General features: G+C 37.8%; 53 protein-coding genes, 1 tRNA gene and 6 pseudogenes (2 of these 60 running past the window's edge). 41 read left to right on the plus strand and 19 right to left on the minus strand.

What is annotated here, in order from left to right:
- The 4 genes from ACIFUW_RS01150 to ACIFUW_RS01165 form a co-directional block, all read right to left on the minus strand.
- A protein-coding gene (locus ACIFUW_RS01150; RefSeq protein ID WP_002299301.1) for a DUF6020 family protein crosses the window boundary here: on the minus strand, window positions 1-820 show its start. Its footprint begins 968 nt before the window's first position; only the first 820 of its 1,788 coding nucleotides appear in the window; it begins with the start codon at window positions 818-820; the stop codon falls past the left edge of the window.
- Between the two features lie 12 nt (window positions 821-832).
- Window positions 833-1,786, minus strand: coding sequence for a glycosyltransferase family 2 protein (locus ACIFUW_RS01155; protein ID WP_002299300.1), 954 nt, complete (start codon window positions 1,784-1,786; stop codon window positions 833-835).
- A gap of 76 nt (window positions 1,787-1,862) precedes the next feature.
- Window positions 1,863-2,771, minus strand: coding sequence for an IS982-like element ISEfm1 family transposase (locus ACIFUW_RS01160; RefSeq protein WP_002295743.1), 909 nt, complete (start codon window positions 2,769-2,771; stop codon window positions 1,863-1,865).
- A gap of 248 nt (window positions 2,772-3,019) precedes the next feature.
- Window positions 3,020-3,370 (minus strand): PepSY domain-containing protein, encoded by a 351-nt coding sequence (locus ACIFUW_RS01165; protein ID WP_002289862.1) that lies wholly within the window; start codon window positions 3,368-3,370, stop codon window positions 3,020-3,022.
- A 199-nt stretch (window positions 3,371-3,569) separates the two neighbouring features.
- Here ACIFUW_RS01165 and pepA point away from each other — a divergent pair, with 199 nt between their 5' ends.
- From pepA to ytpR, 4 genes are all read left to right on the plus strand, one after another.
- Window positions 3,570-4,649 (plus strand): glutamyl aminopeptidase, encoded by a 1,080-nt coding sequence (gene pepA / locus ACIFUW_RS01170; protein WP_002294156.1) that lies wholly within the window; start codon window positions 3,570-3,572, stop codon window positions 4,647-4,649.
- 142 nt (window positions 4,650-4,791) lie between these two features.
- Window positions 4,792-5,112 (plus strand): thioredoxin family protein, encoded by a 321-nt coding sequence (locus ACIFUW_RS01175; RefSeq protein ID WP_002287837.1) that lies wholly within the window; start codon window positions 4,792-4,794, stop codon window positions 5,110-5,112.
- 21 nt (window positions 5,113-5,133) lie between these two features.
- A complete protein-coding gene (locus ACIFUW_RS01180; protein ID WP_002287838.1) occupies window positions 5,134-5,598 on the plus strand; it encodes a universal stress protein in 465 nt (154 codons plus the stop codon).
- A gap of 204 nt (window positions 5,599-5,802) precedes the next feature.
- Window positions 5,803-6,408 carry a YtpR family tRNA-binding protein gene (gene ytpR / locus ACIFUW_RS01185; RefSeq protein ID WP_002294153.1) on the plus strand — a complete coding sequence of 202 codons (606 nt, stop codon included), beginning with the start codon at window positions 5,803-5,805 and terminating at the stop codon, window positions 6,406-6,408.
- Window positions 6,409-6,582: 174 nt separating this feature from the next.
- On the opposite strand, the gene ACIFUW_RS01190 is transcribed toward ytpR, so the two are convergent.
- Window positions 6,583-7,869 carry a S1C family serine protease gene (locus ACIFUW_RS01190; RefSeq protein ID WP_002299298.1) on the minus strand — a complete coding sequence of 429 codons (1,287 nt, stop codon included), beginning with the start codon at window positions 7,867-7,869 and terminating at the stop codon, window positions 6,583-6,585.
- Window positions 7,870-8,297: 428 nt separating this feature from the next.
- Between ACIFUW_RS01190 and rlmH the strand changes: the two genes are divergently transcribed.
- From rlmH to ACIFUW_RS01230, 8 genes are all read left to right on the plus strand, one after another.
- Entirely contained in the window at window positions 8,298-8,777 is a 480-nt protein-coding gene (rlmH, locus tag ACIFUW_RS01195; RefSeq protein WP_002299297.1) for a 23S rRNA (pseudouridine(1915)-N(3))-methyltransferase RlmH, read from the plus strand.
- A gap of 394 nt (window positions 8,778-9,171) precedes the next feature.
- Window positions 9,172-9,648, plus strand: a complete 477-nt coding sequence (locus tag ACIFUW_RS01200) for a PTS system mannose/fructose/N-acetylgalactosamine-transporter subunit IIB (RefSeq protein ID WP_002301832.1) — start codon at window positions 9,172-9,174, stop codon at window positions 9,646-9,648.
- 14 nt (window positions 9,649-9,662) lie between these two features.
- Window positions 9,663-10,463, plus strand: a complete 801-nt coding sequence (locus ACIFUW_RS01205) for a PTS mannose/fructose/sorbose/N-acetylgalactosamine transporter subunit IIC (protein WP_002301831.1) — start codon at window positions 9,663-9,665, stop codon at window positions 10,461-10,463.
- A complete protein-coding gene (locus ACIFUW_RS01210; protein WP_002301830.1) occupies window positions 10,456-11,265 on the plus strand; it encodes a PTS system mannose/fructose/sorbose family transporter subunit IID in 810 nt (269 codons plus the stop codon). Before ACIFUW_RS01205 ends, ACIFUW_RS01210 begins: the two co-directional genes overlap by 8 nt.
- 12 nt (window positions 11,266-11,277) lie before the next feature.
- Complete coding sequence (locus ACIFUW_RS01215; protein ID WP_085811525.1) at window positions 11,278-11,697, plus strand: PTS sugar transporter subunit IIA; 420 nt, start codon at window positions 11,278-11,280, stop codon at window positions 11,695-11,697.
- Window positions 11,698-11,700: 3 nt separating this feature from the next.
- Window positions 11,701-13,371 carry a glycoside hydrolase family 13 protein gene (locus ACIFUW_RS01220; RefSeq protein ID WP_002333343.1) on the plus strand — a complete coding sequence of 557 codons (1,671 nt, stop codon included), beginning with the start codon at window positions 11,701-11,703 and terminating at the stop codon, window positions 13,369-13,371.
- 106 nt (window positions 13,372-13,477) lie between these two features.
- Window positions 13,478-14,233, plus strand: a complete 756-nt coding sequence (locus tag ACIFUW_RS01225) for a MurR/RpiR family transcriptional regulator (protein WP_002301825.1) — start codon at window positions 13,478-13,480, stop codon at window positions 14,231-14,233.
- A gap of 36 nt (window positions 14,234-14,269) precedes the next feature.
- The gene (locus ACIFUW_RS01230) at window positions 14,270-14,401 is read left to right on the plus strand and encodes a hypothetical protein (RefSeq protein WP_002301824.1); all 132 of its coding nucleotides are present in this window, start codon (window positions 14,270-14,272) and stop codon (window positions 14,399-14,401) included.
- 44 nt (window positions 14,402-14,445) lie between these two features.
- Here the strand turns inward: ACIFUW_RS01230 and ACIFUW_RS01235 are convergent, their stop codons facing one another.
- The 3 genes from ACIFUW_RS01235 to ypfJ form a co-directional block, all read right to left on the minus strand.
- Window positions 14,446-14,949 (minus strand): helix-turn-helix domain-containing protein, encoded by a 504-nt coding sequence (locus ACIFUW_RS01235; RefSeq protein ID WP_002341888.1) that lies wholly within the window; start codon window positions 14,947-14,949, stop codon window positions 14,446-14,448.
- 154 nt (window positions 14,950-15,103) lie between these two features.
- A tRNA-Leu gene (locus ACIFUW_RS01240) sits at window positions 15,104-15,185 on the minus strand.
- 341 nt (window positions 15,186-15,526) lie between these two features.
- Window positions 15,527-16,420 (minus strand): KPN_02809 family neutral zinc metallopeptidase, encoded by an 894-nt coding sequence (ypfJ, locus tag ACIFUW_RS01245; protein WP_169040310.1) that lies wholly within the window; start codon window positions 16,418-16,420, stop codon window positions 15,527-15,529.
- A gap of 213 nt (window positions 16,421-16,633) precedes the next feature.
- On the opposite strand from ypfJ, the gene ACIFUW_RS01250 reads away from it, so the two are divergent.
- Genes ACIFUW_RS01250 through ACIFUW_RS01270 form a run of 5 tightly spaced genes read left to right on the plus strand, consistent with a single transcriptional unit; the run spans window position 16,634 to window position 20,985 of the window.
- Complete coding sequence (locus ACIFUW_RS01250; protein ID WP_002301434.1) at window positions 16,634-18,271, plus strand: BglG family transcription antiterminator; 1,638 nt, start codon at window positions 16,634-16,636, stop codon at window positions 18,269-18,271.
- Entirely contained in the window at window positions 18,268-18,699 is a 432-nt protein-coding gene (locus ACIFUW_RS01255) for a PTS sugar transporter subunit IIA (protein WP_002301435.1), read from the plus strand. The genes ACIFUW_RS01250 and ACIFUW_RS01255 overlap by 4 nt, the downstream gene beginning before the upstream one ends.
- Before the next feature lie 12 nt (window positions 18,700-18,711).
- The gene (locus tag ACIFUW_RS01260) at window positions 18,712-18,993 is read left to right on the plus strand and encodes a PTS sugar transporter subunit IIB (protein ID WP_002301437.1); all 282 of its coding nucleotides are present in this window, start codon (window positions 18,712-18,714) and stop codon (window positions 18,991-18,993) included.
- Between the two features lie 2 nt (window positions 18,994-18,995).
- The gene (locus tag ACIFUW_RS01265; protein WP_002301438.1) at window positions 18,996-20,246 is read left to right on the plus strand and encodes a PTS ascorbate transporter subunit IIC; all 1,251 of its coding nucleotides are present in this window, start codon (window positions 18,996-18,998) and stop codon (window positions 20,244-20,246) included.
- 1 nt (window position 20,247) lies between these two features.
- A complete protein-coding gene (locus ACIFUW_RS01270) occupies window positions 20,248-20,985 on the plus strand; it encodes a sugar isomerase domain-containing protein (RefSeq protein ID WP_002301439.1) in 738 nt (245 codons plus the stop codon).
- A gap of 251 nt (window positions 20,986-21,236) precedes the next feature.
- Here ACIFUW_RS01270 and ACIFUW_RS01275 read toward each other — a convergent pair whose 3' ends face one another.
- Window positions 21,237-22,076 (minus strand): aldo/keto reductase, encoded by an 840-nt coding sequence (locus tag ACIFUW_RS01275; protein ID WP_002301441.1) that lies wholly within the window; start codon window positions 22,074-22,076, stop codon window positions 21,237-21,239.
- A gap of 141 nt (window positions 22,077-22,217) precedes the next feature.
- Window positions 22,218-23,045 (minus strand): manganese catalase family protein, encoded by an 828-nt coding sequence (locus ACIFUW_RS01280; protein WP_002301444.1) that lies wholly within the window; start codon window positions 23,043-23,045, stop codon window positions 22,218-22,220.
- A 191-nt stretch (window positions 23,046-23,236) separates the two neighbouring features.
- Between ACIFUW_RS01280 and ACIFUW_RS01285 the strand changes: the two genes are divergently transcribed.
- The 11 genes and pseudogenes from ACIFUW_RS01285 to ACIFUW_RS01335 all read left to right on the plus strand — a co-directional run bounded on the left by ACIFUW_RS01285 (window position 23,237) and on the right by ACIFUW_RS01335 (window position 32,751).
- Window positions 23,237-24,184, plus strand: coding sequence for a magnesium transporter CorA family protein (locus tag ACIFUW_RS01285; protein ID WP_002301445.1), 948 nt, complete (start codon window positions 23,237-23,239; stop codon window positions 24,182-24,184).
- A 633-nt stretch (window positions 24,185-24,817) separates the two neighbouring features.
- A complete protein-coding gene (locus ACIFUW_RS01290) occupies window positions 24,818-25,066 on the plus strand; it encodes a GlsB/YeaQ/YmgE family stress response membrane protein (protein ID WP_002292290.1) in 249 nt (82 codons plus the stop codon).
- A gap of 199 nt (window positions 25,067-25,265) precedes the next feature.
- The gene (locus ACIFUW_RS01295; RefSeq protein ID WP_002292291.1) at window positions 25,266-25,670 is read left to right on the plus strand and encodes an organic hydroperoxide resistance protein; all 405 of its coding nucleotides are present in this window, start codon (window positions 25,266-25,268) and stop codon (window positions 25,668-25,670) included.
- A gap of 132 nt (window positions 25,671-25,802) precedes the next feature.
- A complete protein-coding gene (locus ACIFUW_RS01300; RefSeq protein WP_002292292.1) occupies window positions 25,803-26,846 on the plus strand; it encodes a hypothetical protein in 1,044 nt (347 codons plus the stop codon).
- 14 nt (window positions 26,847-26,860) lie between these two features.
- Window positions 26,861-27,424, plus strand: coding sequence for a restriction endonuclease subunit S (locus ACIFUW_RS01305; protein WP_002301446.1), 564 nt, complete (start codon window positions 26,861-26,863; stop codon window positions 27,422-27,424).
- Between the two features lie 264 nt (window positions 27,425-27,688).
- Window positions 27,689-28,815 (plus strand): IS3 family transposase gene (locus ACIFUW_RS01310; RefSeq protein WP_098381422.1). Its coding sequence is split into 2 segments (ribosomal slippage): window positions 27,689-27,917 and window positions 27,917-28,815, totalling 1,128 coding nucleotides; the frame shifts between segments, so codons are not numbered across the junction.
- A gap of 38 nt (window positions 28,816-28,853) precedes the next feature.
- A pseudogene (locus ACIFUW_RS01315) lies at window positions 28,854-29,816 on the plus strand (glycoside hydrolase family 1 protein); the annotation flags it as partial.
- A 400-nt stretch (window positions 29,817-30,216) separates the two neighbouring features.
- Window positions 30,217-30,537 carry a PTS sugar transporter subunit IIB gene (locus ACIFUW_RS01320; protein WP_002301150.1) on the plus strand — a complete coding sequence of 107 codons (321 nt, stop codon included), beginning with the start codon at window positions 30,217-30,219 and terminating at the stop codon, window positions 30,535-30,537.
- Window positions 30,538-30,562: 25 nt separating this feature from the next.
- Window positions 30,563-30,880, plus strand: coding sequence for a PTS lactose/cellobiose transporter subunit IIA (locus ACIFUW_RS01325; protein WP_002287579.1), 318 nt, complete (start codon window positions 30,563-30,565; stop codon window positions 30,878-30,880).
- Between the two features lie 28 nt (window positions 30,881-30,908).
- Window positions 30,909-32,158: pseudogene (locus ACIFUW_RS01330) on the plus strand (PTS sugar transporter subunit IIC).
- A gap of 128 nt (window positions 32,159-32,286) precedes the next feature.
- Window positions 32,287-32,751, plus strand: a complete 465-nt coding sequence (locus ACIFUW_RS01335; protein WP_002299899.1) for a GNAT family N-acetyltransferase — start codon at window positions 32,287-32,289, stop codon at window positions 32,749-32,751.
- Between the two features lie 28 nt (window positions 32,752-32,779).
- On the opposite strand, the gene ACIFUW_RS01340 is transcribed toward ACIFUW_RS01335, so the two are convergent.
- Both ACIFUW_RS01340 and ACIFUW_RS01345 read right to left on the minus strand, forming a co-directional pair.
- Window positions 32,780-33,100 (minus strand): YrhK family protein, encoded by a 321-nt coding sequence (locus ACIFUW_RS01340; protein ID WP_002287574.1) that lies wholly within the window; start codon window positions 33,098-33,100, stop codon window positions 32,780-32,782.
- Window positions 33,101-33,130: 30 nt separating this feature from the next.
- Window positions 33,131-33,475 (minus strand): annotated as a pseudogene (locus ACIFUW_RS01345) (glutathione-dependent formaldehyde dehydrogenase); the annotation flags it as partial.
- 95 nt (window positions 33,476-33,570) lie between these two features.
- Between ACIFUW_RS01345 and ACIFUW_RS01350 the strand changes: the two are divergent.
- On the plus strand, window positions 33,571-34,749 hold the full coding sequence (locus ACIFUW_RS01350) for an IS256-like element ISEfm2 family transposase (RefSeq protein ID WP_002287941.1): 1,179 nt from the start codon (window positions 33,571-33,573) through the stop codon (window positions 34,747-34,749).
- 47 nt (window positions 34,750-34,796) lie between these two features.
- On the opposite strand, the pseudogene ACIFUW_RS01355 reads toward ACIFUW_RS01350, so the two are convergent.
- The 4 genes and pseudogenes from ACIFUW_RS01355 to ACIFUW_RS01370 all read right to left on the minus strand — a co-directional run.
- Window positions 34,797-35,597: pseudogene (locus ACIFUW_RS01355) on the minus strand (alcohol dehydrogenase catalytic domain-containing protein); the annotation flags it as partial.
- A 377-nt stretch (window positions 35,598-35,974) separates the two neighbouring features.
- Window positions 35,975-36,181 (minus strand): hypothetical protein, encoded by a 207-nt coding sequence (locus ACIFUW_RS01360; RefSeq protein ID WP_002317512.1) that lies wholly within the window; start codon window positions 36,179-36,181, stop codon window positions 35,975-35,977.
- Window positions 36,182-36,247: 66 nt separating this feature from the next.
- A complete protein-coding gene (locus ACIFUW_RS01365) occupies window positions 36,248-37,942 on the minus strand; it encodes an oleate hydratase (protein ID WP_002299871.1) in 1,695 nt (564 codons plus the stop codon).
- A gap of 56 nt (window positions 37,943-37,998) precedes the next feature.
- Complete coding sequence (locus ACIFUW_RS01370; RefSeq protein ID WP_002287569.1) at window positions 37,999-38,127, minus strand: hypothetical protein; 129 nt, start codon at window positions 38,125-38,127, stop codon at window positions 37,999-38,001.
- Between ACIFUW_RS01370 and ACIFUW_RS01375 the strand changes: the two genes are divergently transcribed.
- The 3 genes from ACIFUW_RS01375 (at window position 38,126) to ACIFUW_RS01385 (ending at window position 39,293) form a co-directional block, all read left to right on the plus strand.
- Complete coding sequence (locus ACIFUW_RS01375; RefSeq protein WP_002321251.1) at window positions 38,126-38,374, plus strand: hypothetical protein; 249 nt, start codon at window positions 38,126-38,128, stop codon at window positions 38,372-38,374. The two genes, ACIFUW_RS01370 and ACIFUW_RS01375, sit on opposite strands and share 2 nt — an antisense overlap.
- Window positions 38,375-38,565: 191 nt before the next feature.
- Window positions 38,566-38,931, plus strand: coding sequence for a DUF1622 domain-containing protein (locus ACIFUW_RS01380; RefSeq protein ID WP_002287567.1), 366 nt, complete (start codon window positions 38,566-38,568; stop codon window positions 38,929-38,931).
- Complete coding sequence (locus ACIFUW_RS01385) at window positions 38,928-39,293, plus strand: DUF1622 domain-containing protein (protein WP_002287564.1); 366 nt, start codon at window positions 38,928-38,930, stop codon at window positions 39,291-39,293. The genes ACIFUW_RS01380 and ACIFUW_RS01385 overlap by 4 nt, the downstream gene beginning before the upstream one ends.
- 91 nt (window positions 39,294-39,384) lie before the next feature.
- On the opposite strand, the gene ACIFUW_RS01390 is transcribed toward ACIFUW_RS01385, so the two are convergent.
- Window positions 39,385-40,572 (minus strand): hypothetical protein, encoded by a 1,188-nt coding sequence (locus ACIFUW_RS01390; protein ID WP_002301550.1) that lies wholly within the window; start codon window positions 40,570-40,572, stop codon window positions 39,385-39,387.
- 249 nt (window positions 40,573-40,821) lie between these two features.
- Between ACIFUW_RS01390 and ACIFUW_RS01395 the strand changes: the two genes are divergently transcribed.
- Window positions 40,822-42,161, plus strand: a protein-coding gene (locus ACIFUW_RS01395) for an IS3-like element ISEnfa3 family transposase (RefSeq protein ID WP_086953915.1) whose coding sequence is annotated in 2 segments (ribosomal slippage) — window positions 40,822-41,263 and window positions 41,263-42,161 — 1,341 coding nt in all. Because the reading frame shifts where the segments join, the coding sequence is not laid out codon by codon here.
- Window positions 42,162-42,458: 297 nt separating this feature from the next.
- Here the strand turns inward: ACIFUW_RS01395 and ACIFUW_RS01400 are convergent.
- Together ACIFUW_RS01400 and ACIFUW_RS01405 are read right to left on the minus strand one after the other, a co-directional pair.
- Complete coding sequence (locus ACIFUW_RS01400) at window positions 42,459-43,631, minus strand: IS256-like element IS256 family transposase (RefSeq protein ID WP_000195429.1); 1,173 nt, start codon at window positions 43,629-43,631, stop codon at window positions 42,459-42,461.
- A gap of 281 nt (window positions 43,632-43,912) precedes the next feature.
- Window positions 43,913-44,872: an IS30-like element IS6770 family transposase gene (locus tag ACIFUW_RS01405; RefSeq protein WP_002293280.1), complete on the minus strand. Its 960-nt coding sequence runs from the start codon at window positions 44,870-44,872 to the stop codon at window positions 43,913-43,915.
- 226 nt (window positions 44,873-45,098) lie between these two features.
- Between ACIFUW_RS01405 and tdc the strand changes: the two genes are divergently transcribed.
- The 8 genes and pseudogenes from tdc to ACIFUW_RS01445 form a co-directional block, all read left to right on the plus strand.
- Window positions 45,099-46,934: a tyrosine decarboxylase gene (tdc, locus tag ACIFUW_RS01410; RefSeq protein WP_002302155.1), complete on the plus strand. Its 1,836-nt coding sequence runs from the start codon at window positions 45,099-45,101 to the stop codon at window positions 46,932-46,934.
- Window positions 46,935-47,238: 304 nt separating this feature from the next.
- Complete coding sequence (locus ACIFUW_RS01415; protein WP_002307870.1) at window positions 47,239-48,717, plus strand: amino acid permease; 1,479 nt, start codon at window positions 47,239-47,241, stop codon at window positions 48,715-48,717.
- Window positions 48,683-50,015, plus strand: a pseudogene (locus ACIFUW_RS01420) (amino acid permease). The gene ACIFUW_RS01415 and the pseudogene ACIFUW_RS01420 overlap by 35 nt, the downstream one beginning before the upstream one ends.
- A 113-nt stretch (window positions 50,016-50,128) precedes the next feature.
- Window positions 50,129-52,750 (plus strand): annotated as a pseudogene (locus ACIFUW_RS01425) (HAD-IC family P-type ATPase).
- Between the two features lie 144 nt (window positions 52,751-52,894).
- Entirely contained in the window at window positions 52,895-53,623 is a 729-nt protein-coding gene (locus tag ACIFUW_RS01430) for a TIM44-like domain-containing protein (protein ID WP_002341874.1), read from the plus strand.
- 488 nt (window positions 53,624-54,111) lie between these two features.
- A complete protein-coding gene (locus ACIFUW_RS01435; protein WP_002300729.1) occupies window positions 54,112-56,205 on the plus strand; it encodes a BglG family transcription antiterminator in 2,094 nt (697 codons plus the stop codon).
- Between the two features lie 24 nt (window positions 56,206-56,229).
- Window positions 56,230-56,532, plus strand: coding sequence for a PTS sugar transporter subunit IIB (locus ACIFUW_RS01440; RefSeq protein ID WP_002287534.1), 303 nt, complete (start codon window positions 56,230-56,232; stop codon window positions 56,530-56,532).
- Between the two features lie 26 nt (window positions 56,533-56,558).
- A protein-coding gene (locus tag ACIFUW_RS01445; protein WP_002300730.1) for a PTS sugar transporter subunit IIC crosses the window boundary here: on the plus strand, window positions 56,559-57,671 show its 5' portion. 177 nt of this gene lie beyond the right edge of the window; only the first 1,113 of its 1,290 coding nucleotides appear in the window; the start codon lies at window positions 56,559-56,561; its stop codon lies off the right edge, out of view.

A 57,671-nucleotide genomic window follows, 5' to 3' on the forward strand; every position in this document is an offset into this window, starting at 1 on the left:
ACAAAGTATCTTTTTGCATGTTCAAGGCGTAGATTGGAAAAACCGGTGCAAATGCAAAATAGCATAAACTAATGAGTACCGGAAAAAAATGGATGTTTCTTTTTAACAGCCAGCAAAGAGAATAACTTATCGCTGAAGCTGTTATCAATGTTTGAAAAATCGAAAATAAAAATACACCGTGATTGATCGTATCAGTTGGTAAATCATGAACAAATAGCTTGACCAGTAAGGTGAATAAGACTGGATGATGATTGCTTATAGGAACATCACCCATAGATTGGGCGACCGAACTTAACGAATCAGGCAAAACCACTCCAGGATACAATGCCAACAGATAAGGAAGCCAACACAGAACTAAAAAGACAGTAAAGAATAAAAAATATTTTCTTGAAGAGAAAGCCTGTGTGTTTTGAGCAGTAAAAAATGTTTCCAGTTTTGGCATTGATAAATAAATCGATTGTAAAAATAAAAAAGAATACACAAAAATGGAGAAATAAACAAGAAAGTAAAAAATACTTCCATCAGCAATCGTTGTCTTTGTATAGTTTGCTGAGACATACTGAAATTGTATCTGTCTGCCAATAGAAAGTGTAAGAGCAAAAGCTGCAGAAAAAAACAATCGGGCAATAGCTGCAACTTTGTTTTTTATTGAAAACAACTCTATTCCATATTGCTTAAAAGCAAGTAGCAAAACCATGGCTAAACCAATGATTACTGTTGGATTCAAAGTTCCTAGACCATAAGAAGTAAAAAAAGCAAAACCTGACGCAAATAAAGTTGCAAAAAAAGTAGGAAATAGATTCTCCTTTTTCTTATGCATAAAAAAGGCCTCCTACTTCATTTCTTTATTTTGATATTCGTGGTAGACATGGTATAAATTCAATTCATATTCTTTCTTGGCATTTGTGACGACCGTATCCAAAATCAACCCTGTTACTAATGAAAGAAGGGCTAAAGTCATCAATCCAGTACTTAAAATCGCAGAAGGGATGCGTGTAATAAAGCTTGTCAGCATATATTCACGAATCACAGGAATCCCCATGACCAATCCAAATAAAAAGAAGAAGATGGTCCAGATCCCAAAGAAAAGCAAAGGTTTATAATCTTTGCACATTTTGATGATCATCATGATCACTTTGAATCCGTCAGAGAATGTATTCAATTTTGATTCGCTACCTTCAGGACGATCGCGATAATCGATTGGAATCTCAACGAACTTGAATTTTTTATCTAAAGCATGAATCGTCAATTCTGTTTCGATTTGAAAACCAGAACTCATAATAGGGAAGCTTTTGACAAAAATTCGATTGAATCCTCGATAGCCGGTCATGACATCGCGAATTTTTGTTTTATATAAGTAAGTAATTGTATTTTTAACCAGATTATTCCCAAAATCATGGAAAGGACGCTTATTTTCATCAAAATAGGTTCCATTTGATAGACGATCGCCAATGACCATATCTGCTTCGCCAGAACGTAATTTCTCAAGCAAACCATGTGCAGCTTCTGCAGGATAAGTATCATCACCATCTACCATCAAATAATAATCGGCATCAATATCAAAAAACATTTGACGGATTACATTTCCTTTTCCTTGACGTGGTTCTTTCTTTACGATTGCCCCACCTTGAACGGCCAATTCGTATGTTCGATCGGTCGAATTATTATCATAGACATAAATATCTGCTTCTGGTAATTCCCTTTTAAAATCTTCAATAACAGTTGAAATTGTCGCCTCTTCGTTATAACAAGGAATGAGCACGGCAATTTTTTCACGTGATTCCATTTGTCACTCTCCTTATATAATAAAACTAATCTTATTTCAAGAATACCATATAATAAACCCGTGGTGCTAGTTAATTTTAATATCCTAAAGAATATCTCAAAGTTCCTTCAAAACGTCGTTGTGCTCGACTTAATAGAACACTGTAAGCCAGTAATATGCTTTCAAATCTACTCTCTAGCCCTTTAACAGAACGTGAGTTGAAATTTTGACAACCTAATTTTTCTAAGGAAGAAAAAACAGTCTCAACTGTTTTTCTTTGTTTTCCAAGTAAGCTGTGGTCTAGTTTTTCTGATTTATCCATGTTTTTACGTGGCGGAACGGATATAGTAATGCCCTTAAGGGCAAGCTTTTCATGGATTTTATGGCTAATATATCCTTTGTCCCCTAGGATATTGGGAAGATTCGCTTCTTCCGATAAAGTCTCTAACACTTTCACGTCATGGACACCTGGATTCGTGATTGAGTAAGTAATCGGAAAGCCAGTCTTAGTAACGATCATATGAATTTTAAGACCATAAAAATAAGATTTTTTTGTTGAGTTATAGCCAACTTTGGCTATTTGATTCAATAGTTTTGCTTGTCTATTTCTAACTGGTTTACATAATGGACTAGGAAAACTATCTATAATTCCGACTAGTTCACCTTTGGTGAGCTTCTTGATGAAAAAGTATCGAATAATCTTGATAGTGTAAGCTAAGTTTGAACTTAAGCGAGTGAATCGACTCCTACTAGGAAAGTCACCATTAGGAAATAAGACGGAACAAACCGCTCTATACGTGGCTCTTTGGCTAGTATAGCCATTAATTATGCCCCATATAACACAAGCAATAATCACTGTATCGCGTTGCTTCAGTTGATCAGTATTTCTTCGGTTTTTAATCTTATCTGGTACACAATTGTGGTATATGTTAGAAACAGTTCTCATAATTTCCTTGAATGTTATAAAAGTATCTGTATAATGTTCAGTATATTTTGATGAACGCATATGTAGTCCTCATTTCTTGGGAGTTTTGAGACTACTATATGCGTTTTTTTGTTGATTTACCAACATGTTTAGACATTTTCCTCTAGGAAAAAATTAACTAGCACCACGGGTCATATAATAACTATAATACTAGCTATTCCAAGAGGAAATAGCCCTATTTTTATAAAAATTACCCACTATAAAAGAAGTATAGGATACCTCTCTTTTGAATAGTGGGTGCGTATTCGTTCTCTCACTTTTTTGACGTATTAATCTGTTGCACCTTTTTTTCTTGAAATTTCTAATACGGTTCCTGTATGAGCATCTGCTAAAAATTCATAATAAACAGTTTCGCCATCTTCTATTCGAGAAAGACCTCCCCGATAAGCACTCGACCGAACGGCGAATTTCCTAATAGGTTCCTTTTCAAAAGAGATCCAAGAACCTTCGATTGCACCTTCTTTTAGAAAAGATGACTTGATATTTTCAAGTACTTGGTCTGCTGACAATACTTTTTTGCGATGATACCAAATCGTTGAAGCTACCCCGCTCAATAATCCTAGACCGATTCCAACTGCTAACCCGCCTTTAAAATAGCTTAGTTCGCTTTCTTCATACATGTGGACATACCTCCTTCTTCTCACTTGTTACTCCTTGTGCTTATTTTACCACACTCTCATATTTTCTTTGAAATAAATAACCGCTACCAGAAAAAATAAGCTATAATAAATACGATCGGTCTGCAGAAAAAATCATATTTTATCCGCAGATCAATATAAGTCTGAGAGGAGTTTAGTCTGAAATTTAGACGAATAGCATATGGAAGAAAAAACATTTCAACGAATCAAAGAGTTAACAGAATTACAAGGAACAAGCGGTTTTGAACAAGATGTTCGCGCTTATATGGAAAGTCATATGGAACCGCTGGTAGATGAGTTACAGTTAGATGGTTTGGGCGGCATTTTTGGTCTGCGCCATCATGAAGAAGCGGATGCACCCCGTGTAATGGTCGCAGCACATATGGATGAAGTCGGATTCATGCTGACACAAATCCAAGAAAACGGGCTTTTTAAAGTCGTACCTCTAGGCGGCTGGAATCCTTACGTTGTTTCTGCACAGCGTTTTACACTTAAAACCTCTACTGGTAAGAATTATCCATGTATTTCTTCTTCCGTTCCCCCGCATTTATTGCGAGGAACAAGCGGACAAAAATCAGTAGAAGTAACCGATATTTTGTTCGATGCTGGGTTTGAATCAAGAGAAGAGGCAATGAGTTACGGTGTCCTTCCAGGAGACACAATCGTTCCTTACGCTGAAACGATCAAAACAGCCAACGGAAAGAATATCATCAGCAAATCATGGGACAACCGCTATGGCTGTACAATGGTATTAGAAGCTTTAGAAGCGTTGCAAAATGAAACATTAGGGCATACATTGATCGCAGGCGCGAATGTCCAGGAAGAAGTAGGCTTGCGTGGTTCTAAAGCTTCTGTCAATAAATTCAAGCCAGATCTGTTCTTTGCAGTAGACTGCTCTGCAGCAGATGATACAGTGACGAAAAATGGCACATTCGGACATTTAGGAGAAGGTACATTGATGCGTATCCAAGATCCAGGTTTGATCATGCTTCCTCGTTTGCGCGAGTACTTGCTGGATATCGCTGAAACAAACAATATCCCTTATCAATACTTTGTTTCAAAAGGCGGTACAGATGCAGGTGCTGCTCATACACAAAACGAAGGAATCCCAAGTACAGTGATTGGCGTAGTGGGACGTTATATCCATACGCATCAAACGATGTTCAGTATTCGCGATTTTGAAGCTGCACGAGAAATGTTGATACAAACACTGAAAGGTTTGGATAAATCAACAGTGAATACGATCGTATACGGAAAATAATGCGATAGTGAAACTATAAAATCTGGCAAAAGATTGCTTTTGCCAGATTTTTTTTATAAAAAGAGGATCAATGTTTGTTAGTTCGAAAGAAAGGTGTATAATTTAATTGAAAAATACATAAACAGAAAGTAGAGGACAAAGAATGATTATCCCAAATAGTTTAGAAGAATTAGCAGGCTACGTAGAAACTGGAAAGAGTGTATTTTTCTTTACTGCCGGCTGGTGCGGAGACTGCCGTTTTATCAAACCGCAAATGCCTGAAATTGAAAATGACTTTTCTGATTGGCAATTTATTGAAGTAGACCGTGACAAGTACATAGATGTAGCCGCTGAATGGAACATTTTTGGTATCCCAAGTTTTGTCGTGATCCAAGACGGAAAAGAATTAGGTCGTCTAGTGAATAAAGATCGTAAAACAAAACAGGAAATCGAATCGTTCCTAGAAAGTGTGACAAAAGGCTGACATCTGTTAGGAGGGGTCAAGATGAATCAAGAATATAAGAACATTTTAGTAGGTATCGACGGTAGTGAACAAGCACTTGCTGCTTTCAAAAAAGCGGTGGAAGTGGCTCGCCGTAATAATGGGAAAGTATATGTAGCAAACGTAATCGATCAGCAATTTTATAACTTTATGGGCTATGCACCTATTGATCAAAATCTAGTCGATCAGCAAACTGAAACAGCCAAGGAAATGATCGAAGAATGTAAAGAATATGGGAAATCTGTTGATTACACAAATATAGAAGGAATTATTGCATATGGTTCTGTTCGTGAATCCATGGCAGTCAAATTGCCAAAAAAATATGAGATCGATCTAATCATGGTTGGGCAGTCAGGTCTAAATGCAGTCGAACGCTTTATGACAGGAAGTGTAGCCAGCTACGTGATACGTCATTCACCTTGTGATGTCTTGATCGTTTCTGACGAAGAAGAACAGCCAAGTAATTAAGCAAGTGGAACTTGTACGACCTTTTTAATCAATTAACTAAAACAGTAAAGGGACTGTGACAAAAGTCTTGTCACAGTCCCTTGTTACGAATAAATGGTGTTCCAGAAGAGGCTTCTTCGGAAATAAAGCATGAAAAAAATCTCATGCAGTGAATGCAATTTTTTGTTAAGATAAATCTCAGCAAAGGATAATGGAGGAAAGAACATGATTTTTGCTTATAACAAAGCACACGTCGGAGACACCTTGATGGTTATTATAGCCGACGATAAAGGAACAGAAAACACTGTTGAACGCAAATGGAATGTTGCTCGGATCAAAGATGAACAAGGTCAAGTTGTTGCTTGGAACTTTTTCCATATCTCCGATCATCTAACAATCGAAGGGAACGGCCAAGTAAGCTTAACAGATGAGGAATTAGCGAAATTGAATCGATTGATCAAAGAAGCAGGATTCGAAGAACAGCTTGAAGCTGATCATGAACCGAAGATCGTTGTCGGGTACGTAAAAACATGCGTCCCACATCCTGATTCTGACCATTTATCGATTACTGAGACAGAAGTAGACAATGGTACAGTATTGCAAATCGTTTGCGGTGCACCCAATATCGAAGCTGGACAAAAAGTTGTCGTTGCAAAACCAGGAGCTATGATGCCAGATGGAATGATGATCTGGCCAGGAACTTTGCGAGGGGTAGATAGCTATGGAATGATCTGTTCCGCTCGTGAATTGCATTTGCCAAATGCTCCAGCAAAAAAAGGAATCTTAGTATTGCCTGAGGATGCCGTAGTCGGAGAAGCATTTCCAAAATAAAGAGGTTGTGAGTCTGCCGTTTCACTCTGAGTCACAAGGAGCAATTTCAAAAAACAGCTTCTCATGTTTGTTGGATCTTGTGACTTGTGACCGAGGAGTTGGCAAGAAAAATATAGTTTATAAAAAAGAGGTTAGGTTGTGACAAGTCTTTGCCACAACCTAACCTCTTTTTTATTAATTTTCACTATTTTGATTTTGTTTTAATGCCGATTGATCGATCGTCAATTCAACAGTAGTTGTTTTTTCTTTCGAGCCTTCATAGTAAGTGATTTTGACAGAATCTCCCACTTTTTTCTTATACAAAGCAGATTGAAGTTCTACACCAGAAGAAACTTCTTTGTCATCGATCTTAGTAATGACGTCGTATTTTTTCAATCCAGCTTTTTCAGCCGGTGTAGCTGTTTGGACATTTGTCACGATGACACCGTTAGTTACAGATGAAGGAATCTTCAAGATTTGTTCTTGTTGCTGAGTAGAAACGGCAGATAAGTCGACCATTGTGATACCTAGAGCTGGACGTGTCACTTTTCCGTCTTTTTCCAGTTGATTGATGATATTCACTACATCGTTACTTGGAATAGCAAATCCCATTCCTTCTACGCTTACATTAGAAGTAGATTCAGAAGTACTTGCGATCTTACTTGAGTTGATACCGATAACTTGTCCTTCGATATTCACTAAAGGACCACCAGAATTTCCAGGGTTGATTGCTGCATCTGTTTGGATCGCATTGATATTGACTGTTTCGTTCGATTCATTTGTACTTGTTACTTGTCGGTTCAAGGAAGAAATGATTCCTGAAGTGACAGAATTCGCATATTCAGATCCTAATGGGGAACCAATCGCAATCGCAGGCTCACCAACCTTCAGAGCACTTGAGTCACCAAAAGAGGCAACTGTTTCGACTTTGTCTGAATTGATCTTCAACACCGCTAAATCTGAATAAGCATCTGTTCCAACTAATTCAGCTTTTACCTTCGTACCGTCTTTCATCAAGACTTCAAGACCTTGCTGGCCATCTACTACGTGGTTGTTTGTGACTACATAAGCAGTATTCCCGTCTTTTTTGTAGATCACGCCGCTTCCTTCACTATAAGCTTCCAAATTACTATCATCTGAGCTGCTACTTTCTTCTTGCTGCCCGAATAGTCCGCCAAAACCGCTTGATTGGTTTTGACTTTGCAAGTTGATAACAGAAACGACAGCGTCTTGAACTTTATCTACTGCTTTGGTGATATCAGAATCTACATTGACTTTGACGTTTTCCACAACTGTTTCACCAGCAGAATTTTGATTGCCACTTGTAGTAGAACTATTGTTGCCAGTGCCCATCGCTGCATAAAAAATACCAGCTGTCAGTAATCCTCCAACGATCCCTCCAACAAGCCCTAGACCTAACTTACGCCAGAGGCTATTATTTTTATTTTTTTTCATCTTTGGTGTCACATTTTTTCTATCCATGTGTTCCTCCTCCAATTACATTCATTTATCTACTGTTAGTATACTCTTATTTGTTGACTTTAGTCTACTTTGAGACTGTGAACTTTTTATGAAAAACTTTAGGAAAAACCATTGTTTTCAGATGAAAATATTTGATTTGCTTTTTTCCACAGAAACTGTGTAAAACTACGCGGATAGGATTGGAAAAATAAGGGATAAAACATATCCACAGCCTGTGTATAAAGTGGATAAATTCTTATAAAACGTATGTTTGCCTAATAAATGTGATGAAATAAGGTAAAATAACACTGTTTTCTGTGGATAAACCTGTGGATGTTGTGCATAACTGTTGGGGAAATCTTTTTAACAAAAATAGCCAAAATAAACATATAGACGAAAAAATTGATTATAATAAACAAAGTGAGCATGAAGACCAAAGGAGAGAAAACATGAATATCAAAATTATCTCAGTAGGAAAATTAAAAGAAAAATACCTGATCCAAGGTATCAATGAGTATGTCAAACGGCTGAATGCCTATGCAAAAATCGAATTGATCGAAGTTCCTGACGAAAAAGCCCCGGAGAATTTAAGCGAAGCGCAAATGAGACAAGTAAAAGAAAAAGAAGGGGAACGGATCTTAGCGAAAATCAAAGAACAAGAATACGTCTATGCCTTAGCAATTGAAGGGAAAAATCCCACAAGCGAATCTTTTGCTAAACAAATCGACCAATTAGGTATCCAAGGAAAAAGCCACCTTGTTTTTGTTATCGGCGGCTCTTTAGGACTCAGCGAAGCCGTCATGAAAAGAAGCAATGCTCACATCTCTTTTGGAAAAATGACGTATCCACATCAATTGATGCGTCTGATCCTTGTCGAGCAAATCTACCGTGCCTTCCGGATCAATGCGGGGGCTCCATATCATAAATAAGGATAGTTGTATCAAAAATATTCTCCACCTCGCACCTTTTTTAGGGATGTCAGCGGGTCAATATACGCGGAGTGGTTGCCAACTTCAGAATATGAGTTGGTTCAAGCATCAGAACTCTCCTTTACTGATTTCTCAAAAGAGTTGACGGATTGTGATGGCGAAATTTGGATTGCGATAAAAAAGAAGTAAATAGTAATAAAAGATAGCGTAAATTTAGGGAGCTCAGTCATCTAATCGATGGTTGGGCTATTTTTTTGTGGGAAATTTCTCTTAATAAAGAAACTATTTCCTAAGATAACGACTGTTTCCCTGATACTTCTAAAACTATTGTTAAAGTAACAAGGCGTAGATATACTTTGGGATGTAAACGATAACAAAAAAGGAGACGATAGATATGGGATTAGTATTAGCAAGAATCGATCAACGATTGATTCACGGTATTGTGGTAACACAGTGGGCAGGTGCGACAAAAGCAAAACGATTGATGGTCGTAGATGATCAAGTCAGTAAGGATGACACACAAAAAGCAGCAATGCGAATGAGTAAGCCAGCTGGAACGGGGATGTCAATTATTGATACAGATACAGCTATTATTAATTTCAAACTTGGCAAGTATGACAGTCATAATGTGCTTATGATCGTAAAAGAACCGAGTACATTAGTAAAACTAGCTGAGAACGGTATCGATATACCAAAAGTGAATATCGGGATCATGTTTGATGGTGAAGGGAAACAAACAGTAAAAAAAATGGTTTCAGTTGATGAACAAGAAATTGCTGATTTAAAAAAATTAGAGGCTATGGGAATACCAGTTACTTTTCATTTTGTTCCTTCAGATCCTGAAGAACCATTAGATGTGAGAATAAAATAAAGGAGATAATTGGAATGGAAATTATCCAAGGAATTTTAATTATTATTTTAGCAGTGTGGGTTGTATTAGATCAACAAGGATTGGTCATTACAACATGGTTTCCCATCATGATTGCTTTGTTTGCAGGGCTGATTATGGGAGATATGACAACCGCAATGGTTATTGGCGGTACGTTTCAATTAATGGCTTTGGGTGTAGCGAATATTGGGGGATCGTCCGTTCCTAACTGGGGTTTAGCTGCTCTTGTAGGTATCTACGTAGCCATCCGTACCACAAATAATATTGAAGAAGCAAAAGCTGTTGCATTAGCAGTAGGTGTTCCTGTTGGGATGCTGGGAATTCAATTAGATGTGTTGGCTAAAATATTGAACACATATGTTACTCATGCGGCACAAAAGGCAGCAAATAAAATGGATTTTAAGAAAATGAATCAGATTTTGTGGTTAGGACCAGTGATTTTCGGATTATCTACAGCCATTCCAACTGCATTGTGTGTTGTTTTTGGTGATAGAATTGTTCGATTGATTTTAGATTTTGTGCCTAAGTGGTTTACAGATGGATTATCGATTGCTGGAAGCATGTTGCCTGTAGTCGGAATAGCATTACTTCTACAAGTTATGCCGGTGAAAAAATATATGACGATGCTCTTGATTGGTTTTGTACTTTCCGCCTATTTAAACATGCCTATTTTGGGAATTTCAATCGTCGGCTTTGCTTTAGCGTATTACTTTTTCACGACAGAAATAAAAAAAGCAGAGACGGCATCACCTGTAGCTGCCAATATAGTCGATGAAGGAGATGATTTTGATGAATAATGAAGGAAATAAATTATCAAAGAAAGATATACGTAGAGCAGCATTTCGCTATATGTTTATGGCATGTAATATCTTCAATTACGAAAATCAACAAGGTCCGGCAGTTGTTTATGGACTTGAAAAAGCACTAAGAAAAATTTATCCAAATGATGAAGACTACAGAGCTTCTCTGAATAACCATTTTAAATATTTCAATACAACGACTTGGATGGCGAATTTATTATTAGGTGCCAGCTTAGCAATGGAAGAAAAAGATGGAGTCAGTTCATTAGATGCAGTTCAAAGTTTTAAGACTGGGATGATGGGTCCTTTAGCTGGTGTGGGAGACACGTTGGTTTGGGTCCTTTATCCAACGATTATGGGCTCGATTGCAGCTTATATGGGTCTAGAAGGAAATCCGACTGGTGCCATTATTTGGTTATGTTTGAATCTATTCTTTTTGTTCTTCCGATTTAAACTTTTTTCGATTGGGTATACTTCAGGGTTAAAGTTGGTGACTGCTTTAGGAAGTAAATTATCGATATTTACAGAATCTGCTTCAATTATGGGTTTGACAGTCGTTGGAGCTTTGATTCCATCTGTTGTAAAAATGAATGTTGCAGTGGTTTTTCAATCTGGAAAAGTAAAATTACCTATTCAAACAGAAATTCTTGATAAAATCATGCCAGCACTCTTACCTGCAGTTTTAACAATTATTGTTTATAAATTGATAGCTTCAAAAAAAATGACGGTCATTCAAATTATTTTTTCAGTGATCATATTCGCATTGATTCTATCATTTTTCGGTATTTTAAAGGTTTAAGGAGAATAAAGAATGAAAAAAATTATTTTTGCTAGTCATCATAATTTAGCTGTAGGATTGAAAGATACTGTCCAATATATTTTACCGAATGTTGGTGAAATAACTGCAATCGCAGGTTATATTGATAACTCACCTATAGAAGAAAAGATTAACGAAGTAATGGTAAGAGACAATGAGGATACTGATATATTGATTTTTACTGATATGCTAGGTGGTTCAGTCAATCAAGCATTTATAAAATATATCAATCAACCTAATGTCTATCTGATTACCGGGATGAATCTACCTGTGGTATTGACAATTTTATTGAATACATTAAACAAAAGATTGACAGACAACCACATCCGTGAGGCAATCCAAGAAGCACAAGACCAATTGGTTTATGTCAATGATTACTTAAAAAATATAGTCGTTGATGAGGAGGATGAGTAACGGATGAATGAATGGTGGAAAAGTAGTGTTGTCTACCAAGTGTATCCTCAAAGTTTCAAGGATTCAAACAATGATGGCATCGGAGATCTTATGGGGATCGTTGAAAAATTACCTTATTTAGCAAAGTTAGGGGTTGATGTTATCTGGCTAACTCCAATTTTTGACTCTCCGCTAATTGATAACGGATATGATATTCGAGACTATGAGAAAATTTCAGAAAATTATGGAACGTTAGAAGATTTTAAGAGATTATTGGAACAGGCGCATCAACTGAATATTCGAGTTATTTTAGACCTTGTCGTCAATCATACAAGTAATCAGCACGCTTGGTTTATAGAATCACAAAAAAATAAAGAAAATCCATATTCTGATTATTATATTTGGAAAGATCCCAAAGAAGATGGGAGTGCACCTACGAATTGGGGATCGACATTTGGCGGGTCGGCTTGGGAGTATGTTGAGAGTAGAAAGCAGTATTACTTACATTGTTTTGCAAAAGAACAACCAGATTTAAACTGGGAGAACCCGAAAGTTCGTCAGTCTATTTATAAAATGATGAAAAAATGGTTTGATCTTGGAATTGATGGATTCCGAATGGATGTTATCAGCTTGATTAGCAAGCATCCTGATTATCCTGATGCTCCAAATAGCATGCCCTATACAAAGTCTTATTATGTCGGAGCATCCAACGGTCCGCGAGTGCATGAATTTTTACAAGAGATGAATCGAGAAGTTTTGAGTAAATATGACAGCTTAACTGTCGGTGAAACACCGAACACAAATAGCAGACAGGCACAGCTTTATACGTTTCCTGAGCGTAAAGAATTAAATATGGTTTTTCATTTTGATCATATGCATCTTGATTATGGAAAGTATGGAAAGTTTTCAGATGTAAGGTTTAAGCTTAGCGATTTAAGAGCTACGTTAAGTGAGTGGCAAGAAGCGCTTTCAGATGGTTGGAATTCTCTTTACTGGAGTAACCATGATCAACCGCGAGCTGTTACTAGATTTGGTGATGAAAACGAATATCGGATAGAGTCTAGTAAGATGTTAGGAACACTACTTCACATGATGAAAGGAACCCCATTTATTTTTCAAGGGGAAGAAATTGGAATGAAAAATGTTCCATTTTCTTCAATTGATGAGTATCAAGACATTGAAACAAACTATTTTTATAAAAAGATGAAAGAAGAAGGCGAGAGTGATGAGTACATCAAACGTGCTATTTATTTGAAATCTCGTGATAACGCACGAACACCAATGCCTTGGGATCATTCAAAAGGGTATGGATTCTCGAACAGTGATCCTTGGATCTCTTTTTCGCCAGATAATCAACAAATCAATGTAGAAGATGCTTTAAAAAATCCAAATTCAGTTTTTTATCATTATCAAAAACTGATTTCACTGCGTAAAAACTATCCAATCATTCAGCATGGTACGTATAAATTGATCAATGAGAATGATTCAGCAGTGTTTGGTTATATACGTGAGTATAAAAATGAACTATTAGTGGTGATCTGTTCTTTTTCAAAAGAGTCTGTTCCCTATGAATTACCTAAATCATTGCAAGGTCGAAAAGGGGTTCTTCTTCTATCAAATTATGAGCAATCACCATCTGAATTGGAAGATAAGTTTATATTACGACCTTACGAAGCACTTGTTTATCATATATAGCAAGCACGTAAAAACTGTGTTAGAATTTGGGCAATAAGAAAGAATTTCGGATAAAACAGCGCAAGTTTTATCCGAAATTCCTTCTGTATATATGAGAGGTGAGAAAATGGATTTTGAACAAAATGTTCGACTAAACTTTGATTTGCTCTCAGATAATGAAAAAGATATGGTTTTTTTTATTCGTACGCATAAAGCTCAAGTAGTTCACATGTCCATTGTAGAATTGGGAGAACAATTATTGTCTTCTAAAAGTTCTGTCTTACGTTTAGCAAAAAAATTGGGATTTCGTGGGTATTCTGAAATGAAATATTCTCTTGAACAGAGCATCGTTCAATCGGTTATTCCACCGACAGATCTTATCGCACTATTGAAAGATGAAATCAACCGAACTTTTCAATTAGCGGACCAAACAAATTTCCAACCGATATTAGAACAGCTAAAAGCGGCAAAAACAGTAGTTGTCTATGCGACAGGCTTTACGCAAAATAACTTTTCAAAAGACTTTGTAAACGATTTGATTTTATCGGGACGACCAGCCATGTTAATTTCAGGTGAAACAAACTTTGAAATGTTAAGCCATACTTTGACAAAAGATGATTTTGTGATCGTTACGTCTCTAAGCGGTGAGACACCAAGCATCAAATCAACAATCAAAAATTTGAATATGAACCGAATTCCACTTTGCGGAGTTACTGAGCTGGGAAAAAATTTCCTCAGCGAGCATTCCGACTTTTTGTTATATTATGAGACAAGAGAGCTTCCAAGCAATTTAATTGAAGGAAGTCGTTCAATGATTGGATTAAATATTTTGCTATCAATACTCTCTAGAAAGTACCGTGAATTTATTCTTTTTGATGAGTAGCCTCCATTTCGAAACAAAGGAGCAAGTGTTGAAAAGTTGTTAGCCAATCGTTTCAAGAGTGAGAACAAGGAAATCTATCGAACATTCATTGATAAAGTGACATTTGATAAGCTGAACAAAGGAAATATTCAACTATATCTGAAATTTGATGAAAAAATCATCAACTAATTGAATGAGCAATGCTAAACAGTCGTATCTGACAAAGATGCGGCTTATTTTTTAGAGCTAAGCCACTTCGATCTATGTTGTAAATTAGCATAGGCTGTTACGCATGCAATAACACCCCCTGGATATTCGTAATATCTAGGGGGAAAGTTATGTAGGTCCGCCACGCCTTTTTGCGTATATCCATAACTCCATTCCCGGAGAATCAGGTCACACACAATCGCCAATGTCCAATTGGCACGGGATTTGAAACCTACTTCCTCCGGAGTGTGGTAGGCGACGATTTGGACCAGTTCCGCTTCCTGTTCATCTGTCAGCCGTGAAGGTCGTCCGCTTTGTTTTTTGGAGACTAAACCTTGGATTCCATTATGGCAGTAGTTTTTCACATAGTGGCTGACAGTATGCTCGTCGCGGCCGATGGTGTGCCCGGCTTCTTTCCGGGTGTGGCCTTCAAGAACCAACTTGACTGCCAGGAAACGCTCGTACAACCGGCGGTTGTCTGTCGTATTCATCGCTTTTTCCAATTCACGGATTTGGCGTTCTGTTTCCATGTTCCCCACTCCTCAAGTGTTTTCTTTAGTATACGCCTATAGGAGGAAAAACGAATACAATTTAACTCAATTTATATAGCTTAAGCTTTTTTCTTTATTTAGACAAAAGAAACACATAAAAAAGAGCAGATCATCCAAGATGATCTGCTCAAAATGCGGAAGATGGGAGTTGAACCCACACGAGATATACTCACACGCGCCTGAAGCGTGCGCGTCTGCCATTCCGCCACTTCCGCGCATAAATAACCTTAGCGCATTTTGAGAATTTTGGCAAGAAAAAAAATAAGTCTGTCAGCGGGGACTGACAGACAAGGAGTAAAAATGAAAAAGTTGGGTTGTTTGTTGGGTTATTTATATAGTAACCGGAAAATATGAAAAAATTGTGATCAACCCTTAGCGTTTTAAAGAAAAAAACAGGCCAAAGGTTAAAAAAAACTAAAATAGCACCATGAAAAAAAAGGGCCTGCCAGCGGGGACTGGCAGGCAAGGAGTAAAATGAAAAAGTTAGGGTTTGTTGGTATGAATAAACTATACCGCCCAAATGTGAAAAAAGAGTGACTAAAAAGGAACGTTTTTGTTATGATCCGTAGACCAAATCAAGGTTTTTTTCATTGAAGGTGTCTCCATGCTCCAAATCACCATATTTGAACCCCCGGTTGAACCATTCAACTCGTTGTTTTGAAGTCCCATGAGTAAAACTATCTGGTACGACATATCCTTGGTATTCCTTTTGTAACGTATCATCACCAATGGCATTAGCAGCTGTGATAGCCTCTTCGATATCACCAGCTTCTAAAATCGGTTGGCCGTTATAAGTTTTTCCTTGTAGATACTTGGCAAATGTACCGGCTAAATAATCCGCTTGTAGTTCCAAACGAACACTATATTGATTGTATTCTTTTTCAGAAACCTGTTGGCGGATCTTATCGAGTTGCTGTGTAATACCAAGTTCGTTTTGTACGTGATGACCAACTTCATGAGCAATGACATAGGCCATGGCAAAATCTCCGCTGGCCCCATACTTTTGAGAAAGTTCTGTTGCAAAGCTGAGATCCAGATAAACATTTTGATCGGCAGGGCAATAAAAGGGACCAACTTGAGAAGTTGCATTCCCACAAGCCGATTGAACACTTCCTGTAAATAAAACCAGTTTAGGATCTTGATACGTAGTCTGTTCTGCTTCAAAAACACCATTCCAATAATCTTCCAAATGGCCGAAGACGACAGCGGAGAATTCTTTTTCCTCTGTATACTCGTCTGAAGCCACATTTTCTGTTTGATAATTAGCGGCTTGTCCGCCTCCTAAAATATCTGTGACGGAGTTTAAATCACCCCCACTGAATAGAAAAAAGAGGACTGCGATAACAATCGTACCGATACCACCGCCGACCATTATTTTTCCTCCTGAACCTGCGGAACGACCAGAGCGGTCTTCCACATTGGAACTTTGTCTACCCCCACGCCATTTCATTTTGTTTCCTCCTCATTTGACTGTTTACATTTATTATAAGAGAAAACGAGGAAGATGAGAAAAGTTTGGCTTGCTTGAAGCGATTTTGCGGAACAAACGACCGATATTGCTATCAAGGGAAAGGGTGTGCACACCTTTTAATCATTTTTTAATCTAACAATTGGTCTTCATATTTGTTAAGGTATCACTAGAATAAAGGTAGAGGGTGAGCAAATGAAAAACAATTATTCTTTGATCGAAGACCGACGCATGCAAATTTTTAAGCGGCTGATCAATGGGGAGCACTTGAGTTACCAGCAACTTTCTGATGAGTATTATGTTTCTAGGAGCAGTATCGCCAAGGATATCGCTTATCTAAAAACACTGTTTGTCAAAGAAAATTTACTGTTGCGTTTTGATAATTCAGGCACTTATTTTCAAGGAAGCGAGTCACAAATCCAACGAATGTTGAAGCGATTCATTCTCCTTACTGTGGAGCATGGGGAGAACCTTTCTGTTCTGACAAATGTGTCATTATTTGAAAAGATAAATGCGGCTTTTCGCCATTCGATCACCGAAAAGCAAATGGAGATCCCAGAAAGCTACATCCAAAGCATCGTTGTTTCGATCTTGCTGATTGTCGAGCGCTCGAATCAGGCAAATCAGCTGGATATAGAAGAGAAGCGCCAATTTGGAAAATTGTTTTTGGAATTTGACAAGTATCCGTTGATTTATGAATTGTTGAAAGAAATTGAAGAACAAGAAATCTACCATTTTTCATCGAAAGAAGTTCAGTACCTAACCTATCTCATTGTAGGTAGTGGCTTACGTTTTTTTATGAAGAACGAATCGATTCCGTTCTCTTTTCGAGGGAAAGTCAGAAATCTGATTCAGAAAGTCAGTGAAGGCATCCAGATCGATTTGACACAGGATAGTCGCTTAGAAGAAGATTTGACGATTCATTTGTACCAGCTGTTTTTACGCATTGAGGCCCAAACTACTGTAGTCAATCCATTGCTAGATGAGATCAAACAGCATTATCCGGCGTTGTATGGGGTCGTTTGGTTCTCTTTGGACGACTTTCTAAAGGCCTACCATATTGGAATATCTGAGGATGAAATCGGGTTTGTTTCGATTCACTTTCAAGCTGCAGTAGAACGGATGCGGCAATTGAATAAAATCGTCTTTGTTTGTCCGAACGGTGTTGGCACCAGTTCATTTATTTCTGCCAAGATTCGTCGAATATTGCCTAATGTCGATAGTATTGAAACCGCTTCTGTCGCTAAGCTCAAAGAGATGGATATTTCTGCCATCGATTTCATTATTTCCACGATCGATTTACCTGATGTTTCCAAACCAGTCGTCCGCATCTCGCCGATGGTGACCAATCGAGACATGAAGCGGATCATGAATCACTATATCGATTTGATTATTGATAATGAACCGATTGCGGATAAGGTGAAAATCCTGCAAGATACACGGATGTTGATTGCACCGAAGATTTATTTTGAACGATTTGAGACCAAAGAACAAGCACTGGATTTTCTGATCAGTCAAAATGACTTTTCGTCGGAAAATCAGCGTACGGACTTTCAGCGTTCCGTCTTAGAACGAGAAGCATTGCAGTCGACCTATTTAGATAACGGTTTTGCCATACCTCATGGCAATCCTGAGTTTGTTTCAAAAACGACCTTTTCTGTATTGATTTTGGATCGTCCTGTTGATTGGGGCAACCAAAAAGTCGATATCATCGTGTTACTAATGATACGAGAAGATGAGGCCCAAGAAGTAGAACCTGTCATGAAGTTGATCATGCAAGGGATCGAAGACAAAGAATGGTTCATTTCAAAAATGTTGGAGGTAAAATCATGATCAATTTAAAAAAATTACTGCCTGAGGATCATATCGAGACCACGAATCAAATCCTCACTTGGCAAGAAGCAGTTCAATTGGCGAGTCAGCCGCTATTAAATGAAAAAGCCATCGATCAACAATATGTCGCTAATATGATCCATAGCGTTGAGGAGAATGGCCCGTATATGGTATTGGCTGATTACTTTGCATTGATGCATGCTCGTCCGGGGGAAGGTGTCTTTCATCAAGGGATGAGTTTGCTAGTGACTAAAAACGAAATCGATTTAGCTGGCAAGTCGGTCCGTATTTTCCTTGTTTTAGCTGCAAAAGACAATCAAAGTCATTTGGAAAGTTTGCAGGAAATCATGGAAGTGTTTATGGATCAGGAAAAGTATCAACTTATTTTGAATGGTGACAAAGAACAGATTTGCCAATTATTCCAATAGGAGGAAAAGAAGATGAAAATTTTAGCTGTGTGTGGATTTGGTGTTGGAAGTTCAATGGTGTTAAAGATGACGATCGATAAGGTGATTAAGGAGCTGGGGCTGAAGGCGACTGCTGAGAATACGGATTTGTCTACTGCAAAAGCAACTCCTGCAGATGTTTATTTTACAAGCCACGAATTATTGAATGATTTGCAAGCTTCCGTCAAAGCACCTGTCTATCCCATCAAAAAATATATGGATGTCGCTGAAGTCAAAATGCAAATGGAAAAGTTTTTAGCTGAAAGAGAGGGATAATCATGAGTTTTGTCACAGATCATATTTTAAAGAATCCGCCAGTATTGCTCGGACTGATTGCAATGATCGGGTTGATCGTGCAACGAAAACCTTTTGCCGAAGTGGTGAAAGGCTCGTTGACAGCAGCCTTTGGGATGGTAGCATTGACCGCAGGGGTCAATATGCTGACGGGAACGATCGCACCAATCAACACAGCGGTTCAGACACAGTTGGGGGTTCAAGTAGCCGATGGTCTTTCTGATGTGACCTTCACAGCAGAATACGGGGGAACTGTTGGGTTAGCTATGTTTTTTGGATTGATCTTGCACTTATTGATTGCTCGTTTTACACCAGTTAAGACGATTTTCTTGACGGGTCATATGTTATGGTGGTTCCCATTTGTGATCGTTGCTGGTGGGGTTGAAGGTGGAATGTCGGGGATTCCATTATTGATTTTAGGAGCTGTTTTATCTGCTTGTTATTGGTCATTTATGCCTTGGATCATGCGGAAATATGTTTGGGATGCCACTGGCGATGATTCGTTCTTGATTGGACATCCTACAGGGATCTTATCGATGGTGTCCGGCTTCGTGGCAAAACGAGTAGGAAACAAAGAAAAATCGACAGAAGATTTAAAAGTGCCAGAAAACCTGTCCTTTTTCCGTGAGATTTCCATTACAGGTGCCTTGGTGATGTTTTTGATGAATATTGTTGTAGGAATTATCGCACCAGTTCTTGTCCCAGAAGGTGGGAATCTGGTCATGTTTGCTGTTCAAGCAGGCTTGAACTTTGGCGCAGGACTCTTGATCATGCTTTATGGGGTCCGCCTATTGATCAACCAAATTATTCCAGCTTTCCAAGGGATTGCTGAAAAAGTCGTCCCTGGAGCCAAACCAGCTTTTGATGTACCGATCCTATTCAATTATCGTCCGAATGCCGTGATTATTGGTTTTATCGTAGCTATGATCACCTCAACGATCCTTGTGATCATTGTCAATACGACGAATGTTTTTGGAATCTTGATCGTACCATTAGTTATCACCAGTTTCTTTGAATGTGGCGGCGCAGCAGTTATTGGAGAAGGACAAGGCGGCTTGCGTGGCGCAGTCATTGGTACCATTGCCGCATCATTTGTGATGGTCTTGTTAGTTGGTGTATCTGCCGTTCTATTCAGCACAACGATTCAAAACTGGATTCTGATCTTTGGTGGCAATGACATATCACTTTGGGGAATCATTGGTCGTGGTCTCGGCAGTCTATTTGGGGGAATTTAATATGTATCAATATGTTGATAAAATTCATGCATTACTAGAAACCGTTGAAAAAAAGGAACAGCATGCAATCGATGAGGCAATTCGTCTCTTGACTACAGCAAATCTAGAAAAGCATTCGATTTATATTTTTGGGGCTAGTCATGCGGGGATCTTGGCAGAAGAAATGTACTATCGCGCGGGAGGGATGATGACGATCAATGCGATCTTTGGACGAGAACTGATGTTGGATCGCAGTCCCATCACTTTTACTAGCAAAATGGAACGACTAGAAGGCTACGGCACCGCATTAGCGGAAATCCAGCCGTTCAAAGAAGGAGACGTGCTGATTTTACACTCAGTTTCAGGTCGTAATCCTGTCATAATCGATTTAGCACTAGCGGCAAAAGAAAAAGGCGTCAAAATTATCGCTTTAACAAACAAAACGTATTCGCAATCAGTCACTAGCCGCCATTCTTCGGGCCTTCGTCTGTTTGAAGTCGCTGATCTTGTAATCGATAATCATGGAGAAATTGGTGATGCAGGTTGTCAGATTAAGGGGATGGATCAAAAAGTGGGGCCTACTTCAACGGTGATTGGCGCTACGATCCTTAATACCATTATCGTCGAAGTTTGCCAACAATTGAAACAAGCAGGAATCGATTATCCGCCCATCTTTTATTCCGCAAATATGGATGGCGGCGATGAATTGAACCAATCATTGTTTGAACAATACAAAGAAGCCATTCATTATCAGTTGTAACGCTGATTGTACAGAAGTTTTAACTCAGAAAAAGAACTGTGAGAAAAGCATAATCCAAATGAAAACTGATCGTGTCAGAAGTTTTTACTTCTCATAAAATAGCAGCAAGACTTCAGTAGAGCCTTGCTGCTAGTAGATCTAAGGAATTCAATTGGGGCAAGTCATCTCGCAGTTCTTTTTTTGTGACCATTCCAATTCCTATAATTGATGTGAGCCTATGAAATCCCTCAGGAGCTTTATGCTGTCTCACTTTACTCAAATTCTTCATATTCATTCGGATCTTGACCTTCAATACGTCCATCTTCTTTGTTCAAGCGATTGATTGCATTGATTTCTTCTTCAGTCAATTCAAAGTCAAAAATAGCTAAGTTTTCTCGCTGATGGCTCAGGTTTCGGGATTTTGGTAGTGGTAGAATCCCGCGATCGACGTGCCAGCGTAAGATGACTTGACCCGCAGATTTTTGATATTTATTTGCTAGATCAGTGATGATGGATTCTTTGAGCGCCGCGCTGCCGCGACCTAATGGACTCCATGCTTCAGTAATGATCCCACGTTTTCTGTTTTCTGCTACCATTTGTTCTTGGACCCAGTAAGGATGGATCTCGATTTGATTGATGGCTGGTGTGACACCAGTTGCCTCAATAATGGCATCTAAATGTTCAGGTTCAAAGTTAGATACACCAATAGAACGAATCAAACCTAATTTTTGCGCAGTCACTAACGCCTGCCACGCTTCAATGTACTTGCCGCGTTTAGGCAGTGGCCAGTGGATCAAAAAGGCGTCAAAGTAATCTAATCCCATGCGCGCCAGCGATTCTTGAATACTGGTCAGTGCATCATCATATCCATGATATTTTCCTGGTAATTTTGAGGTGATATAAAACTCAGAACGAGGGACACCGGATCGGCGAATCGCTTTACCGACGATTCCTTCATTGTCATAGTTCGTTGACGAATCAATCAAACGATAGCCATCTGCAATCGCTGCTTGCAACTGGCTTAAGCCTTCGCCACCGCGAATTTGATAGGTACCGATGCCCACGGCTGGGCGCATATTGCCGTCATTTAGTGTAAGTAAAGGTGCTTTCATATAATGATTCCTCCTTTTTCTTATACATTCTACTCTAACGCTTTTTTAGCTTTAAGGTAACCAACTTGCTCAATAAGACAAGAAAAGAGCAATGATTTCTTGTGAATGGAATCATTGCTCTTTTTATTCGTTTCGATCAATTTATTTTTCAGGTGGCGTGCCATACATTTTTGGTGTGACAGGATCTAGTTTTGGCGCTTTGCCTTCAACTTTAGGTGTAGAAAGCCATTGGTATTCACCTTCACCATCAAGTGCTTTTCCTTTTCCCCAAGAGCCTTCTTTACTTTGATCTCCTTCAGAGAAATTGTAAAAGTCATAGGCGATGTCTAACCGTTCTTCATTACGAGGGAAAGTGCTCGGTACTAAGATTGTACCCTCTTTTTCTTCAAGTTCTTTGACAGCTTGTGCCCAAAGGTTTTGGTGATAGCTGTCCCGAGCTAATAGCACGGATAAGAGGTCTTTAACTCCACGGTCATCAATCATTTCATAGATTCGAGCGACTTGTAATCGTCCTTGTGATTCTGCATTTAAATTGGCACGGAAGTCTGCCAGTAAATTACCGCTGGCAATGATATAAGCGCCACTCCATGGATTACCGACACTGTCAGCTGGACGTGGTCCTAAGCCAGCAACGATCGCATGTTGTGGATTCATTCCAGAGATAATTGCGCCAATTGCTGGGTCTTTTTTCATTGCGGCTTCTTGATCTTCTACCGGTGCACCTTCTAATAAACGAGCAACCATTGTAGCAAGCATTTCAACGTGTCCAATTTCTTCTGTCGCAATGTCCATCAACATATCTTTGTACTTTTCTTCTCCACGGCAGCTCCAACCTTGGAAGAGATACTGCATTGCTACACTCATTTCGCCATACTGGCCACCGATCAATTCTTGAAGATACTTCGCAATTAATGGATTTGGTTTGTCTGGTTTTGCTTCGAACTGTAGTTCTTTCTGATGTAGAAACATAGTTGTCCTCCTCTAAAATGATTTTTATTGGGCCCAAAAATATTCTCTCACGTTTATTTAGAATGGTCTGATCAAACGCTTGCTTTATTTCCGTATTAATAAAAACCGTTGAAATAGCGCTTTTTCTTGACAAAAAGCAGTCGCCATTAGATAGTTGAAGAGAAGTGAAGGAGTTAAAGGAGAGAGGCAAAATGTATTCGTACTATAAAATCGAAAAGAACCAAATCAGAGAATCATCCGAAGAAGACTATAATTGGTTGGTAGTCAAACATGGAAATGAAGAAGAAAAAAAAGAGCTGCTGACACTTTTTGATTTACCGGAAGATATTTTTATTGGCTCCGATGAACCAGAGGAAGTTTCTCGATTAGAACATTTACGAGACACTAAATTAAACAATCCGTTTCTTTATACATTGATCGATCTTTCTTCAAATCATCAAGAACGCATTGAAAAACGCCTTGAACCTGTCACATTTATTCTTTCCAAAGGATTGATGATCACCTATGTCTCTAGAGAATCGAATCTCGTTGAGCGATTGATCGAGAAACATGGAAGTGAGCTTCGACATTTTGAGGATATCATTGCTTTTGCCACATTAATGATCTATACCCACTATATCAATGGGTTGAAAGAGATTAAAAAGCAAATCGACCAATTGGATGCGGCTGCCCGTAAAACAACCGAAAATAATGAACTATTTAATCTGGCAGACACAGAACGAGATATGGTTTATTTGGATCACACGTTGAAAGATCAGAATCTTACAGTGAATCACTTGATGGAACGAAAAGAGTTTTTAGACAAATTAGATAATGAATCGTTAGTTTACGACATTAAACTGCGACAGAAATTTGCCAACAAGCTTGTCACGATCTATCGCGATTTATTGGAAACCATCGGTGGTCTATTCTCGGATATGATGGACAATAATTTGAACCATTTGATGAAATATTTAGATTCAGCAGCATTAGTGGTTGCAGTGCCATCATTGATTGCTGGACTTTGGAGGATCAACACTGGCGGACTGCCTGGGAAGGATAACACGATAGGAACGATTCTAGTTTTTGGGTTAGCTGTCTTAGTAGGCATCCTTACTGCTGTCTATCTTTCAAAGAAAGACTTTTCAAAAACAAAATAAAAAAGCAACTTTGTCTAGCATTGAACGCTGGGCAAAGTTGCTTTTTTTCGTGACTTCACAATCGCGAAGACTGTCCAATAAGCAGAGGGGAGAAGCGAGAAATGAAAAATATTAAGAAGAAAGGCCGGGGTACAATCCGAACAATTTATATTTTACTTTACTCGCTATTGCATACGCTCACTTCTATCGTTGCTTTTTCTCATAATCCTTTTACATAGTGAGGGGAAGCAGGTTTCAAATACAAAAGGCAGAATCAAAGGAATGCCAATTGTTTTGATGTTTCATCAGAAGGATGTAGTGAATGAGGTGTGTACGACAATCAGGTTTCTTTGATTGCTTTTATTCATAGGGAAGATGACGGTTGAAAGCAGACAATGAAAGAAAATCGTACATAGTCTAGGTACCCTTTATCAGAAAATAACTTTTTGCTGATCGAAACGCTTTCAAAGAGCTGCGGCAGTTTTTTTGACCTCTTGCAGTGAGTGTTAACGATTCCAAAAAAGTTGACTTATCCTTAATATAACAACGTTTTAAATTTTTTTGTTTTTTTAAGAGCAAAATTTTTGTGTATTTTTAAGAAGAAGCGTAACATAATATGTGTAATAAATATTTCACAGAAAGAAAGAGAAAATTATGCATTGGTTATGGGTATTAATCGTAGGAGCTATTATCGGTTTGATTGCCGGAGCAATTACAAATAAAGGTGGATCAATGGGATGGATCGCTAACATCGTTGCAGGTTTAGTTGGTTCAGCAATTGGACAAGCATTGTTAGGTAGCTGGGGTCCTCAATTAGCAGGAATGGCTTTGATTCCTTCTATCATTGGTGCGATCATCGTTGTTGCTGTAGTATCATTTTTCTTGGGACGTTCAAGAGGTTAATCGTCAAATATATCAGCAATTTTACCTATTATCTTAAGGAGCAGCTTTTCGCTGCTTCTTTTTTTGTATAGATAAACTGCTTCTATCACTGATCATCGATGTTGTCTAACTGATGTCGCCGAATGCAAGCATTACCTTTGTCAGATTAAAAAATACTCGTTACACTTAATATAGAACGACGAAAGAAAGGATGATCTCAATGAAAAAAATGTACGAAACAGCAATGATCAATCGTGGAGGCCGTGATGGCGAGGTTGAGGCACCAAACGGAAGTATGCACATGAAGATCGACCGCCCAGGAATCCATAGTGAAGGGACAAATCCGGAACAACTTTTTGCGGCTGGATACGCATCTTGCTTCAACGGCGCGGTTCAACACATGCTGGAAGAAAATAATCTTGAGTCTGATTCTGAAGTCAAAGCACGGGTATCTTTATTTCAATTAGAAGATGGGGGCTACCAAATCGGGGTTGTTTTAGAAGTTTCTTTGCCAGGACTTGAGAAGGACCAAGCAGAGAAAATCGCAGAAGAAGCCCACGCATTTTGCCCATACTCTAAAGCAACAAGAGGCAATATTGATGTGGAAGTGACTATAGTAGAATAAGGGATTCTTAATGTTACTATAAATGAGATTATGAAAGATCCTATAAAGAAACGCTAGTAAAAGAAACATGTAGTTACGGTAATTAATAGCGGTATATGTACGATTGATCGAATAGAACAAGGAGGCAAAAAAATGACACAGCGGGTAGCAATAATGATTTTAGTGTTGCTGGTCATTGGCCTCCTTGTTTACTATGTCCTAAAGTTTAAGCATTGGAAGCAGCAACGGATACATCAGGATATTGAAAAAAAGTTAAAACGGTATCCTATTGTTCAAGCAGCTTGGGAAAAGGCTGAAGCAAAACAATATAACATTCCTGGATTAACAGAAACAAGAATGGTGGTGCCGGAAACCGGCGAAAATGAGGTTTGTCAATGGATGACGCCGCAAGGGTTGGCTTTTTCTCAAGATTTTGTGTTTATTTCTGCCTACTGCTATGACCATCAGCATCATTCTATTATTCATGTACTGGATAGAGAAACAGGACAGCCGATCAAACTGCTGATTTTACCTAAACGGCCACATGTAGGGGGCTTAGTATATGATACAAAACGGGAACTTTTATGGTTGACAATCACAGGATCTGCTACTGGACGAGTAGCCGCTTTACGTTTGATCGATATCTTAGCAGATACATCTGAAGAGACGGGACAGCCAATCGCTTATTGGCTGACAACTGATCTCTCAGAGATTCCACAAGCATCGTATTTGACTCAAAACAATGATCAACTGGTATCTGGCAACTTCACACTAAAAGGTGAAGGACAGTTGACTTTCTATCTATTGCCGACGATAGCTGAAATGAAAACAGCAATTCGCCGCAAAGACAAAATCCAACCAACCGTGACAATGAGCAGAAAAACATCTGATAAGATTCAAGGTGTGGCTTTTTATGGCCATTATCTCTTAGCCAGTCGTTCTTATGGTCCTTATACCTCGGAACTCTTAGTGTCCGAGCGGGACTCTCCTAGCCGGATCCTAAAACGAATCAAATTTCCACCGTATTTGGAACAAATCGTTGTTGTAGAAGATCGTCTAGCAGTATTGTTTGAAAGTGGCGCCGCAGCGTATCGCGAGAAAGCCAATCCTGTGTTAGCCAATGTTTTATTACTAGACTTAGCAACGTTGCTTCATGCAAATAAGCGTCCCAAAAAGATTGCTGCAACTAAAAAATAGTCGGACAACTCAAGATGATCACTGTTGTTCATAAAGAACGACAAGAAAAATCATCTAGCGATGTTCGACTATGGGTTTATTTAGGAAGTATTTCTACTAAGATTCAATATGGCTATACAGATTCGGCGAAAAAACAAGGCAATGTTAAGTTTTTGAGAATCACAGATATACAAGAGGGACGTGTAAATTGGTCCAGTGTGCCTTACTGTGATATTAGTAATTCTAAACTAATTGATTTAAGATTAGAAGAAAATGACATTTTGATAGCAAGGACAGGAGGAACTATGGGAAAAAGTTTCTTGGTTAAGGAAATAAGTGAGGAATCTGTTTTTGCTTCTTACTTGATTCGAATTAGGTTAGTTGAGAAATTATTATCAGAATATGTAGACTGCTTCTTAGACTCGCCATTATATTGGAAGTTATTAGAAAAAATTTCTTACGGAACTGGGCAACCAAATGTAAATGGTACAAATTTATCTAAACTACTTATACCATTACCACCTTTAGAAGAACAACAACGCATGACTACTAAAATAGAAATGATAAGAAGATCTATTCGTAGAATCAATTTTGAGTAAATATAACGGACCTAGCATCCATTTTATACCAGATGATGCTAGGTCTATTATTTATATTTTATGGAATTTAATTGATTTGTTCTAGTGTTTTAATATTATTACGACAGTAAAAAAATAGTTTGATTCTTCTAACATGAATGACCATCTAGAAGTGGAAATGTATAAAAGATTTACTTTATGAAGTTTGGTGTTAGTATCAAATCTTAGACAGCTTTTCGTAGAGACAAGAATAAATTAAACTTATCTACGAGAGGATGAATTTTTATGACCCGATATGAAGAAAATTTTAAACAAATGATTATTGAACTGAATCAAACTGGACGTTCTGTTCGAGGGTTAGCGAAAGAATATGGCTTATCTGAAGCAACGATTTACAAATGGAAGAATTTATATTTACCTGATCAGTCCACAGGACTGACTGGAAAAGAAGTAGCTGAACTGAGAAAAGAAAATGCTCGTTTAAATGAGGAACTTGAAATCTTAAAAAAAGCCGCAGCCATATTCTCTCGGAAAACCTAAATTCGCTTGTTCAATTTATTGAAAAATGGTGTAAGGATTACACTGTTTCTTTGTTGTGTCGGTTATTAGAAATCCCTAGAAGTGTCTATTATTTTTATAAGAATAAACCGTTGACAGCTACAGAAATCAGAAATAATAAGTTGAAAAAGAAGATTTCAACAATTTTTTTTACGAATAAACAACGCTATGGTGCCACAAAGATCCATCAAGTTTTATTAAAAGAAGGGATTTCAGTATCTCTTAAACATGTCCAAAAGCTAATGAAACAATTAAATTTAAGGTCGATTGTAGTTAAAAAATATAGACCTCAAAGGTCTAATAAACCGATCATTTTAAAAGAGAATCTCTTAAATCAGGACTTTTCTACTGAAACGATCTGTGAGAAATGGGCAGCTGACATTACGTACATTCCTACTAAGAAAAATGGTTGGTGTTACTTATCTTCAATCATGGATTTACACACGAAAAAAATTATTAGTTATACATTTTCAAAACGAATGACTGTGGATTGTGTCATTCAAACATTGAATAAAGCAAAAATACATTATCACATTCCAGAAGGAATGATTCTACACACTGACTTGGGCAGCCAATACACAGCAAGAGAAGTGGAACAATGGCTTAAAACCAACAAAATAAGGCATTCTTATAGTAGAAAAGGAACACCTTATGATAATGCTGGAATCGAATCTTTCCATGCCTCATTGAAAAAAGAAGAAGTCTACACGACTAGCTACTCAGATTTTGAAGAAGCAAATCGAGCGCTATTTAGCTACATTGAAGGATTTTATAACCGAAATCGAATCCATAGCTCGATTCACTATCTAACCCCACAGGAATTTGAAGAATTAGCAAAAGAAAAAATGGCTTAACCGTCTCTACTAAAATGTGTCCAAGATATTGACTCAAATCCATTGATCGTTACGGTGATAGGGTAAAAAACTGGTTTACATTCAACGAACCAATCGTTCCCCAAACGCGTTGCTATTTGGATGCTGTTCGCTGGCCGCATGAACAAAACACAAAAAAGTGGATGATGTGGAATTATCATAAAGTTTTAGCAACGGCTAAAGCAGTAGAGATTTACCGCAGCGGAAATTATGGTGGAAGGATTGGCTGTATTTTAAATCCTGAAATGGTCTATGCTCGATCTAATTCTCCAGAAGACCAAAAAGCTGCTTATATGTATGATTTGTTTTATAATCGAGTATTTTTTGATCCGATGGTAAAAGGGTACTACACAGAAGAGTTCCTGGAGTTGTGTCAAAAACAATCGATTTATTTCGATCCTGCAACAGAGGATTTAGAAACGATTCAGCATCATACAGTAGATTTCCTTGGAATCAATCAATATTATCCTAAACGCGTTCGCGCTCCTCGTTATCAATGGAATGAAGAGACACCTTTCCATCCAGAACGATATTATGAAGTCTTTGATTTACCTGGGAAGAAAATGAATAATTCCAGGGGATGGGAAATCTATCCGAAAATCATGTATGATATAGCCATGTATCTAAAAGAAAATTATCATAATATCCCTTGGCTGATAACAGAAAACGGTATGGGAAGAGAACATGAAGAACGGTATATGGATGAGAAAGGAATCGTGCAAGATGATTACCGTATCGAATTTATCGGACAGCATTTGCGTTATTTGATCAAAGCAACAGAAGAAGGCGCAAATTGCGAAGGCTATATGTTATGGGCATTCACTGACTGTGTGTCACCAATGAATGCATTTAAGAATCGATATGGATTAGTTCGAATCGAATTGAACGATGAACGAAGCAGAACATTGAAAAAATCTGCTTCGTGGTATCAGACTTTGATTGATAAGAGAGAATTGGATTTGCCTGACGAAATCTATAAATAAATAGAAGTTTTTTGTAGATGTTCATTGTATTTACTGGTTATTTGAAATAAAAGAGGTTGTGAAAAAGCTGTCCTGCATCAAGTAATAAGAATAGCAAAGTAAAAACAACATCTTATGTTTTTAACTTGGTTGGACTTATTACCGCAGATGCAAGCTTTTGAATACCGTTTATTCGAAAAAAAGTTGTGACAAGTTTTGTGTCACAACTTTTTTTGTGCACGTTAAAAGAAAAAAGGTAATAAAAATTAATTTGTGTGTTTAGTGTGCACTTTCTTTTTTAGTGTGTATGCAACTTGGTATAGACCTTAAATGTGATGATATCAACTTTTTAAAGCGCTTTCAAAGTTGGCACGCTACTTGCTTATATACAAGTGTAAGTATAGAAAGGAACGTGTTTAAAATGGAAAAGAAAACAATCATGCTTGTATGTTCAGCTGGAATGAGTACAAGTCTCCTAGTCACAAAAATGCAAAAGGCAGCAGAAGCAAAAGGAATGGAAGCAGACATCTTTGCTGTATCTGCTTCAGATGCGGATAATCAACTAGAATCTAAAAATGTAGACGTTTTACTTTTAGGACCGCAAGTACGCTTTATGCAAAATCAATTTGCTGAAAAGCTAGCACCTAAAGGCATTCCTTTAGATATAATCAATATGGCTGACTATGGCATGATGAATGGTGAAAAAGTACTCGACCAAGCAGAAAAACTAATAAACAAATAATAAAAATTATCGGAGGATACAATAAATGGAAGATCAAAAAAATCTAGAAGCCATCATGGGTCTGATCATGTTTGGCGGAAATGCAAAAAGCGATGCAATGGAAGCGATTGCTGCTGCGAAAAAAGGTGATTTCACTTTAGCAGATGAAAAAATCAAAGATGCAGAGGAATCTTTAGTCCAAGCACATCACTCTCAAACAGAGATGCTGACACAAGAAGCACAAGGAAATCACGTTGAAGTCACGCTTTTGACAGTCCACAGTCAAGATCATCTGATGACATCCATAGCTTTTACAGATTTAGCAAAAGAGATCATTGATCTGTATCGTCGATTGAACGCGTAATCTACAGTAAAGAAAAGAGGGAAGATTTATGGATAAATTTGTTGCATTTATGGAGAAACATTTTATACCTGTAGCATCAAAAATTGGTGCACAACGGCATTTAGTTGCGATTCGGGACTCATTTATGGTGAGTATGCCGTTAATGATCTTAGGAGCATTAGCAGTAATGATCAATAACTTACCGATTCCCGGGTTCCAAGAATTGATGAACTCAATTTTTGGTGGTGAATCATGGAAAGGATTCGGGGCTGCTGCTTGGAACGGTACATTTGCCATTCTTTCTGTCTTGATTGCTTTCTTGCTTATCATTTAGCTAACGGCTACCGAAAAGACGGTGTTTCCGCAGGTGTGATTTCTTTAGGCTCTTTCTTCGCTTTAGGCGGAGCATTAGGTATGAGCTCAAACGGTTTATTTATTGCTATTATTGTTGGGATTATTTCAACAGAAATCTTTGTACGTTTAAGCGGAAATGAAAAATTGATCATCAAAATGCCTGATGGTGTGCCACCGGCAGTTGCAAAAGCATTTGCTTCATTACTACCAGCAATGATCACTATCTCTGCGTTTGCTTTAGTTGCTGCAATTTTTGCTGCATTCGGTGTTGATGATATCGTAGGTTCTTTCTATACAGTGGTCCAAGAACCATTTATGGGACTTGCAAACTCTTATCCATCTGCCTTACTGCTTGCATTTATCACACCATTCTTATGGTTCTTTGGTTTACACGGAGCGAATATGGTCGATCCTTTGATGCAAACAATCAATGCGCCAGCCATTGAAGCAAACGTTAATGCAATCGCAGCTGGACATAGCGCACCGTTTATCGTGAACAAACCTTTCTTTGACAGCTTTGTCAACTTAGGAGGAACAGGTGCAACTTTAGGTTTACTGTTAGCTATTTATTTAGTAGGACGTAAAAACAAACCATATATGGTTGTAACAAACTTGTCGATTGCGCCAGGTGTCTTCAATATTAATGAACCAACGATGTTTGGGTTACCTATCGTGTTGAACCCGATCATGTTCATTCCATTTATTTTGACACCAATGGTCTTAGTTAGTGTTGCTTACTTTGCGACTTCTACAGGTTTAGTGCCAGCAGCTACCGTTATGCCTCCATGGGTAACTCCACCAATTATTGGCGGTGTATTGGCAACAAAAAGTATTGCAGGTGGTGTACTAGCCGCTGTCAATTTGGTTCTTTCTATTTTGATCTATCTACCGTTCGTCAAGGTAGCTACGATCCAAGAAAGAAGAAAAGAAGCTTTAGATGCTTGATTAATCAAAAAACGGAGAACAAGTGATTGTTTTCCGTTTTTTTTACATCACTATTGTTGTCATTGCTAATTTTCATAAAGACTTGTATAATTTTTGTAAACGTTTTATTTTAGTCGGAGGTTTAAACATTGGTTACATATAACTGGATCAAATTAAGAGAACACCCAGAATTAGTAAAACAAAGTGCGAAGTGGTTTTCATCAAAATGGGGAGTTCCTGCTGTTGTGTATGAGGAAAGTATTCGTACTGGAATCGCTAATAAGGAAAGTATTCCTCAATGGTATGTGGTCTTAGATGAAAAAGAAACCATCGTCGGAGGAGCGGGCGTTATTGAAAACGACTTCCATAACCGCCCTGATTTGACACCAAATCTTTGTGCCCTGTTTGTTGAACCGGAAAAGCGTAAGCAGGGGATAGCCAAGCGGATATTAGCGGAAATCAGAAAAGAAATGCATCAACTTGGGTACGAAAAACTTTACTTAATTACAGATCATACCACGTTTTATGAACGATACGAGTGGACATTTTTGACAATGGTCAAGGAAGAAAGTGGGACGACCGCTCGTCTGTATCAAAGTGATACGATAGGGTGAAAAAAGAGGCATGAGATTTTTTCAAATCTCATGCCTCTTTTTTTTTGCTTGTTCTCTTCATTGCTTTTTTTTCGTCGTAAATAAAAATGTTCCTTACGATTCTGAGAATAGGACGAATCGTCAAGAAAATAGCACCAGCCAAATAAAAATAGGTGCCATATCGATCGGGGATTTTAGTTAAGGAAGCAAGGCTTCCAAAAATATAGAAAATCCCGGTTAATAAATCGACAGCCAGTGAGATCAATGTGTAACGATTTTGGAAATAGAAGCGGAAGCGACGTCCTCGTATTTCGATATCTTCTTCTTTTCCTATTTCGATCTCATGGGTATTTCGTTTGATTTTGGGCATAAAGAAAATCACCTGTATTTTTTACTGAATTCAAGGTTTCAAAACAACTTTTATATTTTTATCTTCTTTTTTGTCAAAGATCTCATATGCTTGTGCTGCTTCTGATAGTGGCAGCGAATGAGTAATGATTTGTGTAGGATCGAATAGTCCTTCTGCAATCATTTCGTAAATTTTTGGCATTAGATGGATAATTGGTGCCTGTCCATGCTTGACAGCGATATCCCGCATAAAAAATTCTTGCAGCGGGTAAGAAGAAGCTGGAGTCATATAAACACCAGTTACTTGGACTGTTCCAAATTTTTTGACAGCTTGCGATGCCATCTGTAATGGAGAGATTGTGCCGTTTTGTAAGCTTACTAAATTTTTCGCTTTTTCTGAGAGTGTAAAATATTTTGTGTAAATAGAAAAAAGGAAGTCCCTTCTGTAGAATAGAGTTACCACAACACATTCACAGAAAAGAGGACTTCCATATGAACGATTTTACTACAGAAATTCTAAAGACTCTAGCGAACAAAGGCGATTTGAATGAATTATTCCGTGTCCATTTGGAAAAAGCTGTCAATACGCTTCTCAAAACGGAGTTAACGGCTTTCCTCGATTACGAAAAGTACGATCGCATTGGTTTTAACACGGGTAATTCTCGTAACGGCTCCTATGACCGTACGGTCAAGACCGAGTACGGGGAACTTCATCTCCAGATTCCGCGCGACCGCAACGGCGAGTTCAAGCAACAGACTGTTCCTGCTTATAGACGGACGAATGATACCTTAGAGGAGACCGTCATTCACCTCTTCCGAAAAGGTATTACCATGTCGGAAATCGCAGACTTGATTGAGGAAATGTATGGGTATCACTACACGCCCCAAACCATGTCCAAAATGACTAAAGTGCTGACTGAAGAAGTAAATGCATTTAAAGTTAGAACTCTAAATGATAAGTATGTCGCTATTTTCATGGATGCTACTTATATTCCTTTAAAACGGCAAACCGTCTCCAAAGAAGCAATCTATATTGCCATTGGTATACGAGAAGACGGCACTAAAGAAGTACTAAGTTATGCGATTGCTCCGACTGAATCGACCTACGTTTGGAATGAGTTGTTACAGGACATTTACTCCAGAGGGGTTCATGATGTCTTACTGTTTATCACCGATGGCTTAAAAGGCATGAAAGATACGATTCACCAGATTTATCCTAAAGCTAAATACCAACATTGCTGTGTTCACGTTTCCCGTAATATTGCTCATAAAGTACGTGTCAAAGATCGAAAAGAAATCTGTGATGATTTTAAGGCTGTTTATCAAGCTAGCTCAAAGGAAGAGGCAAATACCTTTTTAGGGAGTATGATTGAGAAGTGGCAGAAAACTTATCCTAAAGTGACGCAGTCACTGATAAAAAATCAAGATTTATTGACTTTTTATGAGTTTCCGCCTGGTATCCGCCGAAGCATTTACTCAACTAATTTAATCGAATCTTTCAATAAACAAATCAAGAAATACAGCCGCAGAAAAGAGCAGTTTCAAAATGAAGAATCACTAGAGCGTTTCCTAGTATCCATCTTTGATACATACAATCAAAAATTCTTAAATAGAAGCCATAAAGGCTTCCAACAAGTGACGGATACATTAGCTTCAATGTTTACTGAGTAACCCATTATTTTGCAGAAGGACGAGTTATTTACACAAAATTATTGACGCTCCCCTTTTTCTTTGACAGGCTCTAATCCGTCCATTCCTACACAATCGATAATGACATCTGCGCCACCTTTAGCCAGTTCATACAATTCTGTTCCAGCTTGTGCCGTGTCTTCTAAGAAATAAGTTTCAACCCCATTGTAATTAGCCGCTTTATCTAGACGGTGCTGTACTGGATCTACTGCGATTACGCGCTCTGCTCCAGCCATAACAGCGAATTTTTGAGCGAATAGACCGACTGGACCAGAACCTAGAATCACAACTGTATCGCCTTTTTTTACTCCTGCGTTTTCAACGCTCCAATAAGCTGTGGGCAAAATATCTGATAGAAATAAAACTTTTTCATCAGGAAGATCATTATCTGGTACAACAAATGAAGTAGAGTCTGCATAAGGAACTCTTAGATATTCCGCTTGACCACCCCAATGATTACCGTTCAACTTGCCAAATCCGAAAAGCCCGCCATATAACTGATCTGGATTTGATTCATCACATTGGCTTTCCATGTGATTCAGGCAGAAATGACAATGACCACAACTAATATTAAAAGGGATAACCACACGTTGCCCTTTTTTCAATGTTTGAACTTGAGATCCCACTTCTTCAACGATTCCCATTGGTTCGTGTCCTACAACATACCCTTTTTCCAAAACTGCTTCACCATGATGGTAAAGATGCAGATCGGAGCCGCAAATGGCTGTTGCTGTGATACGGATGATTGCATCTGTTGGTTCTAATATTTTTGGATCATCTACGTTTCTGATTTCCATTTTCTGTTTTCCTTGCCAAGTGACTGCTTTCATTGGAGATGCTCCTTTCAGATTCATAAAATTGTCTGCATTATTAGTACTACAGATAATTTCATTTTAAAGGAGATCTTACCTTTTTGATAATGAAACGCTTTTTTTCTTAAATGAAACATTCTATAGTCTTATGTATTTGTGTTCGGAGAGGTGAGTTTCCGATTTTTTAGTGTAATGGTAATCATTGAAATAGTTGTATCTGTTAGATGATGTTGGATTGGCAAGAGAGTAAACGTTGAAAAAATGGTTGTTTTCAAAAAGAAACAGACATAAATAAAAAGAGGTTATGACAGAAGGGATCAGTTTCTCGGTATTAAGTCAAATTTATGCAAAAACGTGAGGAACCATTTTCACAAAATTTTTCTTCATACTCGAAACTAAACGACTTTTTCATAACCTCTTGGTAAACGGTGTTCAAAAGCTTGCATCTGCGGTAATAAGTCCAACCAAGTCAAAAACATAAGAAGCTGTTTTAGCTTGGCTGCTCTTATTACTTGATGCAGGGCAGCTTTTTCACAACCTCTTGGTAAACGGTGTTCAAAAGCTTGCATCTGCGGTAATAAGTCCAACCAAATCAAAAACATAAGAAGCTGTTTTAGCCTGGTTGTTCTTATTACTTGATGCAGGGCAGCTTTTTCACAACCTCTTGATTATTCAAACATTTTTTTTGCGGCACGAGCTAGAGTAGGAATATCTTTGTCGTAACGCGGTGTTTTGACAAGACGTGACATAGGGATACCCGCAAAATGGAAAGCAGCGATTTCTCCAGAACGTACAGCACTTTGTTCAGTAAAGATCATCTGATAAGGCTGCTCGACAAATTCTCCTGTAAAGGCCAGATTGGTCGAATGTTTAGGAATGACTTTTGGTCGATCGCTTTTGGCACGATTATTGAACAACGCGGAAGCATAAGGCATATAGACAGGGATATTATTTATTACGCTGTCGAAAATTTCTGTTTCTTTTTCACGAATATTCACTGGTCCAGGATCTACTTTTGAAAGTTGTCCAATCAGTTCTTCTAGCATTTCTTTTCCATTCATTTTAATATACTGTTTATCCACAAATTCGCCACGTCGTCTTGGATAAAGGAAATAACCCCAAATAACTGTTTCATTTGGTTTCTGAGACGTAAAATGCGGTTGATGATGCACGACGATAGACATATTGACATCTTTTTGGCCTAACGGCGTGATCGGTGTGGTTGAAATAAATGAATTCAAGGCATTTCCTGGTTCTTGAGTCGTGATACGGGTGATTTCATTCAACAACAAATGGTTTTTCGTCGTCAGGGTAAAGCTGACCCATTCGCTTGCATCTCGATCAGCAAAGAATTTGTCAGGATTTCCCAAGTTGTAGAAACGTTCACTGGCTTTTTTCCAGAGACTAGAAGCTGCACCATAATCCATATTTTCTACAGCTGGTGTTTCGTAATCTCCTAAAGTAGCTGAATCTGTAATGGACCCATTAGTGAAAATAACTGCTGTATCTTCATCGACCACAACGTGTTCTTCTTCTTGAGTCAGTGTATTGGTCATTTTCAAACCAGTCACAGTGATTTCATCTTGCATCGGTGTTTCTTTGAATTCCCAGTCAGTGACACGGCGGTTCAAAATGATTTTGCATCCTTGTTCTTTCAAGTACTCGATCAAAGGAAGCATAATACTTTCGTATTGATTGTAACGTGTTCGATTGACGCCCACTAGATGTTCGATTTGAGTGAATTCATAAATCATTTGATGCATATAGCGACGCAATTCTTGAGCAGAACTACGTGTTCTGAAAGCAAATGTTGTTTCCCACATAAACCAGAAGTTTGTTTCAAAAAAGTGTGGATCATCTTTGAAATATTCTTCGATAGTGATATTGTCTAGTTTTTCTTCTTCTGAATCAGGCATAGCAATCAGTTTAGTCAGAAGAATACGGTCTTTATTATTGAATCCCAGTTTTCCGCCATCAATGATTCCTTTGCCACCTTCCATCAAACGTGCTTTGTCAAAGGTTCGGTGTTTTGCATCAAAATCTCTCGTATCTTCTTCAGCAGTCATCCCTGGCTCAGTAACAGAAGGTATTCGACTTAACAGATCCATCAAATCTACATAGGTACGGTAATTAAGCATGCGACCGCCTCGAGCAATATAGCCTTTTTGGTTTTCTAATGGATGGTTTTTATTCCAATATTCATCCACTACAGTGTCGGTCGGTGCACCATCATTTGAACCGTGATCATCCAATGAATAAAAGGTGATCTGATCCCCTTTCCATTTGCCTTCTTGAATCAAATAAACAGCCGCTGCCATATTGGCAATACCGGCACCAATCATTATTGCTTTACTTTTTCTCATTGTGATTCCTCCAATGTCTTCCAAGTATGTCCGTAGTGATTCAACTAAATAGGATGCTAGATTGATTCGAATTCATCATATAAATGACTGTCATCTTCGAATAGTCCTGTCTTTTTTCCTAGATATGCAGCGCCAAGGGCAAGCAAACCTAAACCGATGCCGACTTTGATTAATTTTTTACTCATGAAAAACGCCTCCTTGTTTTCTCTTTCTATATCCAAGGATAGTTCGTTTTTATTAGAATGCCAAATGATAGGACGAGAAGAAAAAGGAAATTTTGACAAAAAAGAAGAAGTGTCTGATTTTCCTGTAAATAAAAATAGGGTAGGTAAGAAGAAAAGATTTGAGGAGGTGTATGGTTCTATTTTTAGAAATTTGGGTACAAAAAAAGCACCGAGACAGTGCTTCTTTGAAAAGCTGATGACGGACTAAGCCTTATTTTAACTTGCTACGTTGTTTTGGATACTTCCACGATTTATGGATGGAGGGAGAAAAAGGGGAGAGTGAAAAAGAAAAATTTAAGCGAACCGTTATCATTAGAACAACTTTTAAATAGACGAACAAGGTAACTTTCTTTTACAATAAAAGAATAGGAACAAATTAAAAGAAAGTAGGTAGCGTATATGTTTCGCTCAAATTTAATTGAATTTCTAGAATGGATCATTGCTATTTTAAATATTTGTTCTATCGGTATCTTAATTGTCGGGATCGTTCTTGTTCTATTCAAACTTTTTGATTGGTCTCATGTCAAGAAAAACTATGCAGAACGTAATACTCGTAATGCAGATACAAGAAAACTGCTAGCAAGTTATATTTTGTTAAGCTTGGAAGTACTAGTCGTTGCTGATATCATCGAGTCAGTTATCAAGCCGACTTGGACAGATATTTTGAAGCTTGCACTTATTATTATCATTCGAACAGTCATTTCTTATTTCTTGAATCAGGAAATAGAAGACAAAGAAAAACAAAGAAGAGGAGAGGTAGGATGACGACAGAGTTGATGCAGTTTCTTCTTCCATATTTTGAAAAACTTGTACTGGGACTTGATATCTTTGCTATCTGTTTATTGGTTTGGGGTGTTTGTCTATCAATCAAGGATTTTTTGAAATATTTATTTGTCCATACAAAAGTGCAAAGCGACCGAGTCAGCGAGAACAATGCTATTAAAAAGATGTTGGGAGGCTATATACTTCTAAGTTTGGAAATTCTTGTTTCAGCTGGGATCATCGAATCGATTATCAAACCTACCTTGCAGGATATTTTCCAACTAGCGGCGTTGGTAGTTATCCGAACCATCATTTCTTATTTTTTAAATAAAGAGATCGGACCCGTAGATGTCCAAAATAAGTGAGGTTGTGAGCCTGATGTGTATCAAGAGATTGTTACAGAAATGGGCATCTTCAACAAATAAGAGGCTGTGACATGATTTTTGTCACAGTCCCTTATTTGTTTTGCACAGCTGAAATGATAGCTCGATCGATCGTATTGATCGAAATAGGAATAATATTTTCATATTGGACCGCATCTGGTGTATATAATGTACGTTCACATAATACCCGGTTTGAGGACTGCTGCGCATACTTCTTTATATCAGATATACTTGAATAAATTGTTGGTGCAACTTGAAAATCGAAAGTAGTTACAGCTTCCAAGGCTTCCCGATAAATCAGATAATGAACATCCGAATTTGTGACGATATAGATAGTCAGATGTTCTTTTGTCAGACGGAGAATTCCGCTCAATTCGATCACAAAAGCCCGCATGCAATTAGGATTCAACCGTAGATCATAAGGTAACTGGCTGGACCAGCTGGAAAAAATTGTCTGGACTTCTTTATATAAATTTGTCTGTTCCTCATTTAGAAGATAAAATTTTTCTGGCATGAATAATTGATAGTTATCCCAAGCCGAACGCATCAGATGAATCAGCGCACGTTCGAATGGTTGGTTTCCGAATAATTCTTGATTGAAGTGAGATTCAAAGGTAGCAACTAGTTCTTTTATTTCGGGAGTATTGTCAATAAACACTTGGTGTAGCTGTTGAAAGTCTTCCGCAATCAACTGATAAGAATGGAAACCATAATTACAAAGATTGAATAGTGTCAAAATAAAGGCGAATTCTTCTTTTTTATAATAGGTTTGGAAATCAGTGTTTTCCCATGCTGATTCGACATAATTGTAAATAGGACGTTTTTTGATTTCTTCGATAAATTTTGAATCTATTGTCACAGCACACACTTGCTGGCGTAGGAAACTGATAGCAAAACCAATCAATAAGATTTCTTTATTTTCTTTATCATAAAATCTGCCACTATTTTCCGTTACGGATTCAATGAAACGATCGGCACGTTCAAAAAACGATTCAGGTAGCTCCCAAGAATTAAAACCGCCTAAACGATACGACACATTAAGAAGCAGCAGACGTCTTTCCATTTCAGTGAATCGAGGGGAGTAGCGGTCGATTTCGATCCCGCAGTCATTAAAATAAGCTAATACTTGTTTTTTTAATGAATAAGCTTTGCTGACAGAGATGAATTCACATTCAGTTAATTGAAGATAATCAGGTTCATCTTCTTCCAAATAAAGCAGACAAGTTTTTAAAAACAACGAATTTTGAGACAATTGCTGCATGATCTTGCATCGAGGTATATGTTCTGAAAAATATAAAGTGTAACGGTCCTTTTCCCGATGTGTATAAGCGATCTGTTCTTCAAATTCTTTTTTTATGTTATTGATATCATTGAGCAAAGTGGTTTTGCAAACATGCAGGAGATTGGAGAGCTTTTCTAGATTGACTTCTTTATTTACATAGAATTGCCCACATAAATGATGTGCACCCCAAAAGTTAGACTAGAAATCTAATTAAAAGGGGTGCTTTTTTTGCGGAAATATACATTTGTTTTTAAGAAAAAAGTAGTTTCAGACTATTTAAATAACGAAGGCGGCTACAAATATCTTGCACATAAATATCAAATAAATCGTACACTGGTTAGACATTGGGTAAGGATTTATAACTATCATGGTTGGGAAGGCTTGGTTGGAGGTGGCAAAAGCTACACTACAAAATTTAAACTTGATGTTATAGAATATATGGAAACAAATGGTCTTTCTATCCAAGAAACTGCTAAAAAATTTAATATCGGTTCAAATAGAACTCTAAGTAAATGGATAGAGCAATATGAAGAAGGCGGTGCTTCTTCACTTGAGAGCCAAAAAAGGGGCAGAAAAATTAGTATGAATTCCAAGCTAAACATTCCTAAAAAACTTAAAGATGAGTCTCTTGAAGAAGAAGTTATTCGTTTAAGAGCAGAGAACGCATATTTAAAAAAGTTAGAAACCTTGATTCAAGAACAAGATTTGAGCAAGAAGAAATCAAGGTTAAAACAATCCTTCAGCTCAAAAAAGAATTTAAATTGAATCTATTACTTTCAATTGCACAATTAGCGAAGTCAACTTATTATTACTGGGTAAAAAAATTAGATAAGCCAGATAAATATAGCAAGATAAAGCAAGAAATTACAGCGATTGTAAAAGAATCAAGAAACTCTTATGGTTATCGTAGAGTCACTTTAGCGTTAAAGATGAAAGGATATACAATCAATCATAAAACAGTTAGAAAATTAATGTCCCAAATGGGACTTACCTGTCAAATCCGAATAAAGCGATATAAATCTTATAAAGGAACAGTAGGAAAAATTGCCAAGAATGTGTTAAAACGAAATTTTTCAGTAGATACACCCAATAAAAAATGGGTGACAGACGTCACTGAATTCAAGATAAAAGGAAGAAAAATCTATCTATCTCCTATACTTGATTTATTTAACGGAGAAATAATTAGTTATAGTATATCAACTAGTCCAACATATAAACTGATTGAAGAAATGCTTCAACAAGCAATTAAAAAAAAGGGAACTGAGGGTTCACTGATTCTACATTCAGATCAAGGATGGCAGTATCAGATGCCACAATATCAAAAAAAATTAAAAGAGAATAACATTATTCAAAGCATGTCTAGAAAAGGAAATTGCTTAGATAATTCTGTAATAGAAAATTTTTTTGGTGTGCTTAAATCAGAGTTTTTTTATCGAGAAAAATTCCGATCAATTGAGATATTTCAAAGTAAATTAAATGAGTATATTAGGTGGTATAATAACAAAAGGATAAAACTAAAGTTAAATGGACTATCTCCAGTAGAATATCGGAAACAGTCCATTAAATAGTTCAACTTTTGGGGTTCAGTTCAAAAAACAGCTGTCTTAAAATATTTTTCTCAATATATTCTTCAATCATAGTAGAGCCTCCACCTTGTATTTTTTTGCACAATATGGGAAATATTATGACATGTTTTCTTTTTGAAATCATCAGTTAATTTCTGAAAAAGCATATAAATGCCGTTAAAAAAGGTTTTTTATGTTATAAAATTTGGAAAACAGATAATTCTATTAAAAAATAATTGTGAATTTTTAAAGTCAAGTCCAGACTCCTGTGTAAAATGCTATACAATGTTTTTACCATTTCTACTTATCAAAATTGATGTATTTTCTTGAAGAATAAATCCATTCATCATGTAGGTCCATAAGAACGGCTCCAATTAAGCGATTGGCTGATGTTTGATTGGGGAAGATGCGAATAATCTTTTCTCTTCTGCGTACTTCTTGATTCAGTCGTTCAATTAGATTGGTACTCTTTAGTCGATTGTGGGAATTTCCTTGTACGGTATATTGAAAGGCGTCTTCGAATCCATCATCCAATGATGCGCAAGCTTTTGAATATTTTGGTTGATCGATATAATCATGAATCAATCGATTTTTAGCCTCACGCGCTAAGTTAATATCTGTGAACTTAAAAATTCCTTTAACAGCTTCTCTGAAAGATTTTGAATTTTTTTTAGGAATGGTGGTAAAGATATTTCTTAGGAAGTGAACTTGGCATCTTTGCCAACTTACGTTGGTGAAGGATTTTCTAATGGCAGAGACTAATCCTTTGTGCGCATCAGAAATAACGAGTTCCGTACCTTGTAAACCGCGTTCTTTTAGGTATTCAAAAAATGTTGTCCAGGTCTCTTCGCTTTCGCCACTTTGAATCATGAAGCCGATAATTTCACGGTCGCCATCTTTGGTTATTCCAATCGCTATATGACAGCTTTTTGAGAGTACTCGATTTTCTTCTCGTACTTTTATATAGAGTACATCGGTCATTAAGTAAGGATAATTTTTTTCTGATAATAAACGATTCTGCCACTCGTTAACCATAGGTTCTAGCTGTTCTGTTAAGCTAGAAACGAAGGACTTAGAGACGGATTTACCACAAAGTTCTTCCACAATTTTTGATACTTTACGAGTTGAAACGCCTGATACATACATTTCCAACATTGAAGCCATGAGGGCTTTTTCGTTTCGTTGATAACGTTCAAACACTGTGGGTGAAAAATGGCCATCACGTGTTCTGGGTACTTTTAATTCTAGCGTGCCTACACGTGTCGTAAAGCTGCGCTCATAATAGCCATTTCGTTGACTTTGTCGGTTTTCTGTTCGTTCATATTCTTTTGCTTGAATATATTCTGTTCGTTGATTTTCCATTAGTTGATTAAATACCGTTGTTAAAATATTTTTAGAAACGTCATCCTTTACAGAATATTCAATAATGCTTTGAATCTCTTCGCTTTTCAGTGTAAAATGTACTTGGGTCATGTAAAAGTCCTCCTGGGTATGTTTTTGTCGTTAAAAACATTGTACCGTAAAAGGACTGTTATATGGCCTTTTTACTTTTACACAATTATACGGACTTTATCATTTTTAACAATATAAAAAATAAAAATATGTTTAGTGAATGAAGGACAGTCATTTTATTTGTTTGTTCGTTTTTTTTAGGTTATCTATTTTAGAAGACTGATTTATTGAAAAATTGTTCGTTTTTTTGCGTTGAATTATCAGAAAAATCCGACTTTATTTATTTTTGTTTGTATGATTTGTCAAATTAAGCTAGAATAAAATGCTTCTTGTACATAGCTCAAAAATATTTCGATTGGTGTTCTGTAATTCAATGATTTTCTTGGAATATGATTACGTTGATTGCTGACACTGGAAATAAATGTCTGATTCACTTCTCTAAAATCCATTGATTTCGGCAGTCCATTACGACGCAGAATCCCGTTAGAATTCTCGTTTAATGGGCGTTGAGAAGGTGTTCCAGGGTCCGCAAAATATATATCAATATCATGTTGGTTACTAATGGCTTTCCAGTTAGAAAATTCTTTTCCACAGTCAAACGTAATAGATTTAAAGAAGTTTTTAGGGAAGCGAGAAAACCATTGATTAAGGGCAGTTTCAATATCTAATGCCTTACGGCCGTTGGGTTTAATCGTGATAATGACTTTAGATAATCTTTCAACTAAAGTAATGACGGCACTTTTATGATGAATGCCAACGATCGTATCACCTTCAAGGTGACCAAACTCAGAATTGAAATCAGGATAATTATCAGGTCGATCATGGATTGAGCGCTGATACTGTTGTTTTCCCCGTTTTTCCTGATGGCCATTGGGTTTTCTTTTACCTTTCATCGGTAGTGTGTCAATATCAAATATTCCTTTAGAAAATAAACGATAAAGTGTTCTCATACCGCATGAAACAGGCCTTTCTTTTCGCCCGATAATGACGTCAGGCGTCCAACCAAGAGTGACTTTCTCTTTAATGTAATCTACTTCATGAGCAGGTAATTGAATGACTTTTCTACCACATTTTTTCTTATTTTCTTTATACTGGTGCCAATAATCAAGAGCAGTCTTGCCTTGCTTGAACTTATTGACTACATTATAAATAGTTTGTATAGCACGTCCCATTCGGTTAGCGATTTCAACCGGCTTATTATGTTGAAGATAATATGATTCTATCATTGTCAGTTCGTCTATGGTAAGATGTTTGTAGGTCATTTATGGTTACACTCCTTTGTTTTCTTTCGTCGGAAATACAATTTGAGTGTACCATAAATGCCTTTTTATTTTTCTAACTTAATTTTACAATTCGCGTTGTAAAAATCTACGTGGATTTGATGTTATAAAAAAAAATTTCTCATTTTTGGCGCTATAGTGAAGAGGTGTTACAGATAAACACATGTATCTGCGAGACATTGACCAACAAAATATGGAGGGAAGAAAAATGAAAGATATGGATATCAAGGCCGTCTTTATAGGCGACAAAGCTGAAAATGGACCAGTTTATAAAATGTTGTTGAACAAGATGGTAGATGAACATCTTGGATGGAGAGAAAATTATATTCCTTCAGATATGCCTGCAATTAGCGAAGGAGATAAGCTCACTCCAGATTATCTAGCCACCCGCGACCATATGATAGAGGTCTTGGATGAAGTCAGTCAGCGATTACGCGCAGGATCGATCCCATGGCATTCAGCAGGCCGTTACTGGGGACAAATGAATGCTGAAACATTGATGCCTGCTTTATTAGCTTACAACTATGCGATGCTGTGGAACCCAAATAATGTTGCATTGGAATCTTCTATGGCAACTTCGCAAATGGAAGCAGAAGTAGGACAGGATTTTGCTTCATTATTCAATATGACAGACGGATGGGGACACATTGCAGCAGATGGTTCTATTGCTAATCTTGAAGGATTATGGTACGCCCGCTGCATCAAATCGATTCCTTTAGCTGTCAAGGAAGTGCTGCCTGAACAAGTGAAAAAAATGTCTGAGTGGGAACTTTTGAATTTATCTGTTGAAGAAATTTTGGAAATGACCGAAAGCTTTACGGACGAAGAAATGGATGAGGTCAAAGCAGCTTCTTCCCGTAGCGGAAAAAATATCCAAAGATTAGGGAAATGGCTGGTGCCTCAAACAAAACACTATTCTTGGATGAAGGCGTTAGATATTTGCGGAGTAGGCTTAGATCAGATGGTTGCTATCCCAGTTCAAGAGGATTATCGAATGGATATTAATGCTTTGGAAAAAACAATTCGTGAATTAGCTGAACAAAAAATCCCAATTCTAGGTGTGGTTGCTGTCGTAGGAACGACAGAAGAAGGTCAAGTAGACAGTGTAGATAAAATCGTCCAATTAAGAGAAAGGTTAAAAGATGAAGGGATCTATTTCTATTTACATGTTGATGCCGCATATGGCGGCTATGCGCGTTCACTGTTTCTAAACGAAGCAGGAGAATTTGTGCCGTATGCTTCCTTAGCTGAATTCTTTGAAGAACATCATGTTTTCCACCACTGCGTAACGATTGACAAAGAGGTATATGAAGGGTTCAGAGCTATTTCAGAAGCGGATTCTGTCACGATAGATCCTCATAAGATGGGCTATGTCCCTTATGCTGCTGGAGGAATCGTAATCAAACATAAAAATATGAGAAATATCATTTCTTATTTCGCGCCATATGTGTTTGAAAAATCAGTAAAGGCTCCAGATATGTTAGGAGCTTATATTTTGGAAGGATCAAAAGCTGGAGCAACCGCCGCCGCAGTCTGGACAGCACATCGTGTATTGCCATTGAATGTGACCGGATATGGTCAATTGATTGGGGCTTCAATCGAGGCAGCTCAAAGATTCAGAGAATTTCTCGATCATCTGACTTTTACTGTTAAAGGAAAAACAATCGAAGTCTATCCATTGAATCATCCTGATTTTAATATGGTCAATTGGGTATTCAAAGAACAAGGCTGTACAGATTTGAACGCTATCAATGAATTAAATGAAAAAATGTTCGATCGGTCTTCTTATATGGATGGCGATGTTTATGGTGAACGGTTTATTACTTCTCATACTACATTTACACAAGAAGATTACGGTGATTCTCCGATTCGTTTTGTTGAAAGAATGGGTCTAACGAAAGAAGAATGGAAAAAAGAACAGAAAATCACTCTGCTACGTGCGGCTATCATGACTCCTTATTTGAATGATGATCGAATTTTCAATTTTTATACAAAAGAAATCGCCAAAGCAATGGAAAAGAAACTAAACGAAATCATCCAATAGAACTGATTTTTGTGTGAAAGAATAACAAGAGACATATGGAGAACAGACAATTATTTGCTTCATCAAAACAATTGTATTTCCCCCTGTTTTTCATATATTCCTCGCCAAGATATTCTTTTTTATAAAACGTTCTATAAGTTGGATCGTTCGTTTCATGTATCAAACCCAGTTCACTAAGATCGTTCAATGGATGTTTCGGTGATACTGGGTTTTGTACTGAATCGATGAAACCTTGTCATTTCTGTTCTTGAACAAAAATAAAAGAAAACAAAAACATATGTCGCTATTGAAAGAAGGAATAAAGATGAAAGATACTGGTTCATCAAAGCAAATCACGACCATGACCTTTATCGGAATGACCTGCGCCCTTGTAGCAAGTGTACGAAATATTCCAGATGTAGCAGCAACGAGCTGGACGATGATTTTTTACATGCTGGTTGCAGTATTATTGTACGCTTTTCCAATCTCATTGATCTCTGGTGAATTTGCCGGAATGTTTCCCCAAAAAGGTGGTCCAGAACTTTGGGTATCGAATGCTCTAGGAAAAAAATGGGGGTTCGTTGTCTCATGGCTGTTATGGGTCCAAATGTTTCCTGGGATGGTGATGGTCGCTTCAGCACTTGCTCCGTTGTTTGGTAATATTATCGATAATGTGCCGCTTGGTTTGAACAGCAAATTTACATTAGTTGTCATTTTAGTCGTTTATTGGATCATCACTTTTTTGAATTTGAAATTTGATATGGCAAAAATCGGCGGAAAAGTCGGTGTTTGGTTAGGATTGTACGTGCCTTTGACGATGATGCTCTTATTAGGGTTTGCTGCGTGGATCAAAGTTGGGATCGTACCAACCGGAACATTAGGCAGTTTTTCATGGGACAAATTAATACCAGATACTACGACTGCATCCTCATTTGTTTATTTTGCGCCGATCATGTTTATTTTTACTGGTATCGAAATGTCCTCTGTGTATATCACTCGGTTGAAAAATCCAGTTAAAACGTATATTCGCGGAGTATTTGCCGCGTTAATTTTTATATTTTTCGTCAATATTTTGAATGCTTTAGTTGTAGCAAATGTCGTACCAAAAGGACAAATGGAATTGAATAATATCGCGCAATCTATTTCGATTTATTGCCAAATTCTTGGTTTGCCACATCTTATTGTGAATCTGTTTAGTTTACTTGTCTTCATTGGTGTAGCAGTCCAATTATCTGCTTGGGCCTCAGGACCAGCAAAGACAGTGACAGAAAGTGCTAGAAAAGGTGCGTATCCACCAAAATTCAATTTTTGGAAGACGAATCAATTTGACGTATCCAAATCCGTTATTTTGACTCAGTCTGTCATTATCTCAATCTTTGCACTTTTTTATTTGCTGATTCCTGGCGTCAATCAAGCATTTTTGATGCTCGTAAATTCAACTACTGTTATCTACTGTATCGTCTATGTCATCATGGGGATCGCAGTTTTGAGATTGCGTTATACACATGCAAAGTTGAATCGACCATTTAGAATTGGAAAAAAAGAGAAAAAGAGCAATCTTGGAGTTTGGACTGTCGTTATTGTTTTATTTGCGGCAATCGGATTTTCTGTCGGACTGACGATGAAAGCTGGGACATGGATCAATCTAATTGCAGTCACAGCCATCAGTGTCATTTTGTTTGTAGTACCACTCTGTATTGAAAAAATAAAGAAACCTTCTTGGGAACAGGAAGTCGCCATGCTGCTTGAAAAAGAAAAAGGTGAACTTGATGGAAAAACCGGCAATGAAACGGACTCTAACTAATCGAAATATCCAGTTAATCGCATTAGGTGGCGCAATTGGAACAGGATTATTTTTAGGTTCAGCAAAGGCAATTGCATCAGCAGGGCCAGCTGTTATTCTCGTTTATTTGATATGCGGTTTGGCTATTTATGGTTTGATGCGGGTCATGGGTGATTTATTTTTAGCAAATAGTACATTTAACTCTATCAGTGATTTCGTTGACTATTATTTAGGCAAAAAGTGGGCATTTTTTGTCAATTGGACTTATTGGCTTTGCTGGCTTGGAGCTGGACTTGCGGAATTAACAGCAATAGGATTGTATATCCATTTCTGGTTTGTACATGTACCAGCTTTGATAAGCGGAGGTAGCGCACTAATGATCTTAATGGCAGTCAACCTTGTTGCAGTCAAGTGGTTTGGTGAATTGGAATCTTTTTTCTCAATCATCAAGATCTTGGGGATTTTCCTTTTTATCTTATTGGGTATAGGATTGAGTGTCTCAGATTTTCATACCCAGTCTATTGGAATCAAAGCAAATTTTGGACAGCTCAATGAATTAGTCCCGTTTGGCTTTGCTGGAATGATTGCTTCATTTCCTATGGTTTTATTCAGTTTTGCTGGAATTGAAATGATCGGATTAACAGTTGGTGAGACGAGTGACCCACAAAAGAATTTGAAAAATGCAATCAACTGTCTGCCTTGGCGTATCCTCTTTTTCTATATAGGAACGATTTTGTCGATTTTATTTGTTGTTCCATGGCATTGTTTAGATTTAAAAGAAAGTCCTTTAGTGACTATGCTGCAAGTGATCCATTGCCAAAGCGGAGCAGCAATTGTCAATCTAATGATTTTGGTTGCTTCTTTGTCCTCAGCAAATAGTGCAGTCTACAGTACTAGCAGGATTTTATATCAAACAGCAAAAGAGAAAAGTTTGCCCCATTGGTTTTGTGCGCTTTCTAAGAAAGGCGTACCTTTACACGGTATTTTAATTACAGGGATGTTATTTTTTGTCGGTCTTTGTCTACATTTTTTTTGTAGCTGATAGTCGATTGTTTTTTCAGCTTTTGGCAGGCATGACAACGAGTTGTTTTCTATTTGTGTGGTCTTCGATCTTGTGTGCACATGTTCAATTTATTAAAGAAAAGAAACGGAACACTACACAAAGATATAAAGATCTTGCTTTGTTGGTGTTTTTTACTTCAATTGCTTTCAGCTTGTTATTCGAAAGCACGACACGCTTTATTCCTTTTTTATTGGTTATCTGGTTTGTATTCTTAAATTTTGTATATAAAAGAATAAGCAATAGAAATATCAGTTAGGCCCAGATACATTCTGCAAAACGAATTATTTCAGACCCCCCTGAAATAATCGATACGCCTGAAAAAACTTCCCTGCGTATAATAACAGTATCAATTAAACAGGAGGGGATAGGATGAACTGGTACAGATTGACGGTAGAAGATGTATTGAAAAACTATCAAACATCAACAGAAGGCTTGTCGCAAGAAGAACGGCAGAAACGCCTGACTGATCAAGGATATAATGAGATAGAAGCAAGACAGCAGACAAAACGATGGAAAAAAATAGCAAAACACTTTACTGATCTGCTGATGATCGTGTTGATCATTGCCTCTTTTTTGAAATTTGCTTCGAGCGAATACATCGAAGGAAGTATTATTTTATTCGTAGTGATCGTCAACGGACTCGTTAGTTATTGGCAAGAAAGAAAAGCAGAAGAATCGTTGAATGGTTTGAAGCAGCTGATGGGACAAGAAGCGATAGTACTATCGAACGGGATGCAAGAAAAAATCCCTGCGAAAGAACTAGTAAAAGGAGATGTCATTGTCTTACGTGCCGGAGACGTCGTTCCAGCAGATGTTCGGTTGATCGAAGTACATGATCTACTAGTAGAAGAATCGATTTTGACGGGAGAATCAGAAGCATCTGAAAAAAATCATTCCGTTTTGGCAGCAGAAGAATCAATCGGTGACCAAAAAAATATGGCTTTTTCAGGAACGCTTGTACAATCTGGTTCTGCAGTCGGTGTCGTTGTAGAAACAGGAAACACGACAGAAATCGGTAAAATCAATCAAGCACTGCAATCGGTCGAACAACAAACGACGCCTCTGATCAAGAAGATCAACCGATTGAACAAACAAATTTTTCAAGGCATTCTTTGTTTGATCTTGTTCTTAGTTGTTTTTACAACATTCCGCTATGGCATGGATTGGCATATCCTTCTTTCAGCTATGATCGCTTTGGTGGTGTCAATGGTACCCGAAGGATTGCCAGCTGTGTTGACCATGATCCTATCTGTCGGAGTACATGAAATGGCAAAAGAAAAGGCGATCATCAAAGGACTGCCTTCTGTAGAAACATTAGGTTCTATGACAGTGATCTGTTCAGATAAGACAGGGACATTGACAAAAAATGAAATGACAGTTGTGGATGTAGCAGCAAAGGAAGAAACTCGCGTACTGTTTATTATGAAAAATTGTCAGGAATTAAAGACGAAAGAAGAACAGAAAACAGAAAATTTAAGTGGCAATCCGACAGAACTTGCACTGATTCGCCACACCGAAACAGCCGATCTGCCTTTGAAAAAAATAGAAGCAAAAATTCCGTTCAGCTCTGAATACAAATATATGGCAACGATGCATGCGGAGGAAAAAGGAGGGGTGATTTACGTCAAAGGTGCGCCAGAAGTATTATTGGCTAAATCAACTCTTTCTTCTTCAGAATAAGAAGCATGGGGTCAAACAGCCACAGCGTTTGCGAAAAAAGGTCAGCGTGTTTTAGGATTTGCTTACAAAAAAGTAGATTCGAAACAGGAACTCACGCATGAGTCTTTAACCCAATTAACTTTTGCAGGGATTGCTGGGTTGATTGATCCGCCAAAAGAAAGTGCAGTCAAAGCTGTAAAGGAATGCCAACAAGCAGGAATCTCAGTGAAAATGATTACGGGGGATCACAAAGATACAGCAAAAGCGATCGCGGAACAAATTGGCTTAAAACATACTGCTAAAGTTTTAGAAGGGATCGATTTGGATCTTATGTCTGAAGAAGAGTTGATTCGACAAGTACCAAAAGTCGACGTCTTTGCTCGAACGACACCAGAACACAAACTGCGAATCGTGAAAGCTTTGCAGAAAAATGGAGAAATCGTCGGAATGACCGGAGACGGCGTAAATGATGCACCTGCTTTGAAAAGAGCCGATATAGGAATCGCTATGGGAATCAAAGGTAGTGAAGTAAGCAAACAGGCAGCTGATATGGTTTTAGGAGATGATAATTTCCATACGATCGCAAAAGCCGTAAAAGAAGGTCGGCGCATTTTGGATAAGTCTGCTAAGACGCTAACTCCTTTTTTTGAAGAAATGGCTCAAATAGCATGGCATTATGCTATTGATCAGGAGTTAAGAGAAAGAATTGCTGAGATTGGGCGAAAAGCGGAAAAGGCAATGCTGATTGCTACAAATGGCATCAATACCCATAAAGGAGCGATTTGGGCAATGGGGCTATTGATCAGTGTCATTGCACAAAAAATCAGTATGGAACAGCCTTTTTCTTTATCGAAAATACTTGATGATGTCAGCAAGCTTGCTGCTTTTCCTGATACAAAATATCGTCATAAAAAAACCACTCATGGTCATAGGGTGAAGCAAAAATATGGCGTAAATGGTGCATATGAAGAAGCGATATTAGGGTATCCGCATATCAGGCTTGCAATCCAAGCAGCTAAGGAGCTAGATAATGATTCATATGTACAGAAACAAATGCATATGTTGTTAGTTTTGATGAGTTCGCTAGATGACACATGCGTATTGCATCGCAGTGATCAGAAAACGTTAGTGGAAATGCAAAAACTTGCTCATGCTGCTAGTCAAAGTGCTTTACCAAATCGTCCATTTACAGCACTGTTGCACTTTTGTCAGGAAAACCAAATCTCTCCTGGAGGAAGCGCAGATCTCTTGTCTGCAAGCTTGTTCATGCTGAAGATAGAGGAATTATGGACTGCCGACACATACATCTGTCCGATGTTACTCAATGACTAAATAAGACAAAATTGCTAAAAAAACAGTTTATGCATCTGGTTATTGACTCTTCCTTTTAGCAAGGCTATGATAAAATAGTTTTTTGTAATAAAAGATAACGAGGAAGACAATGAAAAAATCAATTATTTAGCAATCATTTTGTTAGTGGGCCTATGTTTGTTTGCTCTGCCGACCCAAGGATTCGCTGTCGCGGGTGGTCATGGTGGAGGTACATCTAGCGGTCGAAGTTCGGGCAGAGGTTCATTTGGCGGTCGTTCATATGGGGGCAGTTATTTTGGCAGTCGTTCTTACGGCAGAGATTCTTATGGGTATTATGGTCCAAGTACAGGTCCTTCTAGTTATGAGCAAACGGGGTTTCTTGCATTAGCTGTTTTGTCAGTAGGAGGGGTTTCTGCTTTTTCTATCGTCAAGAATAAAAGACAAAAGAAAAGGCTGAAATCGGAGATATTGTCCCGCATGTCAGGAACGGCTAAAGAAAAGAAAGCACAGTTTTTGGAAATCCAAAAGATATTCATGAAGATCCAATCCGCTTGGGAAGAAGAAACTCCTGAAAAAGCCAGAAGCTGTTATACAGACAAGCTGTTTGCCGAACATCAGAAAGTTCTGCAAAAAAACAAAGCAGACGGTGTAAGAAATCATACTAAAAAAATAACTATTCAGGAAGTAGGAAATTATCGACAGATCCACGAAAATAGTTTTGCCATCCGAATTGATTTCAGATGCTGTGATTATTCAGTCGATCGAAAAGATGGGCGATTGATCTCAGGAAGTAAGACACAACGACAGTATTTTTCTCAGATATGGTATTTTGATTTTTCTGAGAAAGAAAAAAGATGGCAAGCCGATTTTATTCAACCGATTATGCTGGATTGACAGGAAATATTTATGAACGGAGTTGTGACAAAAGCCTTGTCGCAGCTCCTTTTTCTGAATAAACGGTGTTCCAGAGATAGCCTATCGGCAATAAGGCACGATTTTGTAAAATATGGGAAGCGATTTTTCAAAATCGCTTCTTATCGCTCAAGGCTGAACATCTCTGTCACAGCTTCTCCACTAAATGGTGTTTAAAAGCTTGCATCTGCGATAATAAGAACAACCAAACAAAAAATAGGAAGCACTATTTTAGTTTAGTTGTTCTTATTACTTGATGCAGGACAGCTTTTTCACAACCTCTTTTTTGTATAGATGGGCAAAATTTTTGTAATAATAGGCGTATGTCTTTTTCGTTGAGGAGATGAAAAAGCATATGGCTTATTTTTTGTTTGCTTTGCTTACTTTCTTTCCACTTCAAGTGGCAGAAATATCTACTTTTTATTATGTAAGCGGAACCATATACTTGAAATCAGAAGGAGATCATTTCTATGAAAACAAGAACAATTGAAATACTTCACAGAATCATGACAGCCCAATATCCAGTAAAAGCAAAACATCTAGCAAGTGAGTTCAATGTCAGTCAGCGGACGATTCGTCAGGAAGTTCTTGAAGCGAATATCTGGTTGAGCAGTAAAAAGCTTCCGGAGATCCGTACAATTCGCAACAAAGGTTTTTTGTTGAAGCTGGAAAAGGAAAAGCAAGCTCGATTAGAAACTGAAATAAAAGATGTGAAAGACGGCTTTTTGAATCGGCGCGAACGTATTTTTGATCTAGTTTTAGCCGTTGCTTACAGCCGAATCCCGATCCATCTAAACAAAAAAGAAGAAGAATTTCAAATCTCTAAAAGTACATTAGATGAAGATATGAGACGGTTACGAGCAACACTGGTCAGTTATGGGATAGAGATCGTCAGTTATGGAAAGCAAGGACTGGTTTATAAAGGTTCAGAACGATCTATCCGTACGATGATCTATGATTTTATCAATCAGAATCTGGGAATGACCGACTTCTTTATGAATCAAGATGCACAATTAACACCGGCTCAAAAAATCTTTCTCCATTATTTTCCTTTGGAGGAAATCAAAAAAATACAGGAGATCTATTCCAATAAGTTGTTGAAACAAGAAGATGATATTTATAAAAAACAAATCCTGCTTTTTACATTGATCTGGATCCAGCGAATCAGGAAACATGAATTTATCTCTGCCATTAATTGGAAAAATACAGAAATAAAAGACAGTAGCTTTTCTGCATTTATTGACCACATGATCGAGGAATTTCAATTGGACAATGTCCCGCAAGTAGAAAGAAATTATCTTCGTTTCACTATTGAGACGTTCAATGCTAGAGATATCTCCAATTCAATCGAGTGGGTACAAGCTCAATTACTAACGATCCAATTGATCCAATTTGTAGAGAACGAGACACACGTACCTTTCCATCTAAAGGAAGAAGCCTTATTCGAAAATCTCTATAAGCACATGGCTGCACTGATTGTAAGAATCAAGAATCATATCCAAGTCATGAATCCATTGAAAGAAAACATCCGAACAAATTATTTCCCAATCTACCGCGCAGTCACTCATTTTGTTCCTACGATCGAAGAAGTAATTGGTGGCAAGATACTGGAGGACGAGATAGCTTTTCTTGTCATCCACTTTTCGACGATCGCCAGTGTAATCAAGCGAGACTTGAATTATGTTTATAAATCAGTCGTTGTCTGTAACCATGGGATGGCTACTGGAAATCTGTTAGCAGAGAATCTGAAAGAAAAGTTTCCTCAGATCGAGATTACTGCAGTTTTAAGTTCAAAAGAAATCGAATTAGTAGATAAATTGGATGTCAATCTGGTTTTCAGCACCTTTCAATTGAATTATCGAAATAAGCCGCTTTTAGTTGTCGATCCGATTTTAACTGAGACGAATATCTTGGTTATAGAAGACTTTTTGAAAAGAAATGAAGAACTACAGCGGTTAGAGCCTAACAGTCATGAATCGACGGAGTTATTCACTCAAATAATAGATGTCATGAAAGAAAGTGGTGGCCGAGTAGATCGAATCATCTATGGCAAGTTAGAAAAATTATTCGAAACAAACAATTTAGAAATCAACAAAAGGGAGATCCAGCCTATGTTAAAAGATATTTTGACGGACAGCAATATCATGATCAAAGAAAAAGCCACTACTTGGGAGGAATCGATTGAACTAGCTGCTAGACCATTGGTTAAAGAAAACATTGTCGAAGAGCGCTATGTCGAAGCGATGATTCGTGCAGTGAATGATTACGGACCGTATATCGTGATTGGCAAACACATGGCACTAGCCCATGCCCGACCAGAAGATGGGGTCAATAAATTAGGAGTCAGCGTAGCTACGATTGAGCAACCAATCGATTTCGGTAATCCTGAAATGGATCCAGTAAAGATTATTTTTTGTTTGGCAGCAGTAGACTCCTACTCCCATCTGAACATCATGAAAGAACTAATTGAATTGATCAACAACGAAGAGAAGTTGGATCGATTGATTGAATGCACAAATATCGAAGATTTCAAACAACTGCTTTTTTCAGTAGTTGAGAAATAATAAATGATACGGGGGAGAACAAAGATGAACAAATTGAACATTTTATTCGTATGCGGCGCAGGTTTAGGAAGTAGTTTTGCAGCACAGATGTCTGCTGAGGATGTTTTGAACAAATTAGGAGTAGAAGCCAAACTGGACCATTGTGATATTTCTTCCGCAGTTTCCATGAAACCAGATGTGATCATCACAGCAGAAAATTTTCGTTCGCAGTTCGAAAAGTTCGCAGTTGATCCTAAAACGGCGATGATCTATTTGAAAAATATTGTTTCAAAAAATGAAATTGAAGAAAAAATCACCCCAGTTCTGCAAGATAAGGGAGTTATCTAAATACAAAAAGAAAAGAGGGTAAAAACATGAGCGTTATCAATTTTATCATCGAAAATATTTTGACTCAGGCATCGATCACCATTGCATTGATTGCTATGTTGGGTCTACTACTGCAGAAGAAATCAGCAGGACAAGTCATCTCTGGCACGTTAAAAACACTCCTAGGATTTCAAGTATTGAGTGCCGGTTCGAGCATCATCGTTGGAAGTTTAACTTATTTCGGGAAAATCTTTACTGAAGGATTTCATATGCAAGGGATCATCCCTTCTATTGAATCTATCAATGATCAAGCAATGAATGATTTGGGTTTAGGTAGAGATATTGCACTGACGTTCTTAGCCATTTTTGTATTCAATATTATTTTGGCTCGTTTCACAAAATGGAAGTACATTTTTTTAACTGGTCAAGCAATTTTATGGATGGCAACGATGACGACAGTCTTTGGCTATTTTGCCGGTCTGCGAGGGATCGTATTGATCTTGGTCGGTGGTTTTATCGGAGCTTGTTTCGCCATTGCTATGCCGGCAGTAGCGCAACCGATCATTCGTAAAATCACTGGATCAAATGATATTGCTTTAGGTCATTTTTGTACGATCGGGTACTTATTTGAAGCCGGTGTTGCTAAGCTTTTTGGTGAGAAAGGCGAAAATAAAAAGTCGATCGAAGATATCAAGTTGCCGACACATTTCGAATTTCTGCAAGATACTTATTTGTCTGTCATGGTCGTGATGGTCCCGCTATATATCATCACTGTTTTATTTGCAGGCGAACCATTCGCTTCTGAATTATCAGGAGATCAAAACTATATCATGTTTGCCTTTTTACAAGCCATCCAATTCGTAGTGGGTGTGTATATATTGCTAGCTGGTGTACGTCTACTGTTAGGTGAAATCGTGCCGGCATTTCGAGGGATAGCTATGAAATTAGTTCCTGATGCGATCCCTGCCTTAGATTGTCCAGTTTTCTTTCCTTATAGCCCAAATGCCGTCATTTTAGGTTTCATTACGACAACGATTGGTACGATTATTGCCATGTTTACTTTGCCCATGTTCGGCTTAGCGATGATTTTACCTGGTATGCTAACCAATTTCTTTGCCGGAGGGACAGCAGGGATATTTGGCAACGCAGTTGGCGGACGC

The organism is Enterococcus sp. PLH-Efm8 (assembly GCF_053011625.1).

Excerpts from the sequence above, each read along its gene's own strand:
- ACIFUW_RS01305 (WP_002301446.1), top strand. The coding sequence starts at position 26,861 with ATGATCACTGTTGTTCATAAAGAACGACAAGAAAAATCATCTAGCGAT.
- ACIFUW_RS01190 (WP_002299298.1), bottom strand. The coding sequence starts at position 7,869 with ATGGATAGAAAAAATGTGACACCAAAGATGAAAAAAAATAAAAATAAT.
- ACIFUW_RS01390 (WP_002301550.1), bottom strand. The coding sequence starts at position 40,572 with ATGCAGCAATTGTCTCAAAATTCGTTGTTTTTAAAAACTTGTCTGCTT.
- ACIFUW_RS01365 (WP_002299871.1), bottom strand. The coding sequence starts at position 37,942 with ATGAGAAAAAGTAAAGCAATAATGATTGGTGCCGGTATTGCCAATATG.
- ACIFUW_RS01215 (WP_085811525.1), top strand. The coding sequence starts at position 11,278 with ATGAAAAAAATTATTTTTGCTAGTCATCATAATTTAGCTGTAGGATTG.
- rlmH (WP_002299297.1), top strand. The coding sequence starts at position 8,298 with ATGAATATCAAAATTATCTCAGTAGGAAAATTAAAAGAAAAATACCTG.
- ACIFUW_RS01360 (WP_002317512.1), bottom strand. The coding sequence starts at position 36,181 with ATGTTTTTGATTTGGTTGGACTTATTACCGCAGATGCAAGCTTTTGAA.
- ACIFUW_RS01415 (WP_002307870.1), top strand. The coding sequence starts at position 47,239 with ATGAAAGATACTGGTTCATCAAAGCAAATCACGACCATGACCTTTATC.
- ACIFUW_RS01400 (WP_000195429.1), bottom strand. The coding sequence starts at position 43,631 with ATGACCCAAGTACATTTTACACTGAAAAGCGAAGAGATTCAAAGCATT.
- ACIFUW_RS01260 (WP_002301437.1), top strand. The coding sequence starts at position 18,712 with ATGAAAATTTTAGCTGTGTGTGGATTTGGTGTTGGAAGTTCAATGGTG.
- tdc (WP_002302155.1), top strand. The coding sequence starts at position 45,099 with ATGAAAGATATGGATATCAAGGCCGTCTTTATAGGCGACAAAGCTGAA.
- ACIFUW_RS01405 (WP_002293280.1), bottom strand. The coding sequence starts at position 44,872 with ATGACCTACAAACATCTTACCATAGACGAACTGACAATGATAGAATCA.
- ACIFUW_RS01285 (WP_002301445.1), top strand. The coding sequence starts at position 23,237 with ATGTATTCGTACTATAAAATCGAAAAGAACCAAATCAGAGAATCATCC.
- ACIFUW_RS01300 (WP_002292292.1), top strand. The coding sequence starts at position 25,803 with ATGACACAGCGGGTAGCAATAATGATTTTAGTGTTGCTGGTCATTGGC.
- ACIFUW_RS01435 (WP_002300729.1), top strand. The coding sequence starts at position 54,112 with ATGAAAACAAGAACAATTGAAATACTTCACAGAATCATGACAGCCCAA.
- ACIFUW_RS01250 (WP_002301434.1), top strand. The coding sequence starts at position 16,634 with ATGAAAAACAATTATTCTTTGATCGAAGACCGACGCATGCAAATTTTT.
- ACIFUW_RS01265 (WP_002301438.1), top strand. The coding sequence starts at position 18,996 with ATGAGTTTTGTCACAGATCATATTTTAAAGAATCCGCCAGTATTGCTC.
- ACIFUW_RS01255 (WP_002301435.1), top strand. The coding sequence starts at position 18,268 with ATGATCAATTTAAAAAAATTACTGCCTGAGGATCATATCGAGACCACG.
- ACIFUW_RS01225 (WP_002301825.1), top strand. The coding sequence starts at position 13,478 with ATGGATTTTGAACAAAATGTTCGACTAAACTTTGATTTGCTCTCAGAT.
- ACIFUW_RS01295 (WP_002292291.1), top strand. The coding sequence starts at position 25,266 with ATGAAAAAAATGTACGAAACAGCAATGATCAATCGTGGAGGCCGTGAT.
- ytpR (WP_002294153.1), top strand. The coding sequence starts at position 5,803 with ATGATTTTTGCTTATAACAAAGCACACGTCGGAGACACCTTGATGGTT.
- ACIFUW_RS01440 (WP_002287534.1), top strand. The coding sequence starts at position 56,230 with ATGAACAAATTGAACATTTTATTCGTATGCGGCGCAGGTTTAGGAAGT.
- ACIFUW_RS01205 (WP_002301831.1), top strand. The coding sequence starts at position 9,663 with ATGGAAATTATCCAAGGAATTTTAATTATTATTTTAGCAGTGTGGGTT.
- ACIFUW_RS01385 (WP_002287564.1), top strand. The coding sequence starts at position 38,928 with ATGACGACAGAGTTGATGCAGTTTCTTCTTCCATATTTTGAAAAACTT.
- pepA (WP_002294156.1), top strand. The coding sequence starts at position 3,570 with ATGGAAGAAAAAACATTTCAACGAATCAAAGAGTTAACAGAATTACAA.
- ACIFUW_RS01160 (WP_002295743.1), bottom strand. The coding sequence starts at position 2,771 with ATGCGTTCATCAAAATATACTGAACATTATACAGATACTTTTATAACA.
- ACIFUW_RS01155 (WP_002299300.1), bottom strand. The coding sequence starts at position 1,786 with ATGGAATCACGTGAAAAAATTGCCGTGCTCATTCCTTGTTATAACGAA.
- ACIFUW_RS01370 (WP_002287569.1), bottom strand. The coding sequence starts at position 38,127 with ATGAGTAAAAAATTAATCAAAGTCGGCATCGGTTTAGGTTTGCTTGCC.
- ACIFUW_RS01270 (WP_002301439.1), top strand. The coding sequence starts at position 20,248 with ATGTATCAATATGTTGATAAAATTCATGCATTACTAGAAACCGTTGAA.
- ACIFUW_RS01280 (WP_002301444.1), bottom strand. The coding sequence starts at position 23,045 with ATGTTTCTACATCAGAAAGAACTACAGTTCGAAGCAAAACCAGACAAA.
- ACIFUW_RS01220 (WP_002333343.1), top strand. The coding sequence starts at position 11,701 with ATGAATGAATGGTGGAAAAGTAGTGTTGTCTACCAAGTGTATCCTCAA.
- ACIFUW_RS01175 (WP_002287837.1), top strand. The coding sequence starts at position 4,792 with ATGATTATCCCAAATAGTTTAGAAGAATTAGCAGGCTACGTAGAAACT.
- ACIFUW_RS01165 (WP_002289862.1), bottom strand. The coding sequence starts at position 3,370 with ATGTATGAAGAAAGCGAACTAAGCTATTTTAAAGGCGGGTTAGCAGTT.
- ypfJ (WP_169040310.1), bottom strand. The coding sequence starts at position 16,420 with ATGAAATGGCGTGGGGGTAGACAAAGTTCCAATGTGGAAGACCGCTCT.
- ACIFUW_RS01340 (WP_002287574.1), bottom strand. The coding sequence starts at position 33,100 with ATGCCCAAAATCAAACGAAATACCCATGAGATCGAAATAGGAAAAGAA.
- ACIFUW_RS01320 (WP_002301150.1), top strand. The coding sequence starts at position 30,217 with ATGGAAAAGAAAACAATCATGCTTGTATGTTCAGCTGGAATGAGTACA.
- ACIFUW_RS01210 (WP_002301830.1), top strand. The coding sequence starts at position 10,456 with ATGAATAATGAAGGAAATAAATTATCAAAGAAAGATATACGTAGAGCA.
- ACIFUW_RS01235 (WP_002341888.1), bottom strand. The coding sequence starts at position 14,949 with ATGGAAACAGAACGCCAAATCCGTGAATTGGAAAAAGCGATGAATACG.
- ACIFUW_RS01180 (WP_002287838.1), top strand. The coding sequence starts at position 5,134 with ATGAATCAAGAATATAAGAACATTTTAGTAGGTATCGACGGTAGTGAA.
- ACIFUW_RS01200 (WP_002301832.1), top strand. The coding sequence starts at position 9,172 with ATGGGATTAGTATTAGCAAGAATCGATCAACGATTGATTCACGGTATT.
- ACIFUW_RS01290 (WP_002292290.1), top strand. The coding sequence starts at position 24,818 with ATGCATTGGTTATGGGTATTAATCGTAGGAGCTATTATCGGTTTGATT.
- ACIFUW_RS01375 (WP_002321251.1), top strand. The coding sequence starts at position 38,126 with ATGAAAAACGCCTCCTTGTTTTCTCTTTCTATATCCAAGGATAGTTCG.
- ACIFUW_RS01380 (WP_002287567.1), top strand. The coding sequence starts at position 38,566 with ATGTTTCGCTCAAATTTAATTGAATTTCTAGAATGGATCATTGCTATT.
- ACIFUW_RS01350 (WP_002287941.1), top strand. The coding sequence starts at position 33,571 with ATGAACGATTTTACTACAGAAATTCTAAAGACTCTAGCGAACAAAGGC.
- ACIFUW_RS01325 (WP_002287579.1), top strand. The coding sequence starts at position 30,563 with ATGGAAGATCAAAAAAATCTAGAAGCCATCATGGGTCTGATCATGTTT.
- ACIFUW_RS01275 (WP_002301441.1), bottom strand. The coding sequence starts at position 22,076 with ATGAAAGCACCTTTACTTACACTAAATGACGGCAATATGCGCCCAGCC.